The 54,916-nt window shown below is 71.9% G+C and carries 60 protein-coding genes (2 of these 60 cut by a window edge); 30 read left to right on the plus strand and 30 right to left on the minus strand.

Features of this window, described 5'->3' with window-relative positions; all coding sequences use genetic code 11:
• On the minus strand, positions 1-52 hold the beginning of the coding sequence (locus tag C2L59_RS31065; RefSeq protein WP_103353086.1) for an SAV_915 family protein. The gene continues 224 nt to the left of window position 1, outside the view; 52 of the gene's 276 nt are visible here — the first part of the coding sequence; it begins with the start codon at positions 50-52; its stop codon lies beyond the left edge, outside the window.
• 114 nt (positions 53-166) lie between these two features.
• On the opposite strand from C2L59_RS31065, the gene C2L59_RS31070 reads away from it, so the two are divergent.
• On the plus strand, positions 167-889 hold the full coding sequence (locus C2L59_RS31070; protein ID WP_103353087.1) for a hypothetical protein: 723 nt from the start codon (positions 167-169) through the stop codon (positions 887-889).
• Between the two features lie 37 nt (positions 890-926).
• On the opposite strand, the gene C2L59_RS31075 is transcribed toward C2L59_RS31070, so the two are convergent.
• Positions 927-2,279 carry a dicarboxylate/amino acid:cation symporter gene (locus C2L59_RS31075; RefSeq protein ID WP_199199334.1) on the minus strand — a complete coding sequence of 451 codons (1,353 nt, stop codon included), beginning with the start codon at positions 2,277-2,279 and terminating at the stop codon, positions 927-929.
• A gap of 100 nt (positions 2,280-2,379) precedes the next feature.
• Complete coding sequence (locus C2L59_RS31080; protein WP_103353089.1) at positions 2,380-3,009, minus strand: nucleoside triphosphate pyrophosphatase; 630 nt, start codon at positions 3,007-3,009, stop codon at positions 2,380-2,382.
• 118 nt (positions 3,010-3,127) lie between these two features.
• Here C2L59_RS31080 and C2L59_RS31085 point away from each other — a divergent pair, with 118 nt between their 5' ends.
• On the plus strand, positions 3,128-4,978 hold the full coding sequence (locus C2L59_RS31085; protein ID WP_103353090.1) for a glycoside hydrolase family 3 protein: 1,851 nt from the start codon (positions 3,128-3,130) through the stop codon (positions 4,976-4,978).
• A gap of 69 nt (positions 4,979-5,047) precedes the next feature.
• Here the strand turns inward: C2L59_RS31085 and C2L59_RS31090 are convergent, their stop codons facing one another.
• Both C2L59_RS31090 and C2L59_RS31095 read right to left on the minus strand, forming a co-directional pair.
• A complete protein-coding gene (locus C2L59_RS31090; RefSeq protein ID WP_103353091.1) occupies positions 5,048-6,655 on the minus strand; it encodes a DHA2 family efflux MFS transporter permease subunit in 1,608 nt (535 codons plus the stop codon).
• On the minus strand, positions 6,636-7,262 hold the full coding sequence (locus C2L59_RS31095) for a PadR family transcriptional regulator (RefSeq protein WP_103353092.1): 627 nt from the start codon (positions 7,260-7,262) through the stop codon (positions 6,636-6,638). Before C2L59_RS31095 ends, C2L59_RS31090 begins: the two co-directional genes overlap by 20 nt.
• A 199-nt stretch (positions 7,263-7,461) precedes the next feature.
• Here C2L59_RS31095 and C2L59_RS31100 point away from each other — a divergent pair, with 199 nt between their 5' ends.
• From C2L59_RS31100 to C2L59_RS31110, 3 genes are all read left to right on the plus strand, one after another.
• On the plus strand, positions 7,462-8,739 hold the full coding sequence (locus tag C2L59_RS31100) for a RelA/SpoT domain-containing protein (RefSeq protein ID WP_158263121.1): 1,278 nt from the start codon (positions 7,462-7,464) through the stop codon (positions 8,737-8,739).
• Positions 8,740-8,895: 156 nt separating this feature from the next.
• Positions 8,896-9,786: an LLM class flavin-dependent oxidoreductase gene (locus C2L59_RS31105; protein WP_103353094.1), complete on the plus strand. Its 891-nt coding sequence runs from the start codon at positions 8,896-8,898 to the stop codon at positions 9,784-9,786.
• A 4-nt stretch (positions 9,787-9,790) separates the two neighbouring features.
• Positions 9,791-10,249, plus strand: a complete 459-nt coding sequence (locus tag C2L59_RS31110; protein WP_103353095.1) for a MarR family winged helix-turn-helix transcriptional regulator — start codon at positions 9,791-9,793, stop codon at positions 10,247-10,249.
• On the opposite strand, the gene C2L59_RS31115 is transcribed toward C2L59_RS31110, so the two are convergent.
• The 6 genes from C2L59_RS31115 to C2L59_RS31140 form a co-directional block, all read right to left on the minus strand.
• Positions 10,240-10,458 (minus strand): acyl-CoA carboxylase subunit epsilon, encoded by a 219-nt coding sequence (locus C2L59_RS31115; protein ID WP_103353096.1) that lies wholly within the window; start codon positions 10,456-10,458, stop codon positions 10,240-10,242. The two genes, C2L59_RS31110 and C2L59_RS31115, sit on opposite strands and share 10 nt — an antisense overlap.
• Complete coding sequence (locus C2L59_RS31120) at positions 10,455-12,092, minus strand: acyl-CoA carboxylase subunit beta (protein WP_103353097.1); 1,638 nt, start codon at positions 12,090-12,092, stop codon at positions 10,455-10,457. The genes C2L59_RS31115 and C2L59_RS31120 overlap by 4 nt, the downstream gene beginning before the upstream one ends.
• An 84-nt stretch (positions 12,093-12,176) precedes the next feature.
• Positions 12,177-12,827, minus strand: coding sequence for a response regulator transcription factor (locus tag C2L59_RS31125; RefSeq protein WP_103353098.1), 651 nt, complete (start codon positions 12,825-12,827; stop codon positions 12,177-12,179).
• Entirely contained in the window at positions 12,824-13,927 is a 1,104-nt protein-coding gene (locus C2L59_RS31130; RefSeq protein ID WP_103353099.1) for a sensor histidine kinase, read from the minus strand. Before C2L59_RS31130 ends, C2L59_RS31125 begins: the two co-directional genes overlap by 4 nt.
• A 34-nt stretch (positions 13,928-13,961) precedes the next feature.
• Positions 13,962-14,759 carry an SRPBCC family protein gene (locus tag C2L59_RS31135; RefSeq protein ID WP_103353100.1) on the minus strand — a complete coding sequence of 266 codons (798 nt, stop codon included), beginning with the start codon at positions 14,757-14,759 and terminating at the stop codon, positions 13,962-13,964.
• A 55-nt stretch (positions 14,760-14,814) separates the two neighbouring features.
• Positions 14,815-15,231 (minus strand): MarR family winged helix-turn-helix transcriptional regulator, encoded by a 417-nt coding sequence (locus C2L59_RS31140; protein WP_103353101.1) that lies wholly within the window; start codon positions 15,229-15,231, stop codon positions 14,815-14,817.
• Positions 15,232-15,309: 78 nt separating this feature from the next.
• Here C2L59_RS31140 and C2L59_RS31145 point away from each other — a divergent pair, with 78 nt between their 5' ends.
• The gene (locus C2L59_RS31145; RefSeq protein ID WP_103353102.1) at positions 15,310-15,873 is read left to right on the plus strand and encodes a flavodoxin family protein; all 564 of its coding nucleotides are present in this window, start codon (positions 15,310-15,312) and stop codon (positions 15,871-15,873) included.
• On the opposite strand, the gene C2L59_RS49910 is transcribed toward C2L59_RS31145, so the two are convergent.
• Positions 15,863-15,985, minus strand: coding sequence for a hypothetical protein (locus C2L59_RS49910; protein ID WP_255410317.1), 123 nt, complete (start codon positions 15,983-15,985; stop codon positions 15,863-15,865). The two genes, C2L59_RS31145 and C2L59_RS49910, sit on opposite strands and share 11 nt — an antisense overlap.
• 173 nt (positions 15,986-16,158) lie before the next feature.
• On the opposite strand from C2L59_RS49910, the gene C2L59_RS48270 reads away from it, so the two are divergent.
• Positions 16,159-16,362 carry a hypothetical protein gene (locus C2L59_RS48270; protein ID WP_199199335.1) on the plus strand — a complete coding sequence of 68 codons (204 nt, stop codon included), beginning with the start codon at positions 16,159-16,161 and terminating at the stop codon, positions 16,360-16,362.
• 46 nt (positions 16,363-16,408) lie between these two features.
• The gene (locus tag C2L59_RS48275) at positions 16,409-16,600 is read left to right on the plus strand and encodes a hypothetical protein (RefSeq protein ID WP_199199336.1); all 192 of its coding nucleotides are present in this window, start codon (positions 16,409-16,411) and stop codon (positions 16,598-16,600) included.
• Positions 16,601-16,633: 33 nt separating this feature from the next.
• Here C2L59_RS48275 and C2L59_RS31160 read toward each other — a convergent pair whose 3' ends face one another.
• Positions 16,634-16,999: a helix-turn-helix domain-containing protein gene (locus C2L59_RS31160; RefSeq protein ID WP_199199337.1), complete on the minus strand. Its 366-nt coding sequence runs from the start codon at positions 16,997-16,999 to the stop codon at positions 16,634-16,636.
• Between the two features lie 82 nt (positions 17,000-17,081).
• On the opposite strand from C2L59_RS31160, the gene C2L59_RS31165 reads away from it, so the two are divergent.
• The 4 genes from C2L59_RS31165 to C2L59_RS31180 all read left to right on the plus strand — a co-directional run bounded on the left by C2L59_RS31165 (position 17,082) and on the right by C2L59_RS31180 (position 20,783).
• Positions 17,082-17,933, plus strand: coding sequence for an NAD(P)-dependent oxidoreductase (locus C2L59_RS31165; RefSeq protein WP_233223783.1), 852 nt, complete (start codon positions 17,082-17,084; stop codon positions 17,931-17,933).
• The gene (locus tag C2L59_RS31170) at positions 17,930-18,679 is read left to right on the plus strand and encodes an SDR family oxidoreductase (protein WP_103353104.1); all 750 of its coding nucleotides are present in this window, start codon (positions 17,930-17,932) and stop codon (positions 18,677-18,679) included. The genes C2L59_RS31165 and C2L59_RS31170 overlap by 4 nt, the downstream gene beginning before the upstream one ends.
• A 196-nt stretch (positions 18,680-18,875) precedes the next feature.
• Positions 18,876-19,874, plus strand: a complete 999-nt coding sequence (locus C2L59_RS31175; RefSeq protein ID WP_103353105.1) for a GlxA family transcriptional regulator — start codon at positions 18,876-18,878, stop codon at positions 19,872-19,874.
• Positions 19,875-19,895: 21 nt separating this feature from the next.
• Complete coding sequence (locus C2L59_RS31180) at positions 19,896-20,783, plus strand: transglutaminase-like domain-containing protein (protein ID WP_103353106.1); 888 nt, start codon at positions 19,896-19,898, stop codon at positions 20,781-20,783.
• On the opposite strand, the gene C2L59_RS31185 is transcribed toward C2L59_RS31180, so the two are convergent.
• Complete coding sequence (locus C2L59_RS31185) at positions 20,740-21,642, minus strand: LysR family transcriptional regulator (protein WP_103353107.1); 903 nt, start codon at positions 21,640-21,642, stop codon at positions 20,740-20,742. The two genes, C2L59_RS31180 and C2L59_RS31185, sit on opposite strands and share 44 nt — an antisense overlap.
• 95 nt (positions 21,643-21,737) lie before the next feature.
• On the opposite strand from C2L59_RS31185, the gene C2L59_RS31190 reads away from it, so the two are divergent.
• Positions 21,738-22,121: a nuclear transport factor 2 family protein gene (locus C2L59_RS31190; RefSeq protein ID WP_103353108.1), complete on the plus strand. Its 384-nt coding sequence runs from the start codon at positions 21,738-21,740 to the stop codon at positions 22,119-22,121.
• Between the two features lie 46 nt (positions 22,122-22,167).
• Here the strand turns inward: C2L59_RS31190 and C2L59_RS31195 are convergent, their stop codons facing one another.
• Entirely contained in the window at positions 22,168-22,824 is a 657-nt protein-coding gene (locus C2L59_RS31195; protein ID WP_103353109.1) for a TetR/AcrR family transcriptional regulator, read from the minus strand.
• Positions 22,825-22,840: 16 nt separating this feature from the next.
• Complete coding sequence (locus C2L59_RS31200) at positions 22,841-23,659, minus strand: class I SAM-dependent methyltransferase (protein WP_103353110.1); 819 nt, start codon at positions 23,657-23,659, stop codon at positions 22,841-22,843.
• Between the two features lie 189 nt (positions 23,660-23,848).
• On the opposite strand from C2L59_RS31200, the gene C2L59_RS31205 reads away from it, so the two are divergent.
• Complete coding sequence (locus C2L59_RS31205) at positions 23,849-24,436, plus strand: dihydrofolate reductase family protein (protein ID WP_103353111.1); 588 nt, start codon at positions 23,849-23,851, stop codon at positions 24,434-24,436.
• On the opposite strand, the gene C2L59_RS31210 is transcribed toward C2L59_RS31205, so the two are convergent.
• Complete coding sequence (locus tag C2L59_RS31210; protein ID WP_103353112.1) at positions 24,423-25,271, minus strand: sigma-70 family RNA polymerase sigma factor; 849 nt, start codon at positions 25,269-25,271, stop codon at positions 24,423-24,425. The genes C2L59_RS31205 and C2L59_RS31210 overlap by 14 nt on opposite strands.
• Before the next feature lie 65 nt (positions 25,272-25,336).
• On the opposite strand from C2L59_RS31210, the gene C2L59_RS31215 reads away from it, so the two are divergent.
• Complete coding sequence (locus tag C2L59_RS31215) at positions 25,337-26,374, plus strand: alkene reductase (protein WP_103353113.1); 1,038 nt, start codon at positions 25,337-25,339, stop codon at positions 26,372-26,374.
• A 6-nt stretch (positions 26,375-26,380) separates the two neighbouring features.
• On the opposite strand, the gene C2L59_RS31220 is transcribed toward C2L59_RS31215, so the two are convergent.
• Both C2L59_RS31220 and C2L59_RS31225 read right to left on the minus strand, forming a co-directional pair.
• On the minus strand, positions 26,381-26,719 hold the full coding sequence (locus C2L59_RS31220) for a VOC family protein (protein WP_103353156.1): 339 nt from the start codon (positions 26,717-26,719) through the stop codon (positions 26,381-26,383).
• A gap of 10 nt (positions 26,720-26,729) precedes the next feature.
• Complete coding sequence (locus C2L59_RS31225; RefSeq protein ID WP_103353114.1) at positions 26,730-27,056, minus strand: DUF6223 family protein; 327 nt, start codon at positions 27,054-27,056, stop codon at positions 26,730-26,732.
• Positions 27,057-27,235: 179 nt separating this feature from the next.
• Here C2L59_RS31225 and C2L59_RS31230 point away from each other — a divergent pair, with 179 nt between their 5' ends.
• Together C2L59_RS31230 and C2L59_RS31235 are read left to right on the plus strand one after the other, a co-directional pair.
• Entirely contained in the window at positions 27,236-28,336 is a 1,101-nt protein-coding gene (locus tag C2L59_RS31230; RefSeq protein WP_103353115.1) for a sensor histidine kinase, read from the plus strand.
• Entirely contained in the window at positions 28,333-28,989 is a 657-nt protein-coding gene (locus tag C2L59_RS31235) for a response regulator transcription factor (protein WP_103353116.1), read from the plus strand. The genes C2L59_RS31230 and C2L59_RS31235 overlap by 4 nt, the downstream gene beginning before the upstream one ends.
• Here the strand turns inward: C2L59_RS31235 and C2L59_RS31240 are convergent.
• Both C2L59_RS31240 and C2L59_RS31245 read right to left on the minus strand, forming a co-directional pair.
• Positions 28,967-29,683, minus strand: a complete 717-nt coding sequence (locus tag C2L59_RS31240; protein ID WP_103353117.1) for a hypothetical protein — start codon at positions 29,681-29,683, stop codon at positions 28,967-28,969. The two genes, C2L59_RS31235 and C2L59_RS31240, sit on opposite strands and share 23 nt — an antisense overlap.
• A 77-nt stretch (positions 29,684-29,760) precedes the next feature.
• Entirely contained in the window at positions 29,761-30,783 is a 1,023-nt protein-coding gene (locus C2L59_RS31245) for a C40 family peptidase (protein ID WP_103353118.1), read from the minus strand.
• Positions 30,784-30,864: 81 nt separating this feature from the next.
• On the opposite strand from C2L59_RS31245, the gene C2L59_RS31250 reads away from it, so the two are divergent.
• The 5 genes from C2L59_RS31250 (at position 30,865) to C2L59_RS31270 (ending at position 34,634) form a co-directional block, all read left to right on the plus strand.
• The gene (locus tag C2L59_RS31250) at positions 30,865-31,662 is read left to right on the plus strand and encodes a biotin--[acetyl-CoA-carboxylase] ligase (RefSeq protein WP_103353119.1); all 798 of its coding nucleotides are present in this window, start codon (positions 30,865-30,867) and stop codon (positions 31,660-31,662) included.
• 84 nt (positions 31,663-31,746) lie between these two features.
• Positions 31,747-32,325, plus strand: coding sequence for a PH domain-containing protein (locus C2L59_RS31255; protein ID WP_103353120.1), 579 nt, complete (start codon positions 31,747-31,749; stop codon positions 32,323-32,325).
• Positions 32,325-33,254, plus strand: coding sequence for a hydroxymethylglutaryl-CoA lyase (locus C2L59_RS31260; protein ID WP_103353121.1), 930 nt, complete (start codon positions 32,325-32,327; stop codon positions 33,252-33,254). The genes C2L59_RS31255 and C2L59_RS31260 overlap by 1 nt, the downstream gene beginning before the upstream one ends.
• 145 nt (positions 33,255-33,399) lie before the next feature.
• Positions 33,400-34,374: a TNT domain-containing protein gene (locus tag C2L59_RS31265; protein WP_233223786.1), complete on the plus strand. Its 975-nt coding sequence runs from the start codon at positions 33,400-33,402 to the stop codon at positions 34,372-34,374.
• On the plus strand, positions 34,374-34,634 hold the full coding sequence (locus C2L59_RS31270; RefSeq protein WP_103353123.1) for a hypothetical protein: 261 nt from the start codon (positions 34,374-34,376) through the stop codon (positions 34,632-34,634). The genes C2L59_RS31265 and C2L59_RS31270 overlap by 1 nt, the downstream gene beginning before the upstream one ends.
• A 69-nt stretch (positions 34,635-34,703) precedes the next feature.
• Here C2L59_RS31270 and C2L59_RS31275 read toward each other — a convergent pair whose 3' ends face one another.
• Positions 34,704-37,943, minus strand: coding sequence for a GH92 family glycosyl hydrolase (locus C2L59_RS31275; protein ID WP_103353124.1), 3,240 nt, complete (start codon positions 37,941-37,943; stop codon positions 34,704-34,706).
• Between the two features lie 135 nt (positions 37,944-38,078).
• Positions 38,079-38,864 (minus strand): histidinol-phosphatase, encoded by a 786-nt coding sequence (hisN, locus tag C2L59_RS31280; RefSeq protein ID WP_103353125.1) that lies wholly within the window; start codon positions 38,862-38,864, stop codon positions 38,079-38,081.
• 42 nt (positions 38,865-38,906) lie between these two features.
• On the opposite strand from hisN, the gene C2L59_RS31285 reads away from it, so the two are divergent.
• Entirely contained in the window at positions 38,907-39,602 is a 696-nt protein-coding gene (locus tag C2L59_RS31285; protein ID WP_103353126.1) for a response regulator transcription factor, read from the plus strand.
• Positions 39,603-39,605: 3 nt separating this feature from the next.
• On the plus strand, positions 39,606-40,889 hold the full coding sequence (locus C2L59_RS31290) for an ATP-binding protein (protein ID WP_003105232.1): 1,284 nt from the start codon (positions 39,606-39,608) through the stop codon (positions 40,887-40,889).
• On the opposite strand, the gene C2L59_RS31295 is transcribed toward C2L59_RS31290, so the two are convergent.
• From C2L59_RS31295 to C2L59_RS31320, 6 genes are all read right to left on the minus strand, one after another.
• Positions 40,886-41,518 carry a response regulator transcription factor gene (locus C2L59_RS31295; protein ID WP_103353127.1) on the minus strand — a complete coding sequence of 211 codons (633 nt, stop codon included), beginning with the start codon at positions 41,516-41,518 and terminating at the stop codon, positions 40,886-40,888. The two genes, C2L59_RS31290 and C2L59_RS31295, sit on opposite strands and share 4 nt — an antisense overlap.
• A gap of 104 nt (positions 41,519-41,622) precedes the next feature.
• Positions 41,623-42,267, minus strand: a complete 645-nt coding sequence (locus C2L59_RS31300; RefSeq protein WP_103353128.1) for a response regulator transcription factor — start codon at positions 42,265-42,267, stop codon at positions 41,623-41,625.
• 20 nt (positions 42,268-42,287) lie between these two features.
• On the minus strand, positions 42,288-43,136 hold the full coding sequence (locus C2L59_RS31305; RefSeq protein ID WP_103353129.1) for an NAD(P)H-binding protein: 849 nt from the start codon (positions 43,134-43,136) through the stop codon (positions 42,288-42,290).
• Between the two features lie 11 nt (positions 43,137-43,147).
• Positions 43,148-44,437, minus strand: coding sequence for an MFS transporter (locus tag C2L59_RS31310; RefSeq protein WP_103353130.1), 1,290 nt, complete (start codon positions 44,435-44,437; stop codon positions 43,148-43,150).
• A 229-nt stretch (positions 44,438-44,666) separates the two neighbouring features.
• Positions 44,667-45,194 carry a GtrA family protein gene (locus C2L59_RS31315; protein ID WP_199199338.1) on the minus strand — a complete coding sequence of 176 codons (528 nt, stop codon included), beginning with the start codon at positions 45,192-45,194 and terminating at the stop codon, positions 44,667-44,669.
• An 89-nt stretch (positions 45,195-45,283) separates the two neighbouring features.
• Positions 45,284-47,521 (minus strand): sigma-70 family RNA polymerase sigma factor, encoded by a 2,238-nt coding sequence (locus C2L59_RS31320; RefSeq protein WP_103353132.1) that lies wholly within the window; start codon positions 47,519-47,521, stop codon positions 45,284-45,286.
• A 270-nt stretch (positions 47,522-47,791) separates the two neighbouring features.
• Between C2L59_RS31320 and C2L59_RS31325 the strand changes: the two genes are divergently transcribed.
• The 5 genes from C2L59_RS31325 to purE all read left to right on the plus strand — a co-directional run bounded on the left by C2L59_RS31325 (position 47,792) and on the right by purE (position 53,046).
• The gene (locus tag C2L59_RS31325) at positions 47,792-48,637 is read left to right on the plus strand and encodes a GGDEF domain-containing protein (RefSeq protein ID WP_103353133.1); all 846 of its coding nucleotides are present in this window, start codon (positions 47,792-47,794) and stop codon (positions 48,635-48,637) included.
• Between the two features lie 71 nt (positions 48,638-48,708).
• Positions 48,709-50,052: a glycosyltransferase 87 family protein gene (locus C2L59_RS31330; protein ID WP_103353134.1), complete on the plus strand. Its 1,344-nt coding sequence runs from the start codon at positions 48,709-48,711 to the stop codon at positions 50,050-50,052.
• Positions 50,027-51,235: a glycosyltransferase 87 family protein gene (locus C2L59_RS31335; protein WP_103353135.1), complete on the plus strand. Its 1,209-nt coding sequence runs from the start codon at positions 50,027-50,029 to the stop codon at positions 51,233-51,235. Before C2L59_RS31330 ends, C2L59_RS31335 begins: the two co-directional genes overlap by 26 nt.
• 114 nt (positions 51,236-51,349) lie before the next feature.
• The gene (locus tag C2L59_RS31340; RefSeq protein ID WP_103353136.1) at positions 51,350-52,534 is read left to right on the plus strand and encodes a 5-(carboxyamino)imidazole ribonucleotide synthase; all 1,185 of its coding nucleotides are present in this window, start codon (positions 51,350-51,352) and stop codon (positions 52,532-52,534) included.
• 14 nt (positions 52,535-52,548) lie between these two features.
• Positions 52,549-53,046 carry a 5-(carboxyamino)imidazole ribonucleotide mutase gene (gene purE, locus C2L59_RS31345; RefSeq protein ID WP_103353137.1) on the plus strand — a complete coding sequence of 166 codons (498 nt, stop codon included), beginning with the start codon at positions 52,549-52,551 and terminating at the stop codon, positions 53,044-53,046.
• Here purE and C2L59_RS31350 read toward each other — a convergent pair.
• A complete protein-coding gene (locus C2L59_RS31350) occupies positions 53,043-54,725 on the minus strand; it encodes a class I adenylate-forming enzyme family protein (RefSeq protein WP_199199339.1) in 1,683 nt (560 codons plus the stop codon). The genes purE and C2L59_RS31350 overlap by 4 nt on opposite strands.
• A gap of 106 nt (positions 54,726-54,831) precedes the next feature.
• Here C2L59_RS31350 and C2L59_RS31355 point away from each other — a divergent pair, with 106 nt between their 5' ends.
• On the plus strand, positions 54,832-54,916 hold the start of the coding sequence (locus tag C2L59_RS31355; RefSeq protein WP_103353139.1) for an acyl-CoA dehydrogenase family protein. It continues 1,073 nt past the right edge of the window; 85 of the gene's 1,158 nt are visible here — the first part of the coding sequence; its start codon is at positions 54,832-54,834; the stop codon falls past the right edge of the window.

Raw genomic sequence — 54,916 nt, forward strand, 5'->3', positions numbered from 1 at the left:
TGACCGGGCCGGTCGGCAGGTAGAGGGCGGGCGGCAGGTTCGGGTTCGTCACCCGGACAACATAGACGGATACCGTGCGCTACGCGTGACCCCGTCGGGTTGAACCCGCCACATCGTGCCGGGGCGCTTCCGACACGCCGTCGCAAAGCGGCTTACGCTCTGTCTTATGCGGACTACGGCAGCGCGGACGCCCCGGTCGGCGCTGCTCACCGCGGTGCTGGCCGCGGTGGTGACCGTCGGCGCGATCGGCGCGGTGTTCCTGCTGCGGCCGCGGCCCGAGGCGCCACTGGGCGCGGCCGAACCCGCGGCCGCGCCGGTGACACCGGTGGTGACCTGCGGCGGAGACCCCTGCCGCCAGCTCGCGGCGGTCGCGGTCGGGGGCACGCCGGTGGTGCTGCTGGCCGACGCGGCGGGCGGTTCGGCGCGGCTGCGCGTCGGCCCGGAACCGGGCACGGTGTTCGAGCTTTCGATCGCCCAGCTGGGCGTGCGGCTGGACCAGAACTCCCTGCGCTGCATCGACGGCCCGGCCCCGGCGTGCCTGGTCCGCGGCGACGTCGGCGACGACGGCACGGCCGCGTACGGCGAGCTGCTGGTCGGCAGCGGGGGAGTGTGGCGCGACCCGGGCAAGCCGTTCTACGCGGACGCCGGGACGCTGTCGCTCTACGACGTCACGGCCGACGCCAGCCCCGACGTGATCGTGGTCCGCCACGACTGCCCGGACTCCGCGTCCGGCACCCCGAAGTGCACGTCGGCGCCGGTGCTGGGCGAGGTGTACGACCTGTCGGGCCGATCGGTGGGCTGCACGCGGCGGGTGACGTCGCCGTCCGACCTGCGCGGCTGGCCGGACATCCGCCTGACCCGCGCCGACCTCCGCACCTGCCCCTCCTGAGAGGGCGGCACTTTCACGTGAAAGTGCCGCTTTTGCGTCAGGCGTGGGCGGGTTCGGTGTGGCGAGCCGCGGAGCCGTCGTCGGTGTGCTCGGGGCGGTCGGTCGGGGCGTTGAGGACCTCGTCGTCGAGGAGGCCTTCGCTGCGGGCCACGATCGTCGGCACCACGATCTGGCCGGCCACGTTCGTCGCCGTGCGCATCATGTCCATGATCGGGTTGACCGAGTAGATCAGGGCCAGGCCCAGCGCGACCTGCTTGGCGTCGAGGCCGATGAACGACGTCGTCAGCGTGAACGCCGTCAGCCAGCCCGTGGTGCCGGCCGTCGCCAGCGCGCCGACCACGGCCACCACGACGATGCCCACGTACTGCCAGAAGTTCAGCGACACCCCGGCCAGGTTGGCCACGAAGATCGCCGCGATCGCCGGGAACACCGCCGCGCAGCCGTCCATCTTGGTCGCGCTGCCGAGCGGGGTCGCGAAGGCCGCGTACGCCGGCTGGACGCCGAGGTTGACCGCGGACTGGCGGGTCAGCGGCAGGGTCGCGGCCGACGACTGCGAAGCGAACGCGAACTGGATTGCCGTGCCCGCCTTGGAGAAGAACTTCAGCGGGCTGACCTTGGCCACGAACTGCAGCAGGATCGGGTAGACGACGAACAGCACGAGCAGGCAGCCGACGTACACCGCGAGCGTGGTGGAGAACAGCGGCCGGAACAGCGCGTCGCCGTAGTTGGCGACCGCCGCGCCGATCAGGCCGATGATGCCGATCGGGGCCAGCCGGACGATCCAGCCGAGGTAGCGCTGGATGATTTCGAACACGCTCGTCGTGAAGTCGACGAACGGCTTCGCCTTGTCCCCCAGGCTGTAGGCGGCCGCGCCGATCACCAGCGCGAGGAACAGCACCTGCAGCGTCTCGCCGTCGGAGAACGCTTTCACGAAGTTCTCCGGCAGCAGTCCGTTGACGAAGGCGTCCCACGAGCCCCAGTGGTCGACGCTCTTCGCGGCCTTGTCGGCGTTCTTGGCCGTCGCCTCGACGCCGCCGAGGCCGCCGGCGCCCGGGTTGAAGATCCGGCCGACCGCGATGCCGATCAGCGACGCGATGAACGACGTGATCGCGAACCACAGCACCGTCTTGCCGCCCAGGCGCGCGGCGGTGCGGCCGCCGCCGAGGCCGCGGAGGCTGTTGATGCCGACCACGATCGCCGTGAAGACCAGCGGGATCACCGCGATCTGCAGCAGCGTGGTGAAGATGGAGCCGATCTGGTCGAGGAGATCGGTCAGCCAGCCGGCCTCGGTCTGCCGCGCGACGACACCGAGGGCGGCGCCGACGACGAGCGAGCCGAGAACCGCGGCCGCGAACACCCGCGGTTTGGTGTATGTCCGTACGAAAGACACGGGGCGACTCCGGAGCTCGAAAGTTTCTGGTCCTGCCGGGTAACGAGAACGTCAGGCAAGCAAGGACTCTTCCGGATCACCCGATGGTGTGGTGCCTTTCTCAGGATGCGGGAGGCTGCCAGAGATCCACGACACTCACGCCGACCTCGGCCAGCAGCCGGCGCGTCAGCGGCAGGCTGATCCCGATGACGCTCGTGTGGCCGCCGTCGAGCCCGTCGACGAACCAGCCGCCCCGGCCGTCGATCGTGAAGCCGCCGGCCACGTTGAGCGGCTCGCCGCTGGCGACGTAGGCGTCGATCTCGTGCCGGCTCGGCGTGCCGAACCGGACGGTGGTCGACTCCCAGCCGCTGGTCTCCTTCGTGCGCGTCCCGCCCTGGAGCCGGACGACCGCGTGGCCGGTGAGGAGTTCACCGGATGACCCCGCCATCGCCGCCCAGCGCTGCCGCGCGATGTCCGGATCGGCCGGTTTGCCGACCATCCGCCCGCCGATGTTCAGCATCGAGTCGCAGGCGACCACGACGGCGTCCGGGTGGGCCGCGGCGACCTGGTCGATGACGGCTTCGGCCTTGGCCGCGGCGAGCGCGGCGACCAGCTCGGATGGGGACGGGTCGGTGAGGGACGCGGCGACCGCGTCCTCGTCGACGCCGGACACGAAGACGGCGGGCTCGAGGCCGGCGGATCGCAGCAGGGCGAGGCGGGCGGGGGACTGGGAGGCGAGGACGAACTTCACGACTGAAACTTACTTGACCTGGCGGTCGTGACCGAATTGTGACCGGCGTCACTCCGCGATAGAGCTAATTTGTTTTGGCTCGCAACTTATGGATCGACGGATTGTCACGGAGAGAACAATGCCGCTCCTCCGCACCACGAGATCATTGCGAACCACTGTCCTGGCCGGCCTCCTGCTCGCGGGCACGGCCCTGGTCCCGATGGCGTCCGCCACCGCGACGCCGCTGTACAAGGACTCCCGCGCTTCGGTCGCCGACCGCGTCACCGACCTGATGGCGCGGATGACGCTCGACGACAAGGTCGGGCAGATGACCGAGGGCGAGCGCGGCGCCGCGACGCCCGCCCAGTCCGCCGCCGCCCGGCTCGGGTCCATCCTCTCCGGCGGCGGTTCGACGCCGACGCCGAACACCCCGGCCGGGTGGGCGGACATGATCGACGCCTACCAGCGGGCGGCGACGTCGACCGGCCTCGGCATCCCGATCGTCTACGGCTCCGACACCGTGCACGGCCACAACAACGTCTACGGCGCCACGGTGTTCCCGCACAACATCGGCCTCGGCGCCGCGAACGACCCACAGCTGGTCAAGCAGATCGGCGCGATCACCGCCGACGAGTCCGCCGCCACCGGCGTCAAGTGGGGCTTCGCGCCCTGCCTGTGCGTCGCCCGCGACGACCGCTGGGGCCGCACGTACGAGTCCTACGGCGAGGTCCCCGCCAACGCCGTCGCGAACTCCGTGATCATCGAGGGCCTGCAGGGCGCCTCGCTCAGCAATACGACGTCGATCATGGCCACGGCCAAGCACTTCATCGGCGACGGCGGCACCACCGGCGGCGTCGACCAGGGCAACACCCAGATCAGCCTGGACGAGCTGCGGAAGATCCACCTGCCGCCGTTCCAGGCCGCGGTCGCCCACGGCGTCGGCTCGGTGATGATCAGCTTCAACAGCTGGAACGGCGTCAAGGATCACGGCAACAAGTTCCTGATCACCGACCTGCTCAAGGGCGAGCTGGGCTTCTCCGGCTACGTGATCTCCGACTGGAACGGCATCGACCAGATCGACGGCCAGCCCGGGTTCACCGCGGCCGAGGTCAGCCAGGCCGTCAACGCCGGGATGGACATGGTCATGGTGCCCAACGACTACCTGAAGTTCATCAGCACGCTCAAGGCGGAAGTCGGCAACGGGCACGTCCCGATGTCGCGCATCGACGACGCCAACCGGCGGATCCTCACCAAGAAGTTCGAGCTGGGCCTGTTCGAGCACCCGTACACCGACCGTTCGCTGCAGCAGGACTTCGGCAGCGCGGCGCACCACGCCGTGGCGCGGCAGGCGGTGCGCGAGTCGCAGGTGCTGCTGAAGAACGAAGGCGTGCTGCCGCTGGCGAAGCAGAACAACAAGATCTTCGTGGCCGGGAAGAACGCGAACGACATGGGCAACCAGGCCGGCGGCTGGACGCTGACCTGGCAGGGCCAGAGCGGCACGCGGGTGATCCCGGGCACGACGATCCTCGACGGCATCAAGGCCGGTGCCGGGAAGGGCACGGTGGTGACCTATGACCGTGCGGGTAACGGAATCAACTCCGGCTACAAGGTCGCGGTCGCCGTGGTGGGCGAAACGCCGTACGCCGAGGGGCAGGGAGACCGGCCGAACGGACTCGGCCTCGACGCCGAAGACGTCGCCCTCATCGCCAAGCTGAAGGCCTCGGGCGTGCCCCTGGTCGTGGTGACCGTTTCCGGGCGGCCGCTGGACATCGCGGCGCAGCTGCCGTCGGCCAGGGGGCTGGTGGCGGCCTGGCTGCCGGGCTCGGAAGGCGCCGGCGTCGCGGACGTGCTTTACGGCGACTACAACCCGACCGGGAAGCTGAGCTTCACCTGGCCGAAGAGCTCGTCGCAGGAACCGATCAACGTCGGTGACGGCAAGCAGGGCCTGTTCCCGTACGGGTTCGGCCTGTCCTACAGCCGCCGCCGCTAGCCACCGCTCCCGCGGTCCGCGCAGGCCCCCGTCCCGGTACCCGACACCGGACCGGGGGCCTGCACGGTGCTACGCCGCGGCCGCCTCGGGTACCGGGGCTTCCCAGCGCGGCTTGACCCGCTGCATCACCGCGGCGGAGATGACGCCGAGCAGGAGCACGCCCATCGGCAGCAGCATGGTCACGCGGGCGGCGTCGGTCAGTCCATTGTGGACTGCCTGGGTCGCCAGCTTCCCCGCCTGCGCGGCGATCTCCGCGGGCAGGCCCGGCATCGGCGACGAGCCGCCGGTCGAGCCGAACTCGCCGGTGCTCGCCGCCGCGTGGGCGATCCCCTCGGCGAACGGCGCCCGGTACTGCTCCGGCAGCTGCGCCGCCGCCGTCGTCGCCTCGTCGGCGATGGACGCGCTGATCTGCGCCTGCAGCAGCACGCCGATCGCGGCGCTGCCGAGCACGCCGCCGACCTGGCGGGCGGTGTTGAAGATGCCGGACGCGGTCCCGGTCAGCCGCGGCTCGATCGAGCCCATGGTCAGGTTGCTCATCGGCGAGAAGATGCAGCCGATGCCGAGACCGCAGACCAGCAGCGCCGGCACGAACGACCACGCGTTGCTGTCCGGCGTCGCCTGCAGGGCGATGATCCCGAGCCCGGCCGCGAGCGCGGCCAGGCCGAACATCACCAGGTACTTGCCGTTGACCTTGTCCGACGCGCGCCCGACGAACGGCGCGATGATGCCGGACAGCAGCGACATCGGCGCGGTGAGCAGGCCGGCCATGGTCGGGCTCAGCCCGAGCACCGCCTGGATGTAGATGACCAGCGGCAGGAACATGCCGGTCATCGCGAAGCCGACGGTGGTCGCGGTGAGCGTCCCGGCCGAGAAGTTCCGGTTCGAGAACACCTGCAGCGGCAGCAGCGGCTCGCGCTTGTTGAACCGCTGCCACACCAGGAAGGCGACCATCAGCGCCACACCGGCGCCGATGATCTCGAACACCGTGATGCCGCCGAAGACCGTGCCCCAGTCGTACTGCTGGCCGTTCTGGACGCCGAACACGATGCACAGCAGCGCCGCGCTGGAAAGCACGATGCCCAGCAGGTCGAACGAGTGCGCGTGCTTCGGCTGCCAGTCCGGCACCAGCAGCAGCGTGAGCACGACGGCGACCACGCCGATCGGCACGTTGACGTAGAAGATCCACTCCCAGCCGAGGTGGTCGACCAGCACGCCGCCGAGCAGCGGGCCGGCGATCGTGGCCAGCCCGGCGACGCCGCCCCACATGCCCATCGCCGGGCCGCGCTTGGCCGGCGGGAACAGGTGCGTGATGAAGGCGAGCGTCTGCGGCGTCATCAGCGCGGCGCCGAGGCCCTGCACGGCCCGCGCGGCGATGAGCATCTCGACGTTGCCGGACAGGCCGCACCACAGGGATGCGCCGGTGAAGACCACGAGCCCGGCGAGGAAGACGCGCTTCGGGCCGAAGCGGTCACCGAGCCGGCTGGTGAACAGCATCGGCACGGCGTAGGTGAGCAGGTAGACGCTGATCACCCAGACGACGGAGTTCAGCCCGGCGTTCAGTTCGCGCAGCATGGTCGGGATCGCGATCGACACGATGGTCGTGTCGAGCAGGATCATGAAGAAGCCGAGGCACAGCGCGCCCAGCGCGGCCCACGGGTTAGCTTGTCTTGCGTTCATCGTCGTCTTCCCTGGTGATGAGCGTGAGCTTGGGTTGTTCCGTGTCCTGGAAGGAGATCCGCCCGGACCGCAGGTCGTCGTGGAGGCGTTCGGTCCACTGGAGCTCGAACTTCCGGTGGTCGCACTGGTAGCGCCAGTCCAGCCAGTAGATCGCCGGCGTCTCGTCTTCGGCGAGCCGCTGCAGCACCGCGTCGTCCCCGGCCACCGCGGCGCGCAGCCGGGTGATCCGGTGCTCGAGTTCGATCAACGAGGTGTCGCGCCCCAGTTCGTCGATCACCCCGAGCCCGGACAGGAAGGCGGGGAACTCGGTGGCGAGGTCCCCGAGCAGCTCGCGACCGCGCTGGGTGAACTCGTCCAGCCCGGTTTGCGTCATGCCGTAGACAGTCCGTTCGGGCCGCCGTCCGTCACGCTGAGTGTCGACGACCTCGATCAGTCCGTCGCGGCACAGGCGTTCCACGGTGTGGTAGAGCGAGCCTGCTTTCACGTTGACCCGCATGTGGACGTACCGCTCACGCATGAGCTGAGCCATCTCGTACGGGTGCATCGGCCCCTCGTGGAGCAGCTCCAGCACGGCAATGCCGAGTGGCGTCAGCTTGGGCGAGGCCATGGGAGATTCCTCCAGGTCGGTTATTCCACGTGGACTATACGGTGCGGAGTAGGGGTGGTCTACTCCCGATGGGGTAACCGTGCGTGTGCGCTTGGTGAACGGCGGCTGTCCGGCGGGCTGGTACTGTGTCGCGCCCGGCCCGGACGGGACGCAGGCGATGGAATCCGGCGGCGGGGCTGGCTCGAGGGGGAGGTTGTTCGTGGATCTGGTCGGGGAGTTCGTAGCTCGCTACGTCAAGGAGTACGACTACTACTCGCACGCCGCCCGCTTGGTCGCGGAGATCCTGGAGGAGAACCTGCGGACGGCGGGCGTCCGGTGCATGGTCACCTCTCGGGCCAAGTCGGTCTCGCGCTTGGCCGACAAGTGCCGGAAACGCGCCCTCGACAAGCCGTACTCGTCCATCGAGGACATCTACAACGATATCGCCGACCTGGCCGGCGTCCGCGTCGCGCTCTATTTCCCGGCCGAAGAGGAGCAGGTAGACGCGGAGATATCCCGGTCGTTCCACCGGCTGGAGCCCGCCAAGCGGTTCCCTCGTGAGGAGAAGCAAGCGACCGACGAGGGCGAACCGCGCTACGTGAAGCGCTTCTCGGGCTACAAGGCAACACACCACCGGGTGCAGCTCAAGGAATCCGAGCTGGGCGAACCGGACCGCCGGTACGCGGGAGCCAGGGTGGAGGTGCAGGTCGCCTCTGTCTTGATGCACGGCTGGGCCGAAGTCGAACACGATCTCGTCTACAAACCGCTCGAGGGCGCTCTGTCGACCGAGGAACTCGCCATCCTGGATCAGTTGAACGGACTGGTGCTGGCCGGAGAGATCGCGCTGGAGCGGCTTCAGGCGGCGGGCGAGTCTCGGGTGGCGCAGGAGGGAAGGCAGTTCGTCAACCACTACGAGCTCACAGTCCACCTGCTCGATCGGGCCAAAACCGTTCTGGCGGACAAGGAAGTCCATGACTGGGGCCTCGGTCGGGTCGACCTGCTGTTCGACCTTCTCGTTCGCCTGGGCAAAGCCACGCCGAAGGCGCTCAAGCCTTATTTGGAGGACCTGCACGGCAACGTCGAGATGCGTCCTCTTGCCGAGCAGGTGGTCGACGCCTTGCTGGCCGAAGATGCGGCTCGTTACGACGTGTTCCGGTCCGTCCGTGCGGAGTCGTACGGTCGTGGCCCCCACGGTGCGTCGGAAAGTTCGAGCCTGGACCAGCAGATCGGCCGGTTCCTCAGGCTTTGGGCCGAGCTTGAGGTCTTGGTGCGGCGCCTCGATGACGGAGCCGGTCAGCCGGTCGGGTTGGTCCTGAGGCGCCTTGCCGACAGGTGGCCGGACAACGCCAGGATCTTCAAAGAAGCCGACAACCTCCGGCGGCTGAGGAACCAGCTGGTGCACGGCATCGAGCCGCCTGACCTGGCCATCGTGAGCGACGCTTCGGATCTGCTCGAGCGAATCATCGCCGAACTCCGCCGGCTTTATCCCGACGCCTAGACCGGTTCGCCTCAGTGGTTGAGGTCCCGCGGCGGAGCCTGCTTCGAATCTTAGAGGAGTACCACGTGGTATAGCTGACCCTACCCTGGCCGAAGAAGTTCGTGGTAAGAACTATGTATAGTCAGTTCGTAGTGCGAACTAAAACTGGGAGCAACCATGGTGCACTTCGGCATCGGCGTGTCCACGGCGGTCACCGCCGTCCCCGAGACCCTGCAGCTGGCCGGCCAGGCCGACCGGAGCGGGCTCGACCTCATCACCGTCTCGGATCACCCGTACCACGCCGACCGGCTTGACGCGTACGCCGAACTCGGCGTTCTGCTGGGCCGCACCGAACGGATCTCCGGCCTGGTCAGCGTCACGAACCTGCCGACGCGGCCCGCGTCGATGCTCGCCCGCACCATCACCTCGCTCTCCGCGCTGACCGGCGGCCGGATCGTGCTCGGCATGGGTGTCGGGGGGCTGTGGGACGACATTGCGCGGCTCGGCTTCCCCAAGCTGACGCCGGGGCAGGCCGTCCGGGCCTTCGAAGAGGGCATCCGGCTGGTGAAACTGCTCGGCGGGGGCGGCGCGCCGGTCACCTTCGACGGCGAGTTCCACCAGGTCACCGACCTGGAACCGGCGGCGGAGGAGGTGCCGCCGGTGTGGACCGGGTCCGTCGGGCCGAAGTCCCTCGCCGTCACCGGGCGGGTGGCCGACGGGTGGATGCCCGGGCACGCCGCCGACTGGCTCAGCGAGCGGTACCGGACCTCGCGGCCGGTGATCGACAAGGCCGCCGCCGACGCCGGGCGGGACCCCGCCGAGATCGCCACCGTCTACAACTTCCCCGGCCGGATCACCGCGGAGCCGCTGAGCCGGACCCGCGCCGACGACGGCCGCTGGATCGGCGGGGCGCCGGAGCAGTGGATCGAGGAACTCACCGGCGCCGTGCTGGAGCACGACGCCGCCGGGTTCGTGCTCTTCGGGCCCGGCGGCAGCACGCCCGACCGGACGGCGGCCGCGCGGTGGGCCGGGGAAATCGTGCCCGCGGTGCGGGAAGCCGTAGGCTGACCGGATGGGGAAGAGCGGGGCGGACCTCGGTGTGGTGGCCGGGCTCGTGCGGGCGTCGTTCCTGGTGAACGCCGTCTACGCCGAGTCCGCCCGCGAGTACGGGCTCACCGTTCAGCAGGGACAGCTGCTGTGCGTGCTGATGGCCCGGCCGTACGGCATGGGCGACCTCGGCGCGACGCTCGGCCTGGAAAAGTCGAGCCTCACCGGGCTGGTCGACCGCGCGGTCCGGCGCGGGCTCGTCCGCCGCGAGCCCGACCCGGACGACCGCCGGGCCGTGCACGTCCTGCTGACCGTGGAAGGCCGTGACCTCGCGGAGGACTTCTACGCGGCGACGTGCCGCCGGGTCGACGACCTGGCCACAACGCTGAGCCCGGCCGAGCGCGACCGGCTCGGAGCGCTGCTCGGCACGATCGTGCGCGAGAACGAAGCCCCGACGGTCTTCCTCGACGCCCTTCAGCCCTGAGGCAAACCCGAAGCGCGCCAAGCGTCTTCACCGGGGTGAAGCGGCTTGTGCAGCGAAGTGGCGTGATCGCCCCACCACGACGTACGCGGCTTCGGCTTCTCCGGCGCCTTCGCGGCCGACGCCGCGGCGACGACCGCCGTCAGCGCCGCCAGCTCGGCGTCGCTCGGGTTTCCTCGGACCACCCTCAGCAGGGGACGCTGCTCGCTCACAGCGGGATGTTCCCGTGCTTCTTGGGCGGCAGCGATTCCCGCTTGTTCCGCAGCAGGGTCAGCGCCCGGGCGACGTGCCCGCGGGTGTGCGCCGGCACGATCACCGAGTCGACGTACCCGCGCTCGGCGGCCGCGTACGGGTTGAGCAGCGTGTCCTCGTACTCCTGGATCAGCTCGGCCCGCAGCGCGTCGACGTCCTGGCCGTCGGCCGCCGCCTTCGCCAGGGTCTTGCGGTGGACGATGTTCGCCGCGCCCTGCGCGCCCATCACCGCGACCTGCGCGGTGGGCCAGGCCAGGTTGAGGTCGGCGCCGAGGTGCTTGGACCCCATGACGTCGTACGCGCCGCCGTACGCCTTGCGCGTGATCACCGTGACCAGCGGGACGGTCGCCTCCGCGTAGGCGTAGATCAGCTTCGCGCCGCGGCGGATGATGCCGTTCCACTCCTGGTCGGTGCCCGGGAGGAAGCCCGGGACGTCGACGAAGGTGAGCACCGGGATGTTGAACGCGTCGCAGGTGCGGACGAACCGCGCGGCCTTTTCGGAGGCGTCGATGTCGAGGCAGCCGGCGAACTGCGTCGGCTGGTTGGCCACCACGCCGACGCTGTGCCCGTCGACCCGGCCGAAGCCGACGATGATGTTCGGCGCGAACAGCTCGTGGACCTCGAGGAAGTCGCCGTCGTCGACGACGCGGGTGATCACCTCGTGCATGTCGTACGGGGTGTTCGGCGAGTCCGGGATGATCGTGTCGAGCTCGCGGTCGGCGTCGGTGACGTCCTCGAAGAAGCCGGGCCGGTCGGCCGGTGGCTCGAACGCCGGCGCGTCGGACAGGTTGTTCTGCGGCAGGTAGGAGAGCAGTTCCTTGACGTAGGCGATGGCGTCTTCGTCGTCGGAGCCCAGGTAGTGCGCGACGCCGGACTTCGTGTTGTGCGTGCGGCCGCCACCGAGCTCCTCGAAGGTGACGTCCTCGCCGGTGACCGTCTTCACGACGTCCGGGCCGGTGATGAACATCTGCGAGGTCTCGTCGACCATCACGACGAAGTCGGTCAGCGCGGGGGAGTAGACGTGCCCGCCCGCGTTCGCGCCCATGATCAGCGAAATCTGCGGGATGACGCCGGACGCCTTGACGTTCCGGTTGAAGATCTCGCCGTAGAGGCCGAGCGAGACGACACCCTCCTGGATGCGCGCGCCGCCGCCCTCGTTGATGCCGATGATCGGCCGGCCGGTCTTGATGGCCAGGTCCATCACCTTGACGATCTTCTCGCCGTAGACCTCGCCGAGGCTGCCGCCGAAGACGGTCACGTCCTGGCTGAACACGCACACCGGGCGGCCGTCGACCGTGCCGTAGCCGGTGACGACGCCGTCGCCGTACGGGCGGTTCTTCTCCTGGCCGAAGTTGGTCGAGCGGTGCCGGGCCAGCTCGTCGAGCTCGACGAAGGAGTTCTCGTCGAGCAGCAGCTCGATGCGCTCGCGGGCGGTCTTCTTGCCCTTGGCGTGCTGTTTCTCCACCGCACGGGCCGAGCCGGCGTGCACTGCTTCGTCATAGCGGCGATAGAGGTCGGCGAGCTTGCCGGCCGTGGTGTGAATGTCCGGTTCGTCCTCGGGCGGCGTCCCGAGCGGCTCCGTCGCACTGCTCATTCCCGGGAGCTTAACTACTTGTCGGTCACTTCGCGTGTGGCGTAGGCAACGTCCTCGGGACTCTGCGGGTGGCCGACCCTCGCTTCAATCTGCGGCCGTCGGCCGGACCAAGCCTGACTCGTAGGCCGCTATCACCAGCTGGGCTCGGTCCCTGGCCGCCAGTTTGTGGAGCAGGCGGCCGATGTGGGTCTTCACCGTGGCGATTCCGACGTGGAGGCGTTGGGCTATCCCGTCGTTCGACAAGCCCCGGGCGATCAGGGCCAGGACCTCCTGCTCCCTCGCCGTCACCCCGGCCAGCCTCGTCACCGGGCCGGAGGGGAGCCTGGCGAACTCGGCCACCAGGCGTCTTGTCACCGAGGGGGCCAGCAGGGCGTCGCCCGAGGCCACTACCTCTATTGCCGACAGGAGGTCCGACGGGCGGGTGTCCTTCAGGAGGAAGCCGCTTGCTCCTGCTCGCAAGGCCGCGTACACGTACTCGTCCAGGTCGAACGTGGTCAGCATCAGGACCTTCACCGGGGTCTCCGCGCAGATCCTGCGGGTTGCCTCGATTCCGTCCATCTCCGGCATGCGGACGTCCATCAGGACCACGTCCGGGTGCTCCCGCCTGGTGAGGGCCACCGCCTCCACCCCGTCCGATGCTTCCCCCACCACCTCCAGGTCCGGGGCGCTGTCGACCAGGACCCGGAAGCTTCCTCTCAACAGGGCCTGGTCGTCGGCTATCAGGACGCGGGTCACCTCGTCGCCGCCGTTTCGTACGGGAGGCTGGCGAAGACGCGGAACCCCTTGTCCCCTGCGGCCGCCGAGAATTCGCCGTTGTAGACCGCTACTCGCTCGCGCATTCCGATCAGGCCGTGGCCCGGGCGTGCCTCGCCGCCTCGGCCGTTGTCGGTCACCTCGATCGTCACCTCGCCGTCCGTTCCCCGCACGCGGATCCGGCACGTTGTCGCGGCTGCGTGCTTCACCACGTTCGTCAACGCTTCCTGGACTATCCGGTACACCGACTGGCCGACACCGCCGGGTAGCTCCGTGAGGCCGTCGATGGCCAGGTCGACCGCCGGGCCCGCCTGCTGGGCCCGCTCGGCCAACGCCCGCAGGTCATCCAGGGTCGGGGCCGGTGCCAGGGCCGGGACGCCCGTTCCGTCGCGGAGGACGCCGAGCATGCGTCGCAGCTCCGCCAGCGTCTCGCGGCTGGTGTCTTCGATGACCCGGAGGGCGTCGCGGGCCTGGTCCGGCTGCTCCAGGGCCACGTGGTTGCCCACCGCCGCCTTCACCGCGATCAAGCTCATGCTGTGCGCCACGACGTCGTGCATCTCGCGGGCGATGCGCAAGCGTTCCGCCGAAACCGCTTGCTGGGCGTGGTTTTCGCGCTCGATCGCCGCGTGCTCGCGGCGGCCGTGGACCGCTATGCCCAGCGCGAAGCCGACGATCAGGGCCGAGGCGCCGAAGTTCACCGTGGTCGCCGTGCTCGGGTTCGGTACCGCCACCCCGACCAGGCCGATGCCGATCAGGCCGGCCGCGAAGCCGGCCCGCGAGGCTCGGCTCCCGCGGTGGACGACGAACGTGTACAGCGCGCAGCCGGCCGAGACCACCGCGATCGCCAGTACCGGGCCGCCGATCGGGACCGCTGCCGCCGTCGCCACCAGGGACAGGATGTAAGCCGGACGGGGTGACCAGCGGCGCAGGACGATCGGGGCCACGCTCACCAGCAGGATTGTCCAGCCGAGCCAGCCCGGCGACCACGGTGGCAGTGACCACGCGCCCGCGGCCAGGTTGCCGCCGGCGCCCAGGGTCAGCGCCAGGACGGCCAGCACGTCCAGGACCACGCGAATGCGCATGAACCGAACGTAATGCCGGCTTCCCGTCCGCGCGTCAACCCGAGGTCGGATGCTCCGCGTAGTGCTTCTTCACGGCTTCGACGCGGTCGGGTGGCCAGTCCGGCAGGTCGACGCCGTGGGTGGCGGCGAACAGCTTGTCGACCTGCTCGTGCCGGCGGGCCAGCTGCGCCGGGACGTCGTCCCCGGCCGCTTCGGTGAACTCGACACGGGTGCCTTCGCGGGGGTCGTGGACCAGCTGCCAGCCGGGTTCGCCGGGGAGCAGCGGGCGGAGCTCGTCCAGGGGTTTCCAGCCGAGGTCGCGGCGGAAGCGGATCGTGCCGTCACCGAGGACTTCGCCGTCGTCGAGGCCGAACTGCTCCACATAGGACGCCATCCGCCCGTGCCATTCCCGCGGCTGTCCGGCCGTGCGACCGGCGAGGCGGGCGTCCAGCGCGTCGAGGCAGACGTCCCAGCCGGCCGCGGTCCGGCCCGCCGCCAGCTTCGCGATCGCCGGGTCGCCGCGGCCGAACGTGTGGGTGAACCGCAGGAGGCTGCCGTCGCCGTCGGGGGCGATCAGCCAGCGCAGGGTGTCGTCGTTCCAGACGAAGGTGAACTCGCGGGGCGGGTCGGCGGTGATCACCCGCCCGGTCGTCGTGCTGTCCTCGCCGGGGAAAGTGAACCGGATCGCGCCGCCGGCCCGCAGCTCGACGTCGACCCGCGCGGGGAACCAGTGCGCGAGCTCGGCCGGGTCCGTGATCGCCCGCCACACCTTCTCCGGTGCGTGCTTCAACCGGCGTTCCAGCCGGAGCGCGGGGCGTTCGTCGGCGGTCTGCAGCGTCGCTCGTCCGGACACGGCGTCCTCCCGTGGATTGCCTGTGCCGGTATATAACCACCGGGGCATATTCAGGTCAAGCGCCGCGGACGGCGGTGACCGCGGTGGCGAGTTCGGGGTCGCTCGCGGCCTTGTCGAGCGCGGTCTGCAGGACGGTGGTGTACGTCGGTTCTGTTTCCGCGTAGCGCCGGCGGCCGGCGTCGGTGATCACCGAGTAGACGCCGCGGCGGTCGTCCTCGCACAGGTCGCGGACGGTCAGGCCGGCGTCTTCGAGCCGGGCGCACATCCGGCTGACCGAGCTCTGGTTGAGGCCGATCGCCTCGGCGAGCTCCTGCATCCGCAGGCCGCCGCGCGGACCCGCGGCCAGCTTGCCGAGCGCGCGGTACTCGGACAGCCCGAGCCCGTGGCGCCGCTGCAGGGCTTTCGCGAGTTCCTGCTCGATCCGGGCGTGCAGCACGAGAACGCGGCCCCAGGCCTGCGCGTCGACGGTCATCTCGGGCCTCCTCTTGACGTCAGGATAGTCCAGGGCCAGTATTTATATGTACATGCAAATATCTGGAGGGGTTCGGACATGAGCGACCGCAGCTTCCTGTTCCTGGTCGGCGCCGCGCGGGCCGGCGGCAACACCGAGATGCTGGCCCGGCGGGCGGCGAGGGAGCTGCCCAAGGACGTGGCCCAGCGGTGGATCCGGCTGCCGGAGGTGCCGCTGCCACCGTTCGAGGACCGCCGTCACGGCGCGGGTTCGCACCCCGAGCCGGGCGAGAACGAGCGGCTCCTGATGGACGCGACGTTCGCGGCGACCGACATCGTGATCGTGTCGCCGGTGTACTGGTATTCGGTGGCGGCGAGCGTGAAGCTCTACCTGGACTACTGGTCGGGCTGGATGCGCCTGCCGGTCGAATTCAAGCCGCGGATGCGCGGTAAGGCGCTGTGGGGAGTGAGCGTGCTGAGCGAGACCGCGCGCGAGGCCCAGCCGCTGATCGGCACGTTGGAGCTGTGCGCGGAGTACCTGGGCATGCGGTGGGGCGGCGTGCTGCTCGGCAACGGCAGCCGCCCGGGCGACGTGCTGCTGGACACCGACGCGATGACGGCCGCGGAGACCTTCTTCGCCGGCGCGGACCTGGTTACAGCGTAAGGACGTCCGTCGCGAGCAGGCGCAGGCCGCGGACCAGGTCGGCGGCCGAGGGGGCGTGGTCCGGGCCGATCAGCCACTGGAGCATCACGCCCGAGAGCAGGGCCTGGTGCACCGTGCCGGTGGCCCGGGCCGCGTCGCTGCCGTCGTCGAGGCAGCGTCTTCGCCGGCGCCTCGCCCCATTCCCGGTACGGCTGCACGCCGACCGTCGTCGAACGCGCTCCCGAACTGCGTGACGGCGGCTACGCGGTCGACTTCCGCGTTGCGTCGCTGCAGGTCTTCGAGCGGATGGACCTGCTGCGCGCGGTCGAGGCGGCGGCGACCCGGATGGGCGATGTGACCTATGTGGACAGTGAGGACCGGCCGCTGGTGGTCACGCCGGCGACCTACCAGAGCGGCGAGCTCGAAGTCCTCCGCGGCGACCTCGCGCGGATCCTGTGCGACGCGACGCGACGCGACGCGCGACGGCGTCGAGTACGTCTTCGGCGATGAGTCCCGGTACCGGCACGACCTGGGCTACCACGTCTCGATCTGCACCGTGCCGAACCACCTCGGCCTCGACCGCGCCGGCCGGTTCTACAACGAGCCGAACCGGACCGTCGGCGTCTACAGCGCGAAGGACAACACCGAGGCCAAGGCGCTGTTCTGGTTCGGCTCCGACCGGCTGGACTACGACCACCGCGACGTCGGGCAGCAGCGGCGGATCGTCACCTGCCGTGGCGCAAGGTGATCGAAGAACTGCCGCTCAAGGCGGGGAATGCGATCACGTTGAAGCCGTATGCGGAGGTGCCGGCGTGACGCCGCGGCGCTTCGCGATCCCCGCCATGTTCTCCTCGCCCCAGTCGCCCAGCGGCAGCAACGCCGTGTTCAGCCGCTGACCCAGCTCCGTCAGCGAGTACTCGACCTTCGGCGGGATCTCGTGGAACACCTCGCGGTGCACGAGCTCGTCCGCCTCCAGTTCCCGCAGGGCCTGGATCAGCATTTTTTCGCTGATGCCGGCCACCTTCCGCTTCAGCTCGCCGAACCGCAGCGGCTCGGCGTGCAGCGCCCAGAGGATCAGGGCCTTCCAGCGGCCGCCGATCACGTCGACGGCCGCGTCCAGTCCGCAGCGGTACGTTCTTGGCTGCATGCAGGATCCTTACGTTTCGGTGGGTACCTGACTTATTAGTCGGTACTTGTCCAGTGTAAAGCGCGCCAGCAGCATGGATCCCATGGGAGAAAGCAATAAACACGTGAGCGTGCTCGGCCTGGGGCGGATGGGCGCCGCCCTCGCCGAGGCGCTCCTGGGGGCGGGGCACGACGTCACGGTGTGGAACCGGTCGCCGCTCAAGGCCGGGCCGTTGCTCGACCGCGGCGCCCGGCTCGCGGCCACGCCCGATGAGGCGGCCGCGGCGGACGTCGTCATCAGCTGTCTGTCCACATACGACATCCAGCGGCCGGTGCTGGAGGCGGCGTCGCCGAAGGTGCTCGTCAACCTCACGTCCGGGACGCCCGAGCAGGCCCGCGAAACCGCGAAGTGGGCCGCTTCGGCGGGAATCGACTACGTGGACGGCGTGATCATGGCCGTGCCGCAGGGAATCGGGACGCCGGGCGCGCGGATCCTCTACAGCGGCCAGGAACCGGTGTTCGAGGCGCAGCGCGGGGTGCTGGAAGTGCTGGGGGAGCCGGTGTTCCTCGGCGGGGACGCCGGGCTGGCGGCGCTGTACGACCTGGCGCTGCTCGGCATGATGTGGTCGGCGATGGGCGGCTACCTGCACGCGCTGGCGCTGGTCGGGACCGAGGGCGTCACGCCGGAGCAGTTCACGCCGATGGCGTCCGCGTGGCACGCGGCGGTCGGCGGGTTCCTGCCCGGCATCGGCGCCCAGGTCGGCAGCGGCGACTACGCCACCGACGTGTCCGCGTTGGACATCAACGCCGCGGGGCTCGCGTTGCTGGTGGAGACGAGCCGCGCACAGGGGATCGGGACAGACGTGCCCGCCGCGCTGAAGGAATTGTTCGACCGCGCGGTCGCGGCGGGCCACGGCTCGCACGCGATCGCCAGCGTCATCGAGGAGATCCGGTGAAGTACGCGGGCAAGAAGGTCGTCGTCACCGGCGGCACGCACGGCATGGGCCTGGCGGTGGTGCGCGCGCTGCTCGACGGCGGCGCGGAGGTGCTGCTGACCGGACGGGACGTATCGCCGCTGGCCGGGACGCTGCCGGGTCAGGCGCACCTGCTGTCGTCGGACGCGGCCCGCCTGGCCGACGTCGAGGAGCTGGGTGCGGTGGCCGCGGACACGCTCGGCGAGCTGGACCTGGTGTTCGTCAACGTCGGGTTCTCGACGCTGACGCCGTACGAGGACGCGACGCCCGAGCTGTACGACCGCACGTTCGACGTCAACACCAAGGGCGCGTACTTCACGGCGCGGAAGCTGGCCCCGCTGGTCCGCTCCGGTGGTTCGTTCGTGTTCACGACGTCGGTCGCGGCCGGGGCCGGGATCGCCGGGATGGGCCTGTATTCGGCGGCGAAGGCGGCGGTGCGGTCGTTCGCCCGCACGTACGCGGCCGAGCTGGCGCCGCGCGGGATCCGGGTCAACGTGGTCAGCCCCGGCTACACCGACACCCCGACGATGGGCGTGACCGGCGTGCCGGACGCGGTCCTGGCGGAGTTCAAGGCGATCGGCGACGAGATCACGCCGCTGAAGCGCCACGCCACCCCGGAGGAGGTCGCGGCGGCGGTGCTGTTCCTGGCCTTCGAAGCGACGTTCACCACCGGCGCCGACCTTCCCGTGGACGGCGGTCTCGGCCAGCGCCTCACCCTGCCGGCGTGAGGTGCACGCGGGCAGGCCGGTGACGCCGGGCGCGCGGTCGGGGCGCCTTCGCCGCCGTGCTGCGTGCGGAACGGGATCGGGCGGCGGTTCCAGCGTCCGTAACCGGTCGCGAAGGTGGTCCCGCGCCTCGGCGGACTCACCCGGCCGCCTGGCTCGCTCGAGTGGCCCGATGGTCAACGTGTGCAAGAATCGAGCCATGGCCGAATTCGCGCACCCCGACCGCCACCACGTCGCCGTCGTGGTCCGCCACGGCATGCTCGTGATGGAGCTCGGCATCGTTCACCGGCTGTTCGGCCAGGCGCGCTCGGCGGCGGGGGAGCCGCTGTACGAGGTCGTGACCTGTACACCCGAGCCCGGCCCGGTGCGCACCGACTCCGACGTCACCATCCCGGTCGACCGCGGCCCCGAGGTGATCGCCGAGGCCGACACGGTGATCGTCCTCGCGTCCCTGGCCGAGTACGAGCCGATGGCGCGCGTGCTGACCCCACCGCTCAAGGCCGCACTCGACCTCATCCCGGAGGGCGCGCGGATCGCGTCCATCTGCACGGGCGCGTTCGTGCTCGCGGCGGCCGGCCTGCTCGACGGCCGCCCGGCCACCACCCACTGGCGCTCGGCCGAAGAGCTGCAGGACCGGTTCCCCGAGGTCGACGTCGACCCGTGCGTCCTCTACACCGACGACGGCGACGTCCTGACGTCCGCGGGCGTCGCCGCCGGCATCGACCTGGTGCTGCACATGATCCGCCGCGACCACGGCACGGCCGTGGCCAACGAGGTCGCCCGCGGCACGGTGGTGTCCCCGCATCGCGAAGGCGGCCAAGCCCAGTTCGTCCGCCGTCCGGTGCCCGAACCCCGCACGTCGTCGACCAAGGCAGCGCGGGCGTGGGCGCTGGAGAACCTGCACCGGCCGCTGACCCTGCGCGAGCTCGCCGCCCGCGAGGCGATGAGCACGCGCACCTTCACCCGCCGCTTCCGCGACGAGGTCGGTGTCTCGGCCCTGCAATGGCTGACGCAGCAACGGGTCGAGCGCGCCCGCCAGCTCCTCGAGGAGACCGACCTGCCGGTCGACCGCGTCGCCACCGAGGCCGGGTTCGGCACGGCGGCGTCGCTGCGCCAGCACTTCCAGGCGGCCCTCGCGGTTTCGCCGAGTGCATACCGTGCGACGTTCCGCGGCGAACTCGCTATCCAAGCGGGCTGAAATCCGGCTAGCGTCGACGGCATGGACGACTTCTACGTCAGCCAAAGCCGCTTTTCCGACCCGGGCCCGCACGCGGACTGGCTCGACGCGGCCCCGCGCTCGGTCGCGGCCCTGCGCGAAGCGGCGTCCGAGCTCGTGTTCCACTACTGGGCCCACGGCGGCATCACCGAGCACGGCTTCCCGGCGGCCCGCCACGCCGAGATCACCCTGCGGTACGCCACGGACATGTGGGCCCGCCTGCGCGAGCTCGACCCGGCGGCCCCTCCCGGCCGGCCGCGGCCGCCGCTGAACCGGATCGTCGGCTGCTGCCGCGACTTCACCCTCCTGTTCGTCTCGATGGCGCGCCACCACGGCATTCCGGCTCGTGCCCGCGTCGGTTTCGCGAGCTACCTGATGCCCGGCTGGTACCTCGACCACGTCGTCGCCGAAGTCCGCGCGGACGACGGCTGGCACCTGGTCGAGCCCCAGCTGTCCACCGGCTTCCGCGACCCGGTGGACGACGTCGCGTTCGACCTCCTCGACGTCCCCCGCGACCGGTTCGTCACCGCTCCCGACGCGTGGACCGCGGCCCGCGCGGGCGACCTCGACCCGGCCCGGCTGGTCGTTTCCCCCGACCTGGACGTGCCGTTCCTGCGCGGCATCCCGTACGCGTGGCACAACCTCGTGCTCGACCTCGCCGCGCTCAACAAGCACGAGATGCTCCAGTGGGACACCTGGGGCGCGCTCGACGCGTCCGTCTCGCTGCCCCCGGCCACCCTGGCCCGCGCCGACGAGCTGGCCGCGCTGGCGGCCACCGCCGACGTCGAGCAGCTGCGGGCCGCGTTCGACGCCGACGACGTCCGGGTGCCGCCGGTGATCCGCACGGTCACCCCGCCGGAACAGCACCTGGCCGAGGTAGTGCTGCGCTGACCTGGGCGGCGGTCCGCACGAACCGCGCGATCCGCAGGTCCCGCGCCCCGGCCGGCCAGGCGAGGGCCAGCGTGTAGGGCGTCGCGTCGACCACCGGCCGGTAGACGACGTCGTCCCGCGAACGCAGCTCGGCGACCGACGCCGGCAGCAACGCGATCGCCTGCCCGAGCGCGACCGTCTCCAGCAGCTGCGCGCTGTCGTGCACCACCGGCCCGGGCGTCACCGGCCCGCCGGTCACGTCCTGCCCGGACCAGTAGGCCCGGTCCGCGGCCGAGGACAGCGGCCAGCACGGCGTCGGCTGCCCGGCGAAGTCCGCGCAGGTCAGCGCCGGTCGCCCGGCGAGCTCGTGGCCCGACGGCAGCGCGGCCACCCGCGGTTCGCTGAACAGCACCTCGACGTCCAGGCCGTGCTGGGTGTGGCCCTGGCAGCCGACCACCGCCACGTCGGCCCGGCCGTCGCGCAGCATCTCCGCCTGCTCGCCGAACCCGCTGACCCGCACCTCGACCGGATCGGGGTGCGCATCGGCGATCCGCCGCAGCAGATCGGTGGCGACGCCCGGTTTCGCCGTGACGACCAGCGCCGGCGCCTGCTGCGCCGCCCGCCGCGTCCGCCGGACGGCGGCGGTGACGGCGTCCAGCGCCTTCTCCGACTCCGCGAACAGGACGTTCCCGGCCGGCGTCAGTGAGACGTGCCGGCTGGTGCGTTCGAAGAGCTGGACACCGAGCCGCCGTTCCAGCAGCCGGATGGCGCGTGACAGCGGTGGCTGAGCCATCCCGAGCCGCTCGGCGGCGCGCGAGAAGTTCAGCTCTTCGGCGACCGCGCGGAAGTACCGCAGCTCACGGACCTCGACATCGTCCATACCGGGAGAGTATCGCGGCAGAGTCCACAGGTCTTTCCCTTTCTGATTCGCGGATGGTGGGCTTGGTGTCGATAATCCACAAAGGACGGAGATCGATGACGCAAGCACAGCGGAACAAGGAAGTGGTGCTCGCCTTCCTCCAGCTGGCCTTCACCGAGAAGCGCCCGGCCGACGCCTTCGCCGAGTACGTCGGCGAGGACTACGTCCAGCACAACCCCCACGCCCCGGCGGGCGCGGCGGCCTCGGCCCGCTACCTGGCCGGGTTCGTGGCGGGCCACCCGGACCTGACCCTGGACGTGCACCGGGTGCTTGCCGAGGACGACCTCGTCTGCACCCACGGCGTGCTGTGCCTGACGCCGGGCTCGCGGGGGAGCGCGATCGCGGACGTGATGCGGGTGCGCGACGGGCGGATCGTCGAGCACTGGGATGTGGTGCAGGCGGTTCCGGAGACCACGGCGAGCGGGAACCCGATGGTCTAGTGCGGGAGGTCGCGACCCGAGCAGGAGCGAGGGTGCGCGTGCGGCCTCACGCCGGCGGGACCGGGACCGGGGCCGGCTCCCGGGCCGGCTCCGCCGGTGCGATGCCGTGGAGCGCCGCCCGCACCACCGCGTCCACCGGGGGCGGGTTCAGGGGGGCCGTGTGCGGGAAGACCGTCGTCAGCACCGAGGCGTGGCAGTAGCCGACCAGCATCGCCGCGGCCGCGTCCACTTCGGACTCCGGGCGCAGGCGGCCGAGGGCGCGTTCCGCTTCGAGGTAGGCCACCAGGCGGTCGCGCCAGTAGCCGGACCGCTCGCTGATCTCCGCGAACCGCTCCAGCACCTTCGGCTGGCCGGCCAGGCCGCTGAACGCCGGGACGAGCACCTTGTGCAGCGCCAGGCCGAACTCCAGGTGGCGGCGGAGGTTCCCGGTGAGGGTGCCTTCGCCGGCCACTGGCAGCTCGCCCAGCTCCGCCTCCGTCGCGCGCACGTGCTCCAGCAGGGCCCGGGCCACCAGCTCCTCCTTGTCGGAGAAGTGGTTGTAGAGCACGCCGTCGGCGACGCCGGCCAGCCGGGCGATCTCGCGCACGGTCATCCCGGTCGTGCCGTGGGTGGCGATCATCTTCTGCGCGGTCTCGACCAGCAGGTCGTGCAGTGACTGCCCGTCCCGCTGGGCGGCGGCTTTCCTCGGTGACATCACCGCCATCGTACGGCCGCCCTCCTCACGACCTCCTTCCCGTGACCAGCCACGCCGTGCCGCGCAGGCGGACCGCGTCCGGGCCCGCGAACGGCTCGAGCGCCGCCGTGAGCGCCTCGGTCGCCCGGGCCGCCGCCACGCTGTCGACCAGGCCCAGGTGGTGGCGGACCGGGCCCCAGTCCGCGATGAAGCGCGCCGCGTCCGGGACGTCGCGGCCCCAGACCTGGTCCGCCTCGACGTGGGTGCACGCCACGTAGTCGAAGCCGGCTTCGGTCAGCACCGCCTTCGTCCGGTCCGGGTCCGCGAACGACGTCGGGCCGCTGCCGTCCGGGCCGGTCGGCTGGGGCAGATAGGCCGCCATCGCGCGGAACAGCCGGCCGAGATCGGTGCCGGCGAGCGCGGTCAGGCAGAGGAACGCGAGCCGCCCGCCCGGGGTGAGGGCGCGCCGGACGTTGGCGAACGCGGCCACCGGGTCGGCGAAGAACATCACCCCGAACCGGCTGACCGCCAGGTCGAACCCACCGTCGGCGAACGGGTGGACCTGGACGTCACCCTGCTCGAACGTCACGTTCGGCACCTCGGCCGCCCGGGCCCGCGCGGCCGCGAGCATCGGCCCGGACAGGTCGACGCCGACCGCGGACCGGGCGCGTGCTGCGGCGAGCCTGGTCAGCTGCCCGTTGCCGCAGCCGATGTCGAGCACGCGGTCGTCCGCCTCCACCCGGTCGAGCAGATAGCCGTTGAACCCGCTGTTCACCGCGTCGTAGCGGTCGGCGTGCGTCGCCCAGTGCTCCCCCTCGTAGCCGTTCCACGCCGCTGCCTGTGCCGTGTTGACGATCCCGGTCATGCTCATCCCCTCCGTAGTGAACATACGTTCATGAACACCCGTTCATGGTGGCCCGGCCGTCAGGACCTGTCAAGGCATCAGTCACCCGCCGCCGGATGTCGGCCAGGTGGCAGATCTTCCGGCCGTCCGGTCGCGGCAGACTGCCCTTGGGAGGCAAACTGCCTTCCGACCAGCGAAGAAGGAGTCGCCATGGCCGACGTCATCGCCAACATGTCCATGTCCCTCGACGGCTTCGTCGCCGACCCGGAGGACCGCGTCGATCACCTGTTCGAGTGGTACAACAACGGGGACGTCGAGGTGTCCACCTCCGTCGGCTGGAGCTTCAACACCTCCGAAGCCAGCGCGAAGATGCTGCGTGGCGCGATGGAGGACCTCGGCGTGCTGATCACCGGCCGCCGCCTGTTCGACCTGACCGGCGGCTGGGGCGGCATGCACCCGATGGGCGTGCCCGTCTTCGTCGTCACCCACAAGGAGCCCGCCGACTGGCCGCACCCGGACGCGCCGTTCACCTTCGTCACCGATGGCGTCGCCAGCGCGGTCGAGCAGGCCAAGAAGGTCGCCGGCGACAAGAACGTCGCCGTCGCCAGTACCACGATCGCCCAGCAGTGCCTGAACCTCGGCCTGCTCGACGGCGTCCAGGTCGACCTGGTCCCGGTGCTGCTCGGTCAGGGCGTCCGCCTCTTCGACCACCTGGACGCCCTGACCGAGCTGACCGATCCCGAGGTCACCGAGGGCACCCGGGTGACGCACCTGTTCTACCGGGTCAAGCGAGCGTGACGTGCAGCGCGGCGAGGCGGGCGGGCTCGGCGATCACGTCGTAAGCGGCCACCTGCTCGCCTTCGACGGTCACGGCCAGGGCGAGCACGAGCCGTCCCCGCGGCGCGACGACGACGCCGACCGCGCCGTCGACCAGGGCCGTCGCGGCGAACCGGGCCCGCTTCCCGAACACCCGCGTCTCTTCGGCGACCGCACGCGCGCCTCGCACCTCAAGGGCCACTCCCGCCGGCAACGCGGCCGCGTCGGCGCGCCGGACGACGTCCGGAGCCAGCACGTCGAGCAGCGCGGTAAGGTCGCCGCCGCGGGCCGCGGCCAGGAACGCGTCCACCACCCGCCGGTGCCGGGCCAGGTCGGCCGCCGGGAGCGGGGAGGTGCCCCGGACCCGCTGCCGCGCGCGGCTCGCCAGCTTCTTCGCGGCCACCGGCGTGCGGTCCAGCACCGGCGCGATCCGGTCGAACGGCACCGCGAACAGGTCGTGCAGCACGAACGCGATCCGCTCCGCAGGCCCGAGCGCGGCCAGCACCACCAGCAGCGCGCGGCCCACCGAGTCGGCGAGTTCGGCTTCGTCCGCCGGATCGGCGGAGTCCACCGGCTCCGGCAACACCTCGAGCGGTTCCTCGCGATGCGCCTTCCGTGACCGCAGGACGTCCAGGCAGACGCGGGAGACGACCGTGGTCAGCCAGGCCGCGAGGTTGTCGACCGAGCCGGTCCGGCTGAGCCGCAGCCAGGCTTCCTGGACGGCGTCGTCGGCCTCGGCCGCCGAGCCGAGCAGCCGGTAGGCCAGCCCGCGCAGCCTGCCGCGTTCGGCCTCGAACGCCGCCGTCAGCTCGTCCATCGGTCACCTTTCGTCCGCGCCCACCGTCGCCTTCCCGACGTGTTCCCGCGACCGGAGGTGACCGGATGAGCCTGCTGACCCCTGCCCACCTGGACGGCTGGTGCCTGCCGAACCGCGTCGTCCTGGCGCCGACGACCCGGGCGCGCGTCCCCGGCGGGGTGCCCGGCGAGCTCCAGGCCGCCTACTACGCGCAGCGGGCCGGCGCCGGGCTCGTCGTCGCCGAAGGTACGTGGGTGAGCGAACGGGCCGTGGGTTTCGAGAACGTCCCCGGGATCCACACCGAAGCACAGGTCGCCGGGTGGCGGCGGGTCACCGACGTCGTGCACGCGCTCGGCGGCCGGATCGTGCTGCAGCTGTGGCACACCGGGGCGGTCTCGCACCCGGCCTTCCTCGGCGGGCGACGGCCGGCGGGGCCCTCGGCGGTGAACCCGGGCGAGCCGGTGCACACCGCGGCCGGGCGGCGCCCGACCGGCACCCCGCGCGAGATGGGCGTGGCGGAGATCGAGGCGACGGTCGCGGATTACGGCACGGCCGCGGCGAACGCGCGCCGCGCCGGGTTCGACGGCGTCGAGCTGGCGGCCAACGGCGTCTACCTGCTCGCGCAGTTCCTGCACCCGCGGCTGAACCGGCGCACCGACGCCTACGGCGGCTCGCCGGCCAACCGCCGCCGGCTGCTGGCGGAGATCGTCGAGGCGGCCGCGGCGCACGGCCGGGTCGGCGTCCGGCTTTCGCCGTGGTGGACCGGGGGACTGTTCACTGTGGACGAGGAGCTGCGGGCCGAGTACGAGGAGCTGGCCGCCGGGCTCGCCGTGGACTACCTGCACCTGCGTGGCCCGGACGCCGGGCCGGACTTCGCGGCCTTCGCGCGGTACCGGGAGCTGTTCGACGGCATGCTGATCGTCAACAACGGGTTCGAGCGGGAGACGGGGGACGCGGTGATCGAGGCGGGGATCGCCGATGCGGTGTCTTTTGCGCGGCACTTCATCGCGAACCCGGATCTGGTGACGCGGTTCGCGCTCGGGCACCCCCTCGAGGTCAGTGATCCGGCTGTTTACTACGGCGGCGGGGCAGCGGGTTACGTCGAGCAGCCGGCTGCGGTGTAAGCGAAGCTAGGCGTCCGGGCACCACACGGCCAGCTCGCTCCCACCCGGCTCGCGGAAGTGGAACCGCTGGCCGCCCGGGAACGCGAACGGTTCCTTCGTCACCACGCCGCCCGCCGATTCCACCGCCTTTCGGGCGGCCGCCAGGTCGTCCGTGCGGATGGTGACCAACGGTGCGCGGGACTGCTCGGCCGGGTCCGACTGGAACCCGACCGTCAGCCCGGCGGCCCGGACGTCGGTGTAGTCCGGGCCGTACGGGGTCACCGCCCAGCCGAACGCGCGCTCGAAGAACCGCCCGGACGCCGCGGCCGAGGTGGACGGGAACTCGGCGAAGTCGATTTCGTACATGCCCGTGACGCTAGCGGCGACCACCGACAAAACCGCGCGAGCGGGCGATGGCCAGCCCGCCCAGCACCAGCGCGACCAGCCCGATCACCAGGGCCGCGTAGCCCCCGACGATCCCGTAGCCGGTCCCCGGACCGCCCTTGGCCGCGGCCACGACCCAGCCGCCGATGACCGCGGCGGCCACACCGCCGGCCAGCGCCACGACGGCTCCGCGGCCGCGGGCCAGCGCCAGCCCGCCGGCGATCACGCCGGCCACCCCCAGCCCCGCGGCGATCAGGGACCAGAGCCGCCCGGGGGTCAGGGCGTACGTGCTGACGGCGGCGAGGTGGTCGACGTTCATGAGGGGCTCCTTCGGATTTCGGCTGCCGGTGAGCATGTCCGCCGGAGCCCTCGCCCGTCGTTGTGCCGGAGCAGACACTTCGCGCTGCTGCGGGCGGCGCAGGAACCGCGGGACTACTGCCGCCGCAGTAGCCGGGAAATGCGCCGCACGCAGCAGGTTCCGGCGGTTAGGGTGCGGAGGTGAGCCGGGCACGGATCGGGGACGCGGTGATCGCCGCCGGGGTCGCGGCGGCCCTGCTGGTCGCCGGGCTGTCCGCCACGCGCCGGCCCATGGACCTCGACGTGCTGGGGTACGCCGCGCTGGTGGCCGGTGGGCTGGCGCTGGCCGCGCGCCGCCGGGCGCCGGTCGTCGTGCTGGCCGTGACCGCGGGCTGCGCGCTGGCCTACCAGGCCGCCGGGTTCGAGGTGCCCGTCGTCGCCTACCTGTTCGCCGTGTACGCCGCCGTCCGGGCGGGACACCGGATCGCCGCGGTGGTGGGTTCGGTGCTCATGCTGGCCGGGGTGCCGCTCGCGCTCCTGGCGTCCGGCCTGCACGACACCGGCGAAGCGTTCACGCAGTCGCGAGACGTCCTCCAGCTGGCGTGGCTGATCGCCGCCGGAGCGGCGGGGGAAGCGTTGCGCCAGGCCGAACGCCGGGCCGACGAAGCCGAACGCACCCGCGAGGAGACCGCGCGCCGGCGTGCCGACGAAGAGCGGCTGCACATCGCGCGGGAGCTGCACGACTCGCTCACCCACCAGATCTCCGTCATCAAGGTGCAGGCCGAGGTGGCCGTCCACCTGGCGCGGAGGCGGGGCGAGGACGTGCCCGACGCGCTGCTGGCGATCCGGGACGCCGGCCGGGAGGCGGCCCGCGAGCTGCGGGCGACGCTGGAGGCCCTGCGGGACGACGACCGGGACCCGCCGCGCGGGCTCGACGACGTCCCCGACCTCGTGCGCCGCGCCCGGACCACGGGTCTCGACGCGCAGCTGACGATCGAGGGCCGCCGCGACGACGTGCCGGCCGCGGTCGGCCGGACCGCGTACCGGATCGTCCAGGAGTCGCTGACCAACGTCGCCCGGCACGCCGCCGCGGCCACCGCGACCGTCCGGATCGACCACCGGCCCGGCACGCTCGTCATCCGGGTCGACGACGACGGGACGGCCGCGGTGGACTGTGCGCCGGGCGTCGGCCTGACCGGGATGCGCGAGCGCGTCACGGCGCTGGGCGGCCGGCTCGAAGCCGCACCCCGCCACGAAGGCGGCTTCCGCGTCCAGGCCGAGCTGCCGGTGGATCCGGCGTGATCCGCGTCCTGCTGGCCGACGACCAGCCGCTCATCCGCAGCGGCTTCCGCGCGCTGCTGGACGTCGAGGACGACATCGAGGTGGTCGCCGAAGCCGCCGACGGCGCCGAAGCGGTGCGGCTCGCGCTGGACCACCGGCCGGACATCGCGCTGGTCGACATCCAGATGCCCGGCGTCGACGGCATCGAGGCGACCCGGCGCATCGCCGCGGACCCCGCGCTGGCCGCGCTGCACGTCGTCATCCTGACCAACTACGGCCTCGACGAGTACGTCTTCGACGCGCTGCGCGCCGGCGCGGCCGGGTTCCTCGTCAAGGACATCCAGCCCGAGGACTTCCTGCACGCGGTGCGTGTCGCCGCGCGGGGTGACGCGCTGCTGGCGCCATCGATCACGCGCAAGCTGATCGACCGGTACGTGACCCAGCCGCCGGTGCCCGGCGCGGGCCTCGCCGAACTGACCAACCGCGAACGCGAGGCCGTCGCGCTCGTCGCCCGCGGCCTGTCCAACGACGAGATCGCCGCGCGGATGGTGATCAGCCCGCTCACCGCGAAGACGCACGTCAACCGGGCCATGGTGAAACTGCGCGCGCGGGACCGCGCTCAGCTGGTGGTGCTCGCCTACGAATCGGGGCTCACCCGGCCGCGCGGCGGATGACGATGTCGTCGCGCCGCGTGCGGGCGTGGATCCGGACCTCAGCCGCGGGGTCCTCCGGCAGCGCGTTGCGGACCTGCCCCTTCGTGCTGCCGGCGTCCACCCGGGCGCCCGCGCCTTCGGCGACCCCGACGTCGATGCCGCCGGAGGCGTTGGCCAGCTGCGCCTGACCGCGGGTGAGCCGGCCGATCCGGATCGGGCAGGCGCCCGCCCGCGCGACGACGTCGCCGTCGGCCCGCCCGAGGTCGAGACGGCCGCCGGCACTGCTGAACTCCACGCCGGCCTCCGCGTGGCCGACCCGCACCGCGGCCGAGCCGCCCTCGATGGTGGCGTGGCCGGTGACGTGGCCGAGGTGGACGTCACCGGAGGCGACGTTGAGCCGGCAGTCGCCGAGCGGGCCTTCGGTCCGGACGTCGGTCCACGCCGTGTTCAGCACCAGCCGGGACCCGGCCGGGAGCTCGACCGTGATGGCGACCGAACCGCGGCGCTCGCCCGACTTGGTCGTCTTGACCGACAGCTCGCCGTCGGCGAAGGCGACCTCGGTGCGCTCGGCGACCTTCGCGTCCGACTTGTTCGCGCGGTCGACGGGCTCGACGCGCACCACGGTGTCCGGCCGGTCGGTCGCGGTGACCCGGACGCGGGCGCCGGCGGTGGTCAGGGTGGCGGTGATGGGCCGCGGCGTGGCGAAGGTGGTCATCGGGGGTTCCTCTCGTGGTCGGTGGAACCACGATCACGAGCGGACCTGACACGCGGCTGACACCGCCCGGACATCGCTCAGGCGGGCCGGCCCGCGCCCGCGTAGTCGTCACCCTTCGAGTGGTACGTGTGGATCTGGATCGCCTGGCCCTCGGTCGGCGCGTTGATCATCAGCCCGTTGCCGAGGTACAGCCCGACGTGGTGGATGCGCGTCGCCGGGCTGCCGTAGAACACGAGGTCGCCGAGGCGGGGCTCTTCGGACGCCGGGACCGGCGGGAGCGCGCGGAACTGGCTGTCCGCGGTCCGCGGCAGGGCGACGCCCGCGCTGTCGTACGACGCCTTCGTCAGGCCCGAGCAGTCGAAGCCCGCCGCACCCGCGTCCGGGCCGTTGCCGCCCCAGACGTACGGGAGGCCGAGCTGGCCGAGCGCGAACCGGGTTGCGCGGACGCGGGCCGAGCCGGCCGAAGCCGGGTCGAGCGACAGCGTCGCGTACAGCTGGGCCATGCCGAGGACGCGCTGGCGGAAGAGCTCGGTGCCGTCGCCCGGGTGGTAGGCGGCGACCGCCTTCCACCAGCCGGGGCCGGCGCCCAGGTCGGTGCCGCCCGCGCAGAGCGCCCGTCCGGCCGCGACCGGCGCTTCGCCGCCGTACTTCTTCGCCTGGGCCGCCGTCAGGCCCAGGAGGTTCCCGCCGTCGCGGCCGTGGTTCGACGCCGCCGAGCCGACCCCCGCGAGGGTGACCCACGAGAGGTGGCAGGACGGGTCTTCCTTGCGCAGCGCCAGTTCGCCGTTCGCGTAGCCGATCAGCGCGTCCGCGGGGATGTCGAGGGGGCCGGCGAGCTGGTCGGCCCACTGCTGCAACGGGCTCTTCCCGCCCTGGCCGGACGCGCCCTGGCCGGGCTCCTGGGCCTTCACGGGTGCGCTGACTTCGAGGACCGAGGGACCGGACACCGCGTCGCGCACCACCGGGGCCGCCGCGGGCGGGGGTTCCGGGGACCGGTCGGCCAGCAGCCAGCCCGCCGTGACGAGCCCCGCGACGAGCGGCAGCGTGACCAGGCCGCGCAGCGCAGCGCCGCGGGCCCACGAAGTCTGCTTCGTCGTCACAGGTTCCAACTTAGAAGAGCGCACCTCTTGGTGAACGAGCGAGTAGCTTGCACGTTAGGGGGACTCCCATATTGTGGGCACATGCCCGAGATCGACGCCGGCCGGCTCACCGCGGCGCTCCAAGATCGTTACGCGAAGATCGACGTCGTCGAGCGCACCGGCTCCACCAACGCCGACCTGCGGAAAGCCGTCGAAGAAGGCGCCGCGGACCGGACCGTTCTGCTCGCCGAGGAGCAGACCGCGGGCGTCGGCCGGCGGGCTCGTCCGTGGAGCTCGCCGAAGGGCGCCGGGCTGTACCTGAGCATCGCCCTCCGGCCGGGTGTCCCCTTCGCGGCGCTGGGCTCACTCTCCGTCGTCGCCGGGCTCGCCGTCCGGGCGGCCGCGGCGGCCGTCGGGGTGGACGCCGTGCTCAAGTGGCCCAACGACGTCCTGGTCGGCGGGGCCAAGGTCGCCGGGATCCTCGCCGAAGCCGTCGCCGGGGACGCCCCGTCGATCGTGCTCGGCATCGGCCTCAACGTGCTGCCCCTCGGCGACGTCCAGCCGGGCCCGGGCGGGCTGCCGGCGACGTCGCTGGCCGAGTGCGGCGCCACGAACACCGACCGCACCGACGTCGCCGCCGCGCTGCTCACCGGGTTCGCCGGGCTCGAGCGCCGCTGGCGGCTGGCCGGCGGCGACCTCACCGAGGCCGGGCTGCTCGGCGACTACCGCGCGCACTGCGCCACCCTCGGCCAGGACGTCGAGGTGCAGCTGCCGGACGGCAGCTCCCTGACCGGTCGCGCGGCCGACATCGACCCCGCCGGGCAGCTGCAGGTCGACGTGGCGGGCGGGCAGCGGCACACCGTCTTCGCGGGTGACGTGGTCCACGTCCGCCCCGCCTGATTTCCCGGGCGTTGCCCTCACCGGCCGGGCGTCTCGCCGGTACGGTGGGACGACACCGCCGCACCGACCTTGGGAGCGTCCGCCGTGGCCTATCCGGACGATTTGCTCAGCGAGCAAGAGCACGTCGTGGTGCACAGTCACCCGCACTTCAAGATGCTGATCTTCCCGACGCTCGCGCTGCTGGTCACCCTGGGCGCGGGCACCTGGCTGGCGATCCTCGCCAAGGACGCGTCTTCGCCGTGGAACTCGGTCGGGCTGATCGCCGTCGGGGTGGTCGCGCTGGTGCTGGTCGTGTGGCTGTTCCTGGCGCCGCTGGTGCGCTGGCGGACCACCCACTTCATCGTCACGACCGACCGGCTGATCGCCCGCGAAGGCGTCCTGAAGCGCACCGGCATCGACATCCCGATGGGCCGCATCAACAGCGTCCAGTTCGAGCACGGCCTGCTGGACCGGGTGTTCGGCTGCGGCACGCTGATCATCGAGTCGGCCTCGGACGAGCCGCTGCGGTTCGAGGACATCCCGCACGTCGAGAAGGTGCACACGGTGATCTACCGCGAGGTCAACGACAACCCGTACGACGACTACCGGACGGGCGCCCAGCAGACCGCGCCCCTGCCGCCCCAGGGCGGCGGCCACCCGCCGCGCGGCGAACGACGTCGCTGATGGGTACGCGTGCACTGGGCCTGCCCGAGCGGGTCCCCTCGGCGGGTGAACTCCCGGAGCGGGTCACGATCTGGGAAGTCGGGCCGCGGGACGGGCTGCAGAACGAAAAGGCGATCGTCCCGGTCGAGGTCAAGCTGGAGTTCCTCGACCGGCTCGCCGGCGCCGGCCTCACCACGCTGGAGGCGACCAGCTTCGTCCACCCGAAGTGGGTGCCGCAGCTGGCCGACGCCGAGCAGCTGCTCGCGCGCCTGGACCGCCGCGAAGGCGTCCGGTACCCGGTGCTGGTGCCGAACGAGAAGGGCTTGAACCGCGCGCTCGAAGCGGGGGTCGAGCACATCGCGATCTTCGCGAGCGCGACGGAGACGTTCGCGCGCAAGAACCTCAACTCGTCGCTGGACGAGCAGTTCGCGATGTTCGAGCCGGTGGTCACGCGGGCCCGCGAGGCCGGTCTCGAGGTCCGTGGCTACCTCTCGATGTGCTTCGGCGACCCGTGGGAAGGGGCGGTGCCGGCGAAGCAGGTCGCCGACGCCGGCCGTCGCCTGCTGGACCTGGGGTGCTCGCAGCTTTCGCTGGGCGACACCATCGGCGTCGCGACCGCGGGCCAGGTGGAGAACCTGATCGGGCTGTTCGGCGACGTCGGTACGCTGGCCGTGCACTTCCACGACACCTACGGTCAGGCTCTCGCCAACACGCTGGCGGCGCTCCGATGTGGAGTGTCGACTGTGGACTCTTCGGCGGGCGGGCTCGGCGGCTGCCCGTACGCCGAATCGGCCACCGGCAACCTGGCGACGGAGGACCTGGTGTGGATGCTCGACGGGCTCGGCGTCGCCCACGGCGTCGACCTGGACGCGCTGGTCGGGGCCAGCGCCTGGATGGCGGGACAGCTCGGCCGCCCGAGCCCGTCCCGCGTGGTCGCCGCACTGAGCTGAGACGTCCGGGGCTCCGCCACTCGGAGTCCCCGGAAGAACAGACCTCGTCGCACCTCCGGGGGAGGGGTGCGGTATCAAGGGGGACCGGCAGCGCCGCGGCCGCGTCGAACAGCGTGTGCCCGCCGGGCACCGACCGAGCCGGAGGATGGGTGTGACCGAGCCTTCCGAGGCGGGCTCCGAACCGGTCGAGGCCGACCTCGACACCGGGCCGGTGCAGCTGCCCGGGTACGGCCTGGCGGATTCGGGCGCCTTCGAAGAGGCGCCGACCCCGCCCTCGGGCAACCCCGCGGCCTGGCCGCACGCGGTGTCGCCGCTGCTGCCGCCGTTCCCGCTGCCGCCGGCGCCACCGGTCACGCCGCCCCCGGCCCCGGCTCCGGCCGGGCCGCCGCCCCCGGTGGCCGGCCCGCCGCCGAACCCGGGGGCGCCGGCGCCGCTGCCGCCGCTCGGTTCGCCGCGCACGGAACGGGAGAGCATCGTCGCGCTGTTCCTGGTGCACATGTTCCCGATCGGGCACCTGCCGGTCGCGATGGACAAGCCGGCGCGCCAGCTGCCGCTGCCCGACGACCCGGACGGCTTCGCGCCCAACGACCACCCGGACGCCCGGCTGATCTTCGACGACCAGGCGCTCACCAACGTCACCGCGGGGTTCCGCCGCTCGCCGACCGCGCCGTCGCGGCCGGTGCCGCGGCACCTGACCGAGGGGTACGTGCCGTACGCCCGGGCGACGCAGGCGGTGTGGATCCGCCGGTTCGTCCTCGGGCACAGCGACCTCGGCCCCGAGTACGCGTGGCCGCCGGGCGAGCAGTTCCCCGAAAGCAGCGTGGACCACCCTCAGCCGGTGATGGTCCCGGCCGACACCGTCCTCGACCGCTTCGGCCCGGCGTACGGACGGGTGCTCTTCGAGGACGGCACGCCGTTCGCCGAACGCTCGCTGCCGCCCGCGTTCCTCGACGCCGAGTACCGCCGGTACGTCGTGGTGCGGGCGGTGCCGATGTGGCGGTCGGAGACGGCGAACTGGTTCGGCCAGGTCGGCGGGGGTACCCGGTACCGTGCGCTGCTGGCGGCCGACGAACTGGTGACCCTCGGCTACCTCGCCGAGGCCAAGGGGGAAGAGGACTGATGAACACCCAGTCGATCCAGCGGTGGCTCGGCGTGCTGGGCGTGCCGCCGGAGGTCGTCTCGCTCGGCGCCGAGGTCGACAACGCCTGGTGCCTGATGCAGGGCGAGGACGAGGCGTGGGAGGTGTTCTGGCGCGAGCAGGGCAACCGCTACGACTGGGCGCGGTTCACCAGCGAACAGGTCGCGTGCCACTACCTCTTCGGCCGGCTGGCCTGGGCCCAGGTCGCCCGCGGCGCGGTGGGCCTGCTGCCCGGCAAGTGATCGCCGGAGCGGCACTTTCACGTGAAAGTGCCGCCCGCAGGTGGGCACTTTCACGTGAAAGTGACGGGTTCAGCTCACGGCGTAGGTGAAGATGTGCGCCTGTCCCGCGCCGGTCGATGTCGGCAGGGTCAGTGACTTGACCTGCTTCGCCGGGTCCAGCGCGATCGGGGCCGTTGCGAACAGGTACGACGTGTACGGCCGCTGCAGCCGGAACATGTACCGCGGGAACGCCGAGTTCACGTACGGCACCGACGCGACGACCGTGTTCCCGAACTGCGGCGGCTCCGCGCCGCCCTTCAGCAGCCACTCCGACAGGCCCAGGGAAGCCGGCTGCGTCGAGCCGTCGGTGTAGGTGACGGTCACCGTGCCCTGGGCGTCGCCGCCGGTCGCCGAACCGAGGAACGACAGCTTCGTCGCGCCCTCGGCCGCCGTCACCGCCAGCGTTTGCCCCGAGGCGATCACGTTGTCGGGCGACCCCGCCGGGCTCGACGGCCAGGTGAACTCGCGCACCTTCGCGCCCGGTTCGATGCCGCTCTTGGCCAGGCCCTGCGCGGAGTAGGCGAACTGACCGGGGTAGAGGTCCGTCTCGCCGAAGTCGCCGTACTGGACGAACCGGTCGTCCGTGACGCCGACGTTGGTGTTCGCCGCGTGCAGCGTTCCCGGCGTCCCGACGGTCACCGGCAGGTAGGACGGGAGCTGCCCGCCGAACTCGACCGGCACGCTGGTGTACGCGTCCGGCGCTCCGGGCGCGGCGGTGACGCGCACTCGCTGCGACGCCGAGCCGTTGCGGCCGGCCGTGAGCGTGCCGCTGGACGGCGTCACGGTGATCCCGGCCGGCGGCTTCGCCTGCCACGTCACCGTGCCCGCACCGGTGATGCCCTCGGCGACCACCGTGGCCTCGCTGCTCCCGCCGGGTGCGACGACGACGCGACCCGGGCCGACGCGGCCGCGGACCGGGACTTCACCGTCGCGGAAGGACGGTGGCGCGTCCGCCTTCGCGGAGCCCCACGACGTCGGCGACGCGCCGAGCGTGAAGTCCAGCCGGCCGCCGTCGACCGCGAAGGACTCCGGCAGCCACGGTTTCGTGCTCGGCTTGCCGTTCACGCGAAGGGACTGCACGTACTTCACCGAGCTGGACGCGCCGGGCGCGGTCATTGTGATCCGCTGCCCGGTCGCCCGCGTCAGCGTGATCTTCGGGAACATCGGGCTGGCCAGCACCAGTTCCGCACGTCCGGGCGCCTCCGGGTACATCCCGAGCGCCGCGAAGACGTACCACGCCGACGTCGCACCGAGGTCGTCGTTGCCGGGCAGGCCGTCCTCGCCGGGCTTGAACAGCAGCTCGGCCGAACGGCGCACGATGTCCTGCGTCTTCGCCGGCGCGCCCGCGTAGGCGTACTCCCACGGCACCTCGAACGACGGTTCGTTCGACATGAACGCGTACGGGGAACTGGCGTCGCTGTTCAGCTTGGTGAAGAAGAAGTCGAGGCGCTTCTTCACGGCGTCGTCGCCGCCCATCGCGTCGAACAGGCCGCGGACGTTGTACGGCACCATCCACGTGTACTGCGCCGCGTTCCCTTCCTGGTAGCGCATTTCCTGATACTGCGCGGGATCGAACGGCGAACGGAACCGGCCGTCGCGCAGCCGGGTCTGCAGGTAGCCCGTGGCCGGGTTGTAGACGTTCTCCCAGTACTGCGCGCGGCTCATGAACTGCTGGTGCGTCTTCGCGTCCCCCAGCCGCTGGGCCAGCTGCGCGATGCCGAAGTCCGCCGTCGTCTCCTCGAGCATGTCGGAGACGTTGTTCGGGTGGTAGCCCAGCGTCAGGTAGTCCGACAGGCCCGGCCGTTCGAGCGCGCGTTCGCCCGCCTGCTGGACGCGGGTGGCGCCGTTGACCATCGATTTCAGGGCGCTGCGGGCGTCGAAGTCCGTGGCGCCGAAGGCGTACGTGCTGGCGATGATCGAGTGGTACGGGTCGCCGCCCATCACGCCCATGAAGTCGTTGTTCTGCGACCAGCGGTCCCAGATCCCGCCCGCCTGGTCGGCCTGGTTCAGCATCGACTGCGCCATGTCGGCGGCTTCGTGCGGGGCGAGCAAGGACAGCAGCTGGACCTCGTCGCGGTAGGTGTCCCAGCCGGAGAAGTTCGCGTACTGCGCGTGGCCCGGTTTCGCCCGGTGGATCGCCCGGTCGAAGCCGCGGTAGCGACCGTCCACATCGGAAAAGACGTTCGGCTGCAGAAGCGTGTGGTAGAGCGCGGTGTAGAACGTCCGGGTGGCGGCGTCCGTGCCGCCTTCGACGGTGATCTGCCGCAACCGGTCGTTCCACGTCCGGCGCGCCGCGGCCTTGACCGCGTCGAAGGACGCGCCGCGCTGCTCGGCGGCGAGGTTCAGCCGGGCGCCGGCCGCGTCCACATAGGACAAGCCGACGCGCACCTGCACCGGCGTCGCCGGGTCGAAGGTGAGGTAGGCACCGGAGCCGCCGTCAAGGGTGACGACCTGCTTGTCCCACGTCGTCCTGCTCAGGTCGCCGCCGCGGGCGGTGGTGCCGCCGGGTGTCACGGCGGCGTCCTGCCAGGTCCCGGACGTCCGGAACGGCTGGTCGAAGGCGGCGGTGAAGTAGACCTTGTACGTGTTGGGGCCGCGGCAGAAGTGCCCGCTGGAGACCCAGCCTTCGACGGTCCGCCGCGCCGGGTCGACGGTGACCGAGGCGTCGTCGCTGCCCATCGCCGACTGCGCGACGTCGATCAGGAGCGTGGCGGGGGAGTCCTTCGGGAAGGTGAACCGGCCCAGACCGGAGCGCTGCGTCGCGGTGAGCTCGGTGGTGATGCCGGAGTCCGTCGTCACCTTGTAGTAGCCGGGGGACGCGGATTCGTTCCGGTGGCTGAAAGTGGGGAAGTACTTCGTCGCGTCGACGGCGGGCGAGGTGGAGATCGCCCCGGCGAACGGCAGGAACGGCACGTCACCCGCGGCGCCGCCGCAGCCGGCGCCGTTGAAGTGGGTGAGGCTGAAGCCGCGGAGGCGGTTCTCCTCCCAGGCGTAGCCGCCGTCGCGGTCGCGGGCGTAGTAGCGGCCCTGGCCGGCGGGCGGCTTGGGCTGCAGCGGCGTGTCGGGGCTCCACTGCACCATGCCGAACGGGACGTCGGCGCCGGGGAACGTGTCGCCGGCGTAGGTGTTGGTCTCGGGGGTGTCGCCGGCCTTGGCGCCGGCGAACGGGTTGACGTAGGCGGCGAGGTCGTGGTGCTGGGTGCCGGCGGCCGCGGGCGCGGCCACCGTGACGAGGGGGACGATCAAAGCCGCGGTGACGACTCTGCGCATGCTCTTCCTCCCGGGGTGAGCGGGCGACCCGGGTTGACAACGTTGTCAATTTGACCGGGTGACCCGGCGAGCACTGGGAGTGAACCACCGGTGGTTCAGACCGGTCAAGAAGTTCCCGCCGAGCGGCCCATCCGGTTACCGCTCGAGGATGGCCAGCGCCTCGTCGTGCAGCCGGCCGTTGGTCGACAACGCGCTCCCGTTGTCGTAGCGCGCGACGCCGTCCAGGTCGCTGAACCGGCCGCCGGCCTCGGTGACGATCACCTGCGCCGCGGCGACGTCCCACGGGTTGACGATGCACTCCGCGGCGACGTCGAGAGCGCCTTCGGCCACCAGCACGTGGTGCCAGAAGTCGCCGAACGCGCGGGTCTCCCAGCAGGCGTCGACCAGGCCGAGGTACTTCTCGCGCGAGTGGTACTTCGTCCACGAGTTCAGGTCCGTTGTGGACAGATAAGCGTCCGAAAGGGACGAAACCCCGGAAACCGACAGCCGCCGGGTGCCCGAGGAATCACTCGAAAACGCCCCCGAACCGGTGGCAGCCCACCAGCGGCGGCCCAACAGCGGTGCGCTGATCAGGCCCACGACGGGATCGCCGTCCACCACCAGGGCGATGAGAGTCGCCCAAACGGGTACTCCGCGGAGGAAGTTCTTGGTGCCGTCGATCGGGTCGAGCACCCAGGCGCGCCCGGTCGCGGCCGAGCCACCGCGCTCTTCACCGAGCACGGCGTCGCCGGGGCGGTCCGAAGCCAGCACGGCACGGATCGCGTCTTCGACGGCGGTGTCGGCGTCGGTCACCGGGGTGCGGTCGGGCTTGCGCTCCACCGCCAGGTCCAGGGCGCGGAACCGCGCCGTCGTGATTGCGTCGGCGGCATCAGCCAGCCGGGTGGCGAGAGCCAGATCATCTCCGTAGCCAGGCACGGTCACGATGGTTTCACGCCCGCCCGCCGTACAGTTGGCCAGGTGAGCATGGTCCTACTTGCCGAAGACGATCCGGCCATCGCCGAACCGCTCTCCCGCGCCCTCGAACGCGAGGGATACGAGATCCACGTCGTCACCGACGGCCCTTCGGTGCTCGACGCCACCGCCGCCCAGCGCGTCGACCTGCTCGTGCTGGACCTCGGCCTGCCCGGGATGGACGGTCTCGAGGTCTGCCGGCGGCTGCGCGCGGCCGGTACCGAGCTGCCCGTCCTGATGCTCACCGCCCGCACCGACGAGGTCGACTTCGTCGTCGGCCTGGACGCGGGTGCCGACGACTACGTCGCCAAGCCGTTCCGGCTCGCCGAACTGCTCGCCCGGATCCGCGCGCTGCTGCGCCGCCGGGTGCCCGAGGTCCTGGAGGCCGGCGGGGTGCGGATGGACCTGGGCGCGCGGCTGGTCACCGTGGACAACCACGAAGTCCAGCTGGCGAACAAGGAATTCGAGCTGCTGCGCGTGCTGATGAGCCGCGCCGGGCAGGTCGTCAGCCGCGACGAAATCCTCGCCGAGGTCTGGAACGACCTCGAGTCGAAGACGTCCAAGACGCTCGACATGCACATGTCTTGGCTGCGGCGGAAACTCGCCGTCGCCGCCGACGAAGCCGCCGGGCGCACCAGCAAGACCCACGACGGTGAGCGGCGGATCGCGACCGTCCGCGGCGTCGGCTTCCGCTTCAACGCCGAATAAGCCGTGCGCCGCCGCATCCTGCTGGCCATCCTGCTGGCCGTCGCGGTCACCGCGGCCGTGCTGGGCATCCCGCTCGGCATCGTGGCCAGCTGGCAGATCGAGTCAAGCTACCGCGAGACGCTCGCCGAGAACGCCCGTGCGGCGGCGGCGATCCTCGACACCGAGATCGCCAACGGCCAGGAGATCGACCTCGACCAGGTGCGGGCCGCGGTCCCGGCGAACGGGCTGCTCACCGTCCGGGCCAGCGGCCAGACCGAAAAGCGCTACGGCAGCAGCCCGGGCGCGGACACCGTCACCGAGACGGCGGACCTGGCCCGCGACGGCAAGGTGGAGATCGCCGTCCCGGCCGGCCCGATGCACGAACGGCAGACCACCGTCACGCTGGTCGTCGTGCTGCTGGTGCTGCTGTCGGTGGGCACCGGCGCGGTGGTGGCGATCGCGACGGCCCGGCGCCTGGCGAAGCCGCTGCGGCACGTCGCCGAACGCGCGGCCCGGCTCGGCGGCGGCGACTTCCGCCCCGACCCGAGCCGCTACGGCGTCGGCGAACTGGACATGGTCGCCGAAGCGCTGGACGCGTCCGGCACCGCGCTGGCCCAGCTCGTGCAACGGGAACGCCAGCTGGTCGGCGACGTTTCGCATCAGCTGCGCAGCCGGCTGACGGCGTTGCAGCTGCGGCTGGAACCGCTCACCGTGCACCCCGACGACGAGGTGGCCGACGAATCGAAGGCCGCCCAGGAGCAGGCCGACCGGCTCGCCGAGGCCCTCGACGAACTCCTGGCGGCGGCCCGCGCGGCCCGCGAGGTCGGCGCGGAACCGGTGGACCTGCCCACGCAGTTGCCGGAAATGGCGCAGGAATGGCGCGAGCTGCTCCGCTCGGAGGGCCGCAACCTGCGCACGCGGGTGGCCGACGGGCTGATGGCGCGGGCCACGCCCGGCCGGCTGCGCGAGGTCATCGGCGTGCTGCTCGACAACGCGCTGCGGCACGGCTCCGGCACGGTCACCCTGATCGCCCGCCGCGGCGACGCCGAAGGCACGGTGGTGATCGAGGTCAGCGACACCGGCTCCGGCGTGCCCGACGAACTGGCCCCGCACATCTTCGAACGCGGCTTCTCCGGCGGCGGTTCGACGGGCGTCGGGCTGGCGCTGGCCCGCGCGCTGGTCGAGGCCGACGGCGGCCGCCTCGAACTGTCGAACCGCCGTCCGGCGGTGTTCAGCCTCTTCCTCAAGGTGCCCCGGCCCAGCGACGTCCCCGAAGTGCGCTGGCCCGCCGAGCGCGTCCCCCGTTAGATCAATCCCTCCCGCAGGGCGTAGGCGACCGCGTGCGAGCGGTTGCGCAGCTGGAAGCGGTTGGTGACGTCGTGGAGGATGCTCTTCACCGTGCGCTGCGAGTAGCACAGCTCGTCGGCGATCTCCTGCGTCGAGCAGCCCGCCGCGACGAGCTTGAGCACCTCGGTCTCCCGGTCGCTCATGCCGCCCAGGCGCAGGCCGCGCGGCTGGAGCACCTGGCGCTGCAGGCGCGAAACCCGGTTGAGCAGCCGGCCGAGCAGGTCGGGCGGCAGCGCGCCTTCGCCGGCCGCGGCCGCCTTGATCAGCCGGACGAGCACCTCCGGCCCGGCGTCGGCGCGCCGGGCGACCGCGCAGACCCCGTGCTCGACGGCATTGAGGATCTCGTTGTCGTCGACTTCGCCCGCGACCAGCACGATGCGGGTGAAGCCCTGGTGGTGCAGCGCGGACAGCAGCCGGGTCATCGGCTCGTCGAGCCGGTCGGCGACCAGCAGCGCGACCAGGGCCGGGTCGGGCGGGTCCCCGTCCACCACCCGGACGTCGTCGCGCGAACGCAGGGTCATGCAGACGCCGTTGTGCAGGATCGGATCGGTGGCGCGGACGACCACCGGTGTCCGGTCGGTTTCGAACATCGTTCCCCATTTCCCCTCGAAACGGTGCAGACCGTCCAGCCTGCCCGCTCGCGTGTCCCGGGCGCATGGGACCGGCGTCCCGATGTTGCCCGGGCGGCTGCCCGTCAGGACTCGCCGAGCCCGGCGTCCCGCGCCCGGACGATCGCCTCGGCGCGGTCGGCGACGTGCAGCTTGGCGAAGACGTTCGAAATGTGGTTGCGCACGGTCTTGGGGCTCAGGCACAGCGTGCTCGCGATGACGCCGTTGCTGTGCCCGGCCGCGATCAGCGCGAGCACCTCGCGCTCGCGCCCGGTCAGCTCGGGGAACACCGGCTCGGTGGCCGGTGGCCGGCTGAAGAAGGCGAGCACGCGGTTCGCGATGTCGGGGCCGAAGATGGCCTCCCGCCGGGCGACCGCCCGGACAGCCCGGACGATCTCGTCCGGTTCGGCGTCCTTGAGCAGGTAGCCGCGGGCACCGGCGCGCATCGCCGCGAAGACCGACTCGCTTTCGTCGGCCATCGTCAGCATCAGCACGCCGGTGCCCGGGTTCGCCGCCACGATGCGCCGGGTCGCCTGGATCCCGGACAGGTCGGGCAGGTGCAGGTCCATCACGACGACGTCCGGCCGCAGGGCGGCGGCGGAAGCGACGGCGTCGGTTCCGCCGGCGGCCTCACCGACGACCTCGATCCCGGGTTCGGCGGCGAGCAGCGTGCCCACGCCGATCCGGAACAGGGGGTGGTCGTCCACGACGAGGACGCGCAGGTCGCCCATCCGCCGTCACCTCCCGGTCGTCACTCCTGGTGATGGTACGCGGACGCGTTCTCCCGCGCCCAGGCCGCGAAGGTGTGCGGCGGCCGGCCGAGCAGCCGCTCGACCGTGTCGAAGACGACGCGTTCGTGCGGGGCGGATTCGCGTTTGAGGGCGAACAGCCCGTCGACCGCCTTCGGGGGCCAGCCGTACGTCCGGATTAGGCGATCCTTCGCGGCGCTTTCGGTCTCTTCGACGTACTTCAGCGGACGGCCGATCGCGTCGGCCAGGGCGGCGACCTGCTGGGCGGTGGTCAGGGCCTCGCCGCCGGTGAGCTCGTAGGTCGCGCCTTCGTGCCCGGACGTGGTCAGGACGAGCGTGGCGACCGCGGCGATGTCCCGGACGTGGATCAGCGCCGACGGCGGATCGGTTTCGGTCACGTACACGGTGTCTTCTTCGCGGATCGAGCCGATCCAGGCGAACCGGTTGTCCATGAAGGCACCGGGCCGCAGGATCGTCCACGCCGGCCCGGCTTCGCGGATCGCCCGCTCGGCTTCGGCGTGGGCGCGGGTGATCGCGTCCTTCTGTCCGAAGTGGACGCCCGTGGTGGACAGCTTGACGAGGTGGCTGACGCCGGCTTGGGCGGCAGCCTGCGCGACCGCCGCTTCCCGGTCGGTGTTGTGCCCCTGGGTCAGCACGAACACGCGGTCCGCGCCGGCCAGCAGGGCGGGCAGGTCCGAGGTGTCGAGGTCGCCGCGGACCACTTCGGCACGCGGGTCGATCCGGGCCTTCGCCGGGTCGCGGGTCAGGGCGCGGACGCCTGTGCCGGCGTCGAGCAGGGCGGGGACGAGGTGGCGGCCGACCTTGCCGGTGGCGCCGAGGACGAAGATCATCGGGTTTTCTCCTAGCGGTTGAGCGGAACGTGGGGGAGGACGAGCGCCGTGACGAGCCCGAGGGCGAGCACGGGCAGCAGGGCGAGGAACACGCCGTGCGTGCCGGCCCGGTAGGCGACCCCGAGCGCCACCGGGCCGAGGGCCGAGCCGAGCGCGCGGGCGAGGTTGACGCCGGCGGCGACCGCGCCGCGGTCGGCCGGGGGCGCGGTGTTCTGCGTGGCTATGGCCAGTACCTGCATGTTCAGCCCGGCCGCGACCCCGAAGACGACCAGGCAGCCGAGGACGGCGGGCAGGCCGTGCAGGGTGAGCAGGCCGAGCACCGCGAGCAGGCCGAGCGCCATGCTCAGCCGCGGCGCCCACCGGTAGGCGCCGGTGCGGGCGATGACCTTGTTCGTGACGAGGGAGGCGGCCGCGACGGCGAGCGTCATCGGCACCAGCCGCAGGCCGCCTTCCGCCGGGCCGGCGTCGGCCTGCAGCAGGACCGCGATGTAGTTGACCGAGCCGAGGAACGCGAACCCGGCGAGCACGCTGAGCACGACGGACACGCTGAACGTCCGGTCGCGGAACAGCCGCAACGGCAGCACGGGTGCGTCCGCCTTGCGTTCGACGAAGACGAACGCAACGGCCGAGGCGGCACCGAGGGCGGCCGACCACGGCGTCAGCAGGGTGAACCCGGTGATCGCGACGCCGAGCAGGACCACCCCGGCGAAGTCGAACGGCGCTTCCCGCTGTCGTTTCGGCAGGTCAAGGGATCGGAGGCAGCCCAGTGCGGCGAGCCCGAGCGGGAGGTTCACCAGGAAGATCGACCGCCAGCCGGCCACGCCGGTCAGGAGGCCGCCGACGACCGGACCGGCGAGCGAGGAGACGGCGAAGCAGATCGAGAACCACCCGAAGTACTTCGCGCCTTCGCGAGGCGTGAACATTTCGCCGAGCGAAGCGCCGACGGAGACGAAGAGGCCGCCGGAGCCGGCACCCTGCAGGACCCGGCCGGCGATCAGCGTGGTGGCCGACGGCGCGAGCCCGCAGGCGAGCGAACCGAGCAGGAAGAGGGCGAGCGCGCCCAGGAGCACGCGTTTGCGCCCGAAGACGTCACCGAGTTTGCCGTAGAGCGGCGCGGAGACGCTGCCGGCGAGCAGGTAGGCGGTGGTGACCCAGGCGTAGGCGCCGGTCCCGCCGAACTCGCCGGCGATCCGGGGGAGTGCGGTGGCGACGACCTGGGCGTCCAGCATCGCGAGGAAAACGGACAGGAACAGGCCGGTGAGAGCCGTTTTTTGAGCGCGCGAAGGCGCGAGAGTGATCAAAAGATGTCCTCGTGGAGAAGGGACGAGAAAGGCGGACGTGCGCGAGACACGTCCCGTCGAGTCGGGAAAAGGCTCCATCGTCATCCGCGGACGGATGCGACCTCTTCGCGCTCGGAAACCACCTCGAATCGTCCCGCTCGCCCGGCCGAACCCGGACGGCGTCCTCACGAAGGAACACTGACGAAGAGGACTTTAGACAACTACATGTCAGGAGACAAGTAGTTTTTGCTCAGCGGACGCGGGTGGCCGTTTCGCCGTCCCGGCGCCGCTCGCCCAGCTCGTCCGGGAACACCCACTTCTTGAAGCCCCAGAAGCGGAAGAACATGGCCAGCAGCATGCCGATGATCGAGCCGCTGGCGAAGTCCGCGATCTCCTGGACCAGGAACGTCACGTGCGGGACCTCGAGGTCGAGTACGTACCGCGAGACGATCAGCGGGATCAGGTTGACCCCCACCGCGATGCCGCTGATGACGAAGAACAACGCCGCTTCGTGGTGCCGCTCGCGCCCGCCGCGGGTCCGGAAGGACCACTCGCGGTTGAGGATGTAGGACACGATGGTCGCGACGATGATCGCGATCGCCTTCGCCGTCGTCGGTTTCGGCTCCAGCACCGTCAGCTTCAGGGTGTACCAGACCCCGTTGTCGACGAGGAACGTCGTGCCGCCCACGATCGCGAACTTCAGCAGCTCCCGGTGCTTGATCAGCACCGAACGCAGTGGTTCCGGCGTGCGCTTGAGCACGGTTTCCACAACGGTCACACCACGCAGTCTAGGAGAACTCCGCGGTGGCCAGTGGTCCAGGCGGCCCAGCCGCCGTGAATGTCCGGATCCACCGGCGGGTTCCGGCGCTATCCGGTCAACCAGCCGAAAGCTGTTTCGGGGCTGACGGTCGGCGGCCGGTCGCCCGGCTTGCCGCTCGGCCGCGGGGGTGCGCTCGTCGTGGTCGTCGACGTCGGCGGCTCGGTCGTGGGTTCCGCCTTCGTTGTCACCGGCGGGGTCGGCGTCGGCTTCGGCGACGTCGGTTTCGTCGGCTTGGCCGGCGTGGTCGGCTTGGTCGACGGCGTGGTCGTCGGCGTCGGGTGGTGGTGGTCGCACCAGTGCAGGAAGCAGCCGAAGTCCACCGTGACCGGCTTCGCCGACGCCTTGCCGAGCTGGGCGGTGATCGTCACGCGCCCGTCTTCGGGGCGGCCCTTGAGCCGGACCCACAGGTTGACGTGCTGGCCGGGGGCCAGTGCGCTCTTCGTCGTGCAGCTCGCGCCGTTGCCGGCCGGGGTGCACGGGAAGGCCCGCAGGCTCCACCACTGCCAGAGCGGGTGGTCGAAGGCGACCGTGACCGGCTTCGTCGTCTCGCCGGTGTTGCGGACCCGCACGTAGACCAGCGGGTTGTGGGTCCACGGGAACGCCGAAAGCCCGTCGCCCTGCGCTTCCAGAACCACGCCGTCCGGCGGCTGCTTCACGGTGACCTTGACGCTCACGTCGACGGAGATCTGCACGCCGGCTGTGACCGAGCCGGTGACCGTGCCGCCCTCGGCGTCCTCGTCGGCCTGCAGGCGGAAGTTCAGGGTGGCGCTCTGGCCGGGCTGCAGGCCGGCGCCGGTCCTGCAGGTGACCGTGCCGTCGCCGCCGGGGCAGTTCACCGAGATGGGGGCACCGGCCTGGGCACGCGCCACGGGGGCGCCGCCGCCGCCCGTGTCGACGGCGTGCACGCCCCGCGGCAGGTTCAAAGCCACGGCCACCGGCTCGGACGGGCTGCCGCCGTCGTTGCGGACGGTGATCGGCACGTTCTTCGCGGTGCCCGGGCTGAGCTCGACGCCGTCCGGCGGGGTCGTCGCGGACATCGACGGCGGTGCCGGGGCCGGCGGCGCGGGCGGGGCAGGCGGGGCAGGCGGAGCCGGCGGCGCGGGTGACAGCGGCGCCGCCGAGGGCGGAGCCGGGGGGACGACCGGCGGCGCGGCGGGCTGGACCGACGGCGTGGCGGGCGGCGCCGGTGGCTGCTCGGGCGGGGCCGGCGGCTGCGGTTTCGGGGCCGGCGGTTCGACCGGCTGGGCCGACGGCGGCGGCTCCTGGACGGCGACCGGGATCTGCTGCGTCCCGCCGCCCAGGGTGAGCGCGAGGACGACGGCCGCGACGACCGCCGTGCCCGCGGCGGCGACCCCGGCGAACTGGCGGGGACCCGCGCTCGCGGCACCCGCGGCCGCACCGGCCTTGCCACCGGCCGCCGCGGCTCCGGCTGCTGCCGCGCCCGCGGTCGCCGCCGTGGCCGCGCTCGCCTTCGCGGCGCCGATGGTGGCGAGGTAGCCCAGCGCCGCGCCGCCCAGGACGATCGGGGCGATGACCGCGCGCAGGCCGCCGTTGACGTCGGCGAGCTCCGCGGCCAGCGCCCGGCAGTTCTCGCACTCGTCGAGGTGGCTCTCGACCTGGGCGCGTTCCCGCTTCGACAGGCCGTCGCGGGTCCACGCGCCGAGCCGCTCGGCGCAGGCGCGGCAGCGTTCCTCGGCGTTCTCCTGCAGGTGGACCTGCAGGTACGCCTGGCGGAGGCCCTCACGGGCGCGGTAGGCGAGCGCCGAGACGCCGTTCGCGGTCAGGCCCAGCAGCGGCGCGACCTCGGCCGGGCTCTGCTGCTCGATCTCGGTGTGCCAGAGCACCGCCCGCCAGCGTTCCGGCAGCCGCGCGAACGCCTTCGCGGCCATCGTCCGCTCCAGCCCGGCGACCGCGGTGTCGGAGAACGGCACGGTCAGCGCCTCGGCCGCGGCGCCGCCGACCTCGGTCATGTCCTCGTTGAGGTCGACCCGGCGTTCCTTGCGGGTGCGGTCGTACGCGGTGTGACGCAGGGCGGTCAGCAAGTACGCCCGGAAGGCGGTGTCCGGCCCCTTGCCACCACGGAGCGTGTCGAGCACCTTGGCGAACGCCTCGGACACGAGGTCGTCGGCTTCGGAGCTCGAACGGGCCAGCTGACGAGCCAGGTTGTGCGCCGCGCCGGTGTGCCGTTCGTAGAGCGTCCCGTACGACGCGAGCTCCCCGGAGCGAACTTCCGCGATCAGCTCGGCGTCACTCTTTCCGCTGAGATCGGCGGGAACGGTGGACACGGCACTCCTCGGTCGGCTAGAGCCAGGACCTGCCCTAACAGGCCGATCCGGGACGCGAGACAAGTGTGACTGACCCTCTCCGGCTGGTCACGTCGTGGTCGGGGTGATGACTCCGACGGCGGAGCAAAATCACCCACCCCCGGTTGACGCCACGGAAAAGCGGCAAGACAAAAACTGGTCAGTACGCGTCACGGTGCCCGTCAGGCGACGTCCTCACCGTGAAGCGCCGAGCAAGATCGCGGCAAAGCGGACGAAAGGGGCGGGCCACCAGTGGATGTTCCGGCTGCGCGCCCCGGTTCCGGAGACACCCCGCCCGCCAAAACCGACCGCGACGCTTCCCTGCGTGCGTTGCGGGCCCGCTGGCGCACGGCCAGCCTGGCCGCGGGCTGGCGGTTCCCCAGCGACTGGGCCCTGCCCGAGGTCGACGCCGTCTGCGCGGCCGTGATGGCCAAGGGCCGCGTCGAAGCCGCCGAAACCGCGCTGGCCGGGCTGGCCCGGGCCCGCGCGGCGGCCGGGGCCGGGCTCGCGGAAACCCTCGCCGACCTGGCCGCGCTGCACGCCGTCCTCGGCCACGACGGCGACGGGTTCGTCGCCCCCGACGTCGACGCGGCGCCGGCCCGGCTGCTCCGGACCACCGCGCTGGCCTGGGCGGACGTCGCCACCGACCAGCTGGTGCACACCGAGGTCACCGACCCGCTGACCGGCCTGCCGACCGCCGCCTACCTGCGCACCCGGCTCGAGGAGGTCTACCGCGCCGCCGCCGCGCGCGAGCGCCCCGCCGCGGAGGACCACGTGCTGCTGGTCGTCTCGCTCGACCTCGCCACCGTCGCCGGCTTCGCGCGGCTGACCGGGATGATCATGGTCGCCGACGCGCTGCGGGCGGTGTTCGACAGCGGGCAGAGCGTCGCCTCGCTGGGGCCGTCCGTCGTCGCGGCCCTGGTTCCGAAGGACGAGCGGGTCGCCTCGCACGGCGTCGCGCTGCGAAGGGCGTTGCACGAGCGGCTGTCGGTCGACGCGCAGCTGGCGGACGTCGGCCGGCCCCGCGTGTCGGCGGTGCGGCTGCCGCCCACCCACGAGCTCGCCTGCGACCTGCTGGCGCACCTCGCGCGCGCGTAGAACGCCGGAAAAGCCCGCTTTCGCCAGGACCCTTCCGACCGCGACCGGGCCGGTCATGATTTCCTGATGGGGTGACCCGGACCGTATCCACCGACGTCGACGGCGAAGTCGCGGCCAGACCCCTGCACCGGCTGGCCCTGCGGAAGTCACTCGCCCGCCTCTCCGTCCGCCCGCGGTCGATCCTGATCCTGTCGGTGATCCCGCTGGTCGCGATCGGGTACGGCATCTACGGCTGGCAGCACGACTGGGTGCTCGGCGTCGACAGCGCGGTCTACCGCGCCGGCGCGCTGACCCTGCTGCACGGCGACTCGCTCTACGACGCGAACACGCTGCCCAACGAGCCGTGGTGGGCGCTGCTGCCGTTCACCTACCCACCGACGGCGGCGCTGATCTTCGTCCCGCTCGCCGCGTTCCCGACGCAGATCTCCTGGGGCCTGATCACGGCCGTGTCGCTGGGGGCGATGGCGCTGTCGATCCGGATCGCGATCGGCGCGCTGCCCCGCCCGGCTTCCGACGGGCCGCGCTGGTGGGCCTCGCCCGCCCGCTCGACCATCGTCTTCTTCCTGGTCTTCCTCGCCCTTGAGCCGGTGTGGCGGACGATCTTCCTCGGCCAGATCAACCTGATCCTGATGGCCATGATCCTGCTGGACATGCTGGTCATCGGCACCCGCGGGAGCCGCTGGGGCGGCGTGCTGGTCGGTGTCGCAGCGGCCATCAAGCTGACGCCGCTGGTGTTCCTCGGGCACCTGTTCGTCACCGGCCGCCGGATGGACGCGATCCGCGGGTTCGCGACGTTCCTGCTGCTCCAGGGCCTGATGTTCCTGATCAACGCGCACGACGCGGCCAAGTACTGGACCGTCACGCTGCCGGACACCGGCCGGATCGGGCCGGTGCACTGGGCGGGCAACCAGTCGCTGAACGCGCTGATGAACCGGGCCACCGACCTCGCGCCGTGGGCGTCGAAGGCGGCGATGGGCATCGGGTTCCTGCTCGCGATCCCGGCGCTGTGGCTGCTGATGCGGTTCCACCGCAAGGGCCAGGCGCTGGCCGCGCTGCTCGTCACGGCGTTCTGGACGCTGCTGATCTCGCCGATCTCCTGGACCCACCACTGGGTGTGGGTCATCCCGCTGATCGTGCTGCTGGTTTCGCGGCTGCCGAAGACCAGCCCGAAGACAGCGTGGAAGCGCTGGGTCGGGACCGGCCTGGTGGCGTTCGTGTTCGTCAGCTGCGTGCTGCTGATCCTGCCGAACGGCCGCAACGTCGAGCTGCACTGGAAGGTGTGGCAGAACGTGCTGGGGGATGCCTACATCCTGATGCCGGTCGTGCTGGCCGCCGCGCTCGCGCTGCGCTGGGGCCTGCAGCGGCGGGCGCGGAAGAAGGCGGCCGCGGATGCCGACGTCCCCGCCGGGGTCTGAGGCGCGCGCCGGTCGCGTCCTCGCCGGGGTTCTCGCGCTGCTCGTCTTCGCCTTCGGCGTGGTCGTCTGGCTGGCCGGGTGGCACCTGGGCGCGGACAGCGCCGTCTACCGCGCGGGCGCGTTGACGCTGGTGCACGGCGACCCGCTGTACACGCGGGACGTGCTGACCGCGCTGCCGGACTGGGTGCGGCTGCCGTTCACCTACACGCCGGCGGCCGCGCCGCTGTTCCTGCCGCTTGCCCTCGTGCCGTCGGGCCTGGTCTGGGGCGTGATCGCGTTTTTGTCGGTGGTGGGTCTTATCGTCGTCATCACGGTGGTTTCGTCGCCGCCGGGGGGCTCATCGCTTCTGGGAAGAAGCTGGTGGGCGCTGCCGGCGGGAACGGCCATCGCGCTGGTCCTGGAACCGGTGTGGAAGACGCTGTTCCTGGGCCAGATCAACTTGATACTGATGGCGTTCGTGGTGCTGGACGTCCTGGTGCTGTCCGCCCGCGGGTCGCGGTGGGCGGGGGTGCTGATCGGCGTGGCGGCGGCGATCAAGCTGACCCCGCTGATCTTCGTGCCGCACCTGTTCTTCACGGGCCGGTGGAAGGACGGGCTGCGGGCCTTGGGCACGTTCGTGGCGCTCGAAGCGGTGATGTTCGCGGTCATCCCGGTCGACGCGGCGCGGTTCTGGCGGGATTCGGCGACCGACCCGAGCCGGGTCGGGTCGGTGCACTGGATCTTCAACCAGTCGCTCAACGGGCTGGTGAACCGGGCTACGGAGCTGGCGCCCTGGTCGCTGGCGGTGGCGGTCGGGGTGGCGGCGGTGCTGGCCGGGCCCGCGGTGTGGCTGGTCGTGCGGCTGCACCGGCGTGGCGAAGACGCGGGCGCGTTGCTGGTGACGGCGTTCTACGGGCTGCTGCTGTCGCCGGTGTCGTGGTCGCACCACTGGGTTTGGTGCGTGCCTTTGCTCACGCTGCTGGTGGTGAAGGCGCGCTGGTGGGCCGCGGCGGCGGCCGGGCTGCTGTTCGCGTCGCAGATCGTGATGCTGGTGCCCAACGGCGGCGGCACGGAGTTCGGCTGGGGCCTGGGCTGGTCGGTCCTCGGCAACCTTTACGTGCTGGCGGCGGCGGCCGGGATCCTCGGGCTCGCGGCGCGTGAGCTACGCCTGGTCCGGCGGTCACCGCAGGTGGTCACCGTTTGACAATCCGGCCGAAAGCAGGCGGACACGGACCGGAGCGTGCCCGCCCACGGCACCTGTTCCGCCCTGACTGCCGGTCGGATTGTCAAAAATCGGCGCAGTAGGCTGATCGGCGTTATGGACAAACACACCGGTCTGCCCGTCGTGGGCATGGTGGGCGGCGGCCAGCTGGCCCGGATGACCCACCAGGCGGCGATCTCCCTCGGCCAGTCCCTGCGCGTGCTCGCCGCGGGCGAGAACGAAGCCGCCGGGCTCGTCGCCGGCGACGTCACGCTCGGGCACCACACCGACCTCGACGCCCTGCGGAAGTTCGCGGCCTCGGTCGACGTGCTCACCTTCGACCACGAGCACGTGCCGGGCGAGCACCTGCTGACGCTGGCGATGGAGGGCTTCCTCATCCGGCCGGCGCCGTCGGCGCTCGGCTTCGCGCAGAACAAGCTGGTGATGCGCGAGATGATGGCCGGCCTCGGCGTGCCCGGCCCGGCGTTCACCGAGGTGTCCACTGTGGACGACGTGCTGGCCTTCGGTGGCGAGCACGGCTGGCCGGTGGTGCTCAAGGCGTCGACCGGCGGGTACGACGGCCGCGGTGTCTGGATGCTGGACACCGCCCAGCACGCGCGCGAGACCGTGCCGGAGCTGCTGGCGGCGGGCACCGCGTTGCTGGTCGAGGAGAAGGTGGCGATGCGGCGGGAGCTGTCCGCGCTCGTCGCCCGCTCGCCCTTCGGCCAGGGGGCGGCGTACCCGGTGGTCGAGACGGTGCAGACCGGCGGCATCAACACCGAGGTCCTCGCCCCGGCGCCCGGGCTCGACGACTCGCGCGTGCACGAGGCGCAGGACCTGGCGCTGCGGGTCGCGTCCACGCTGGACGTCACCGGGCTGCTGGCGGTGGAGCTGTTCGAGACCGACACCGGGCTGCTGGTGAACGAGCTGGCGATGCGCCCGCACAACTCCGGGCACTGGACGATGGACGGGTCGCGCACGTCGCAGTTCGAGCAGCACCTGCGGGCGGTGCTCGACTACCCGCTGGGCCGGACGGACCTGATCGCGCCGGCGTGCGTGATGGCGAACGTGCTGGGCGCGGCCGAGCTGCCGGAAATGGGGCCGGACGAGCGGCTGCACCACCTGTTCGCCCGGTACCCGGAGGCCCGGGTGCACCTCTACGGCAAGCAGGAGCGGCCGGGCCGCAAGCTCGGGCACGTCAACTTCACCGGCGAGCGCATGGACGACCTGCGCAACCGGGCGCTGCTGTCGGCGCACTGGCTGTCCCACGCCGTCTGGCTCGACGGCTACGAGATCCACTGACGGGAGTGACGGGTATGGCGCCGCAGGTGGGCGTGATCATGGGCAGCGACTCGGACTGGCCGGTGCTGGAGGCGGCCGGCGCGGCGCTGGACGAGTTCGGCGTCGAGTACGAGGTCGGTGTGTACTCGGCGCACCGCACCCCGCAGCGCATGCTGGACTACGCGACGTCGGCGGCGTCGCGGGGGCTGAAGGTGATCATCGCGGGCGCGGGCGGTGCGGCGCACCTGCCGGGCATGGTGGCGTCGGCGACGGTGCTCCCGGTGATCGGCGTCCCGGTGCCGCTGAAGTACCTGGACGGGATGGACTCCCTGCTGTCGATCGTCCAGATGCCGGCGGGCGTGCCGGTGGCGACGGTCTCGGTGGGCGGCGCGCGCAACGCCGGCCTGCTGGCGGTCCGCGTCCTGGCGGCGTCGGACGAGGGCCTGCGGGCGAAGATGGCGCGCTTCCAGGCGGACCTGGAGAAGCTGGTCCTCGACAAGGACGCGGCCCTGCGCGAGAAGACCGGCCACTAGCCGGGCTGGTCCAGCTTGCCGATCAGCTGCTGCCGGAGTTCGCGTTTGAGGACCTTCCCGGCGGCCGAGACCGGGATCTGCTCGACCACGTGGACCTCCCGCAAGCGCTTGTACGGCAGCACCTTGGCGTTCACCGCGGCCATCAGCTCGTCCGCGTCCAAGGTGCCGCGCGGGACCACGAAGGCGACCGGGAGCTCGCCGACCTCGGTGTCGGGGCGGCCGACCACCGCGGCCGCTGCGACGCCCGGCATCGTGATCAGGAGCTCCTCCAGCTCGCGGGGGAACACGTTGTAGCCCTTGTACAGCAGCATGTCCTTCTTGCGGTCCACGATGGACAGGTAGCCGTCCGCGTCGAGGATGCCGATGTCGCCCGTGTGCAGCCAGCCGTCGACCAGGGCCGCCGCCGTCTCCTCCGGGCGGTTGCGGTAGCCGAGCATGATCTGCGGGCCGCGCAGGCAGACCTCGCCCTTCTCGCCCGCGGGCAGCGGGTCTTCGCCGCCTTCGGCCGGGACGATCTTGACCTGCGTGTCGAAGATCGGGACGCCCACCGAGCCGACCTTGCGGGTGCCCGAACGGTACGTCGGTGAGATCACCGCGCCCATCGTCGCCTCGGTGAGGCCGTAGCCCTCGGCGACCACCACACCCGGGAACCGCTCGCGCAGGGCGTTGATCATCGCGTGGTTCATCGGGGCCGCGCCCGAGCCGATCGAGCGGACCGACGACAGGTCGGCCGTGTGGAACGACGGCGTCGCGAGGAGGGCGGCGAACAGCGCCGGTGCGCCGCCGATGCCGGTGATGCGCAGCCGTTCGGCGTCGGCGACGTACGCGGCCGGGTCGAACCTCGAGTGGAGCACGATCGTCGTGCCGGCGATCACCGCCGCGTTGAGGCCGCCGATGATGCCCATCGCGTGGAACCAGGGCGTCAGGTTGATCGCGACGCCGGTGCCCAGGCGTGTCGGCCACTCGTCCTCGCTGCCGAGCTGGTCGAGCGTGACGTCGCCGTGCGCGTCGAGCGCCGGGACCGAGCCGGAGCCCCAGCAGGCGTGCTGCAGCGTGTTGACCACGACGTTGCGGTGCGACAGCCGTACGCCCTTCGACCGGCCGGTGGTGCCGCCGGTGTAGGCGAGGTGGGCGAGGTCCTCGGCCAGGGCGAACTCGACCGGCGGCCGCGTCTCGGGCTGGTCGGCGCCGAACGCCTCGAACTCGACGGCGCCCTCGGGCAGGTCGCCGGTGGGCTGCACGACGACGGTGAACCGCGCCGGGATGCGGTCGGCGACGCTCGCCAGGGCGGCCGCGACCGGGCCGAACGTCACGACCGCCGCGGCCTCGCAGTCGGCGAGCTGGAAGGCGAGGTCGTCCGGCGGGAGCAGCGGGTTCGCCGGGCTGAAGGTGGCGCCGGCCAGCAGCGTGCCGTAGTAGGCGACCGGGAACGCCAGGCAGTTCGGCAGGTGCAGGGCCACAACGTCGCCGCGGCCGATGCCGCGTGCGCGCAGCGCGTTGGCGAACCGGCAGGCGGCGCGGTAGGTCTCGGCGAAGGTGAGGCTGTGCCCGTCGTGGGCGAAGGCGGTCCGCTCGCCCCAGCGTGCGGCACCCGCCGCCAGGATCGAACCGACCGGGAGTTCGGGGTAGTCGAGGGAGGCGGGCAGACCGGGCGGCGGCGTCGGCGCGGTGATCGGCATCACTCGACCATACGAATTCTGCGGTCAACGCCACAAGGACGACCCAGGTGAACGAGCGCTAACATCGACGGACCCCCTCCCGACGTTGCAGAGAAGGTGACCGGAAGTGACCGACGGCCTGTACCAGCTTGCCGAAGAGCACGAGGAGCTGCGGGCCGCCGTGCGGGCCCTTGCCGAAAAGGAGATCGCGC

It is taken from the genome of Amycolatopsis sp. CA-128772, from assembly GCF_002904295.1.
Taxonomy (GTDB): Bacteria; Actinomycetota; Actinomycetes; order Mycobacteriales; family Pseudonocardiaceae; genus Amycolatopsis.

Coding starts and splice junctions, on each gene's coding strand:
- C2L59_RS31070 (WP_103353087.1), top strand. CDS start 167: ATGCGGACTACGGCAGCGCGGACGCCCCGGTCGGCGCTGCTCACCGCG.
- C2L59_RS31085 (WP_103353090.1), top strand. CDS start 3,128: ATGCCGCTCCTCCGCACCACGAGATCATTGCGAACCACTGTCCTGGCC.
- C2L59_RS31090 (WP_103353091.1), bottom strand. CDS start 6,655: ATGAACGCAAGACAAGCTAACCCGTGGGCCGCGCTGGGCGCGCTGTGC.
- C2L59_RS31095 (WP_103353092.1), bottom strand. CDS start 7,262: ATGGCCTCGCCCAAGCTGACGCCACTCGGCATTGCCGTGCTGGAGCTG.
- C2L59_RS31105 (WP_103353094.1), top strand. CDS start 8,896: ATGGTGCACTTCGGCATCGGCGTGTCCACGGCGGTCACCGCCGTCCCC.
- C2L59_RS31110 (WP_103353095.1), top strand. CDS start 9,791: ATGGGGAAGAGCGGGGCGGACCTCGGTGTGGTGGCCGGGCTCGTGCGG.
- C2L59_RS31120 (WP_103353097.1), bottom strand. CDS start 12,092: ATGAGCAGTGCGACGGAGCCGCTCGGGACGCCGCCCGAGGACGAACCG.
- C2L59_RS31130 (WP_103353099.1), bottom strand. CDS start 13,927: ATGCGCATTCGCGTGGTCCTGGACGTGCTGGCCGTCCTGGCGCTGACC.
- C2L59_RS31140 (WP_103353101.1), bottom strand. CDS start 15,231: ATGACCGTCGACGCGCAGGCCTGGGGCCGCGTTCTCGTGCTGCACGCC.
- C2L59_RS31145 (WP_103353102.1), top strand. CDS start 15,310: ATGAGCGACCGCAGCTTCCTGTTCCTGGTCGGCGCCGCGCGGGCCGGC.
- C2L59_RS48270 (WP_199199335.1), top strand. CDS start 16,159: ATGGACCTGCTGCGCGCGGTCGAGGCGGCGGCGACCCGGATGGGCGAT.
- C2L59_RS31160 (WP_199199337.1), bottom strand. CDS start 16,999: ATGCAGCCAAGAACGTACCGCTGCGGACTGGACGCGGCCGTCGACGTG.
- C2L59_RS31165 (WP_233223783.1), top strand. CDS start 17,082: ATGGGAGAAAGCAATAAACACGTGAGCGTGCTCGGCCTGGGGCGGATG.
- C2L59_RS31175 (WP_103353105.1), top strand. CDS start 18,876: ATGGCCGAATTCGCGCACCCCGACCGCCACCACGTCGCCGTCGTGGTC.
- C2L59_RS31180 (WP_103353106.1), top strand. CDS start 19,896: ATGGACGACTTCTACGTCAGCCAAAGCCGCTTTTCCGACCCGGGCCCG.
- C2L59_RS31185 (WP_103353107.1), bottom strand. CDS start 21,642: ATGGACGATGTCGAGGTCCGTGAGCTGCGGTACTTCCGCGCGGTCGCC.
- C2L59_RS31190 (WP_103353108.1), top strand. CDS start 21,738: ATGACGCAAGCACAGCGGAACAAGGAAGTGGTGCTCGCCTTCCTCCAG.
- C2L59_RS31195 (WP_103353109.1), bottom strand. CDS start 22,824: ATGGCGGTGATGTCACCGAGGAAAGCCGCCGCCCAGCGGGACGGGCAG.
- C2L59_RS31200 (WP_103353110.1), bottom strand. CDS start 23,659: ATGACCGGGATCGTCAACACGGCACAGGCAGCGGCGTGGAACGGCTAC.
- C2L59_RS31205 (WP_103353111.1), top strand. CDS start 23,849: ATGGCCGACGTCATCGCCAACATGTCCATGTCCCTCGACGGCTTCGTC.
- C2L59_RS31210 (WP_103353112.1), bottom strand. CDS start 25,271: ATGGACGAGCTGACGGCGGCGTTCGAGGCCGAACGCGGCAGGCTGCGC.
- C2L59_RS31215 (WP_103353113.1), top strand. CDS start 25,337: ATGAGCCTGCTGACCCCTGCCCACCTGGACGGCTGGTGCCTGCCGAAC.
- C2L59_RS31220 (WP_103353156.1), bottom strand. CDS start 26,719: ATGTACGAAATCGACTTCGCCGAGTTCCCGTCCACCTCGGCCGCGGCG.
- C2L59_RS31225 (WP_103353114.1), bottom strand. CDS start 27,056: ATGAACGTCGACCACCTCGCCGCCGTCAGCACGTACGCCCTGACCCCC.
- C2L59_RS31240 (WP_103353117.1), bottom strand. CDS start 29,683: ATGACCACCTTCGCCACGCCGCGGCCCATCACCGCCACCCTGACCACC.
- C2L59_RS31250 (WP_103353119.1), top strand. CDS start 30,865: ATGCCCGAGATCGACGCCGGCCGGCTCACCGCGGCGCTCCAAGATCGT.
- C2L59_RS31260 (WP_103353121.1), top strand. CDS start 32,325: ATGGGTACGCGTGCACTGGGCCTGCCCGAGCGGGTCCCCTCGGCGGGT.
- C2L59_RS31265 (WP_233223786.1), top strand. CDS start 33,400: ATGGGTGTGACCGAGCCTTCCGAGGCGGGCTCCGAACCGGTCGAGGCC.
- C2L59_RS31270 (WP_103353123.1), top strand. CDS start 34,374: ATGAACACCCAGTCGATCCAGCGGTGGCTCGGCGTGCTGGGCGTGCCG.
- C2L59_RS31275 (WP_103353124.1), bottom strand. CDS start 37,943: ATGCGCAGAGTCGTCACCGCGGCTTTGATCGTCCCCCTCGTCACGGTG.
- C2L59_RS31285 (WP_103353126.1), top strand. CDS start 38,907: ATGGTCCTACTTGCCGAAGACGATCCGGCCATCGCCGAACCGCTCTCC.
- C2L59_RS31295 (WP_103353127.1), bottom strand. CDS start 41,518: ATGTTCGAAACCGACCGGACACCGGTGGTCGTCCGCGCCACCGATCCG.
- C2L59_RS31300 (WP_103353128.1), bottom strand. CDS start 42,267: ATGGGCGACCTGCGCGTCCTCGTCGTGGACGACCACCCCCTGTTCCGG.
- C2L59_RS31305 (WP_103353129.1), bottom strand. CDS start 43,136: ATGATCTTCGTCCTCGGCGCCACCGGCAAGGTCGGCCGCCACCTCGTC.
- C2L59_RS31335 (WP_103353135.1), top strand. CDS start 50,027: ATGCCGACGTCCCCGCCGGGGTCTGAGGCGCGCGCCGGTCGCGTCCTC.
- C2L59_RS31340 (WP_103353136.1), top strand. CDS start 51,350: ATGGACAAACACACCGGTCTGCCCGTCGTGGGCATGGTGGGCGGCGGC.
- purE (WP_103353137.1), top strand. CDS start 52,549: ATGGCGCCGCAGGTGGGCGTGATCATGGGCAGCGACTCGGACTGGCCG.
- C2L59_RS31350 (WP_199199339.1), bottom strand. CDS start 54,725: ATGCCGATCACCGCGCCGACGCCGCCGCCCGGTCTGCCCGCCTCCCTC.